This window comes from Primorskyibacter sedentarius (genome assembly GCF_004342065.1).
Taxonomy (GTDB): Bacteria; Pseudomonadota; Alphaproteobacteria; order Rhodobacterales; family Rhodobacteraceae; genus Primorskyibacter; species Primorskyibacter sedentarius.
Genome location: NZ_SLZU01000004.1, coordinates 173,015 through 230,497, shown reverse-complemented (window position 1 = coordinate 230,497; position 57,483 = coordinate 173,015). Strand labels below are relative to the sequence as shown.

The 57,483-nt window shown below is 61.5% G+C and carries 52 protein-coding genes and 2 tRNA genes (2 of these 54 only partly in view); 24 read left to right on the top strand and 30 right to left on the bottom strand.

The annotated features are described in order from the left end of the window. A protein-coding gene (locus tag EDD52_RS09160) for a DoxX family protein (RefSeq protein WP_132244094.1) crosses the window boundary here: on the top strand, positions 1-264 show its 3' portion. The gene continues 165 nt to the left of window position 1, outside the view; the window shows 264 of its 429 coding nt (coding positions 166-429); the start codon falls outside the window, past its left edge; the stop codon is at positions 262-264. Between the two features lie 60 nt (positions 265-324). Further along, complete coding sequence (locus EDD52_RS09155; protein ID WP_132244092.1) at positions 325-1,224, top strand: VOC family protein; 900 nt, start codon at positions 325-327, stop codon at positions 1,222-1,224. Positions 1,225-1,395: 171 nt separating this feature from the next. On the opposite strand, the gene EDD52_RS09150 is transcribed toward EDD52_RS09155, so the two are convergent. The 8 genes from EDD52_RS09150 to EDD52_RS09115 all read right to left on the bottom strand — a co-directional run bounded on the left by EDD52_RS09150 (position 1,396) and on the right by EDD52_RS09115 (position 10,473). Continuing rightward, on the bottom strand, positions 1,396-2,097 hold the full coding sequence (locus tag EDD52_RS09150; protein ID WP_132244090.1) for a FadR/GntR family transcriptional regulator: 702 nt from the start codon (positions 2,095-2,097) through the stop codon (positions 1,396-1,398). A gap of 157 nt (positions 2,098-2,254) precedes the next feature. After that, entirely contained in the window at positions 2,255-3,781 is a 1,527-nt protein-coding gene (locus tag EDD52_RS09145; protein WP_132244089.1) for a tripartite tricarboxylate transporter permease, read from the bottom strand. A gap of 3 nt (positions 3,782-3,784) precedes the next feature. Beyond that, positions 3,785-4,234, bottom strand: coding sequence for a tripartite tricarboxylate transporter TctB family protein (locus tag EDD52_RS09140; RefSeq protein ID WP_132244087.1), 450 nt, complete (start codon positions 4,232-4,234; stop codon positions 3,785-3,787). A gap of 211 nt (positions 4,235-4,445) precedes the next feature. Further along, positions 4,446-5,411, bottom strand: coding sequence for a Bug family tripartite tricarboxylate transporter substrate binding protein (locus tag EDD52_RS09135; protein ID WP_132244085.1), 966 nt, complete (start codon positions 5,409-5,411; stop codon positions 4,446-4,448). Positions 5,412-5,905: 494 nt separating this feature from the next. Then, positions 5,906-7,426, bottom strand: a complete 1,521-nt coding sequence (locus EDD52_RS09130) for an aldehyde dehydrogenase (NADP(+)) (protein WP_132244083.1) — start codon at positions 7,424-7,426, stop codon at positions 5,906-5,908. A gap of 1 nt (position 7,427) precedes the next feature. After that, positions 7,428-8,153 carry a ribonuclease activity regulator RraA gene (locus tag EDD52_RS09125; protein WP_132244081.1) on the bottom strand — a complete coding sequence of 242 codons (726 nt, stop codon included), beginning with the start codon at positions 8,151-8,153 and terminating at the stop codon, positions 7,428-7,430. A gap of 1,105 nt (positions 8,154-9,258) precedes the next feature. After that, positions 9,259-9,332 (bottom strand) — tRNA-Cys (locus tag EDD52_RS09120). A gap of 106 nt (positions 9,333-9,438) precedes the next feature. Continuing rightward, on the bottom strand, positions 9,439-10,473 hold the full coding sequence (locus tag EDD52_RS09115) for a LacI family DNA-binding transcriptional regulator (RefSeq protein ID WP_132244079.1): 1,035 nt from the start codon (positions 10,471-10,473) through the stop codon (positions 9,439-9,441). 200 nt (positions 10,474-10,673) lie between these two features. On the opposite strand from EDD52_RS09115, the gene EDD52_RS09110 reads away from it, so the two are divergent. From EDD52_RS09110 to EDD52_RS09045, 14 genes are all read left to right on the top strand, one after another. Beyond that, the gene (locus EDD52_RS09110) at positions 10,674-11,909 is read left to right on the top strand and encodes an ABC transporter substrate-binding protein (RefSeq protein WP_132244078.1); all 1,236 of its coding nucleotides are present in this window, start codon (positions 10,674-10,676) and stop codon (positions 11,907-11,909) included. Between the two features lie 82 nt (positions 11,910-11,991). Further along, positions 11,992-12,882 (top strand): carbohydrate ABC transporter permease, encoded by an 891-nt coding sequence (locus tag EDD52_RS09105; protein WP_132244076.1) that lies wholly within the window; start codon positions 11,992-11,994, stop codon positions 12,880-12,882. A 40-nt stretch (positions 12,883-12,922) separates the two neighbouring features. Beyond that, entirely contained in the window at positions 12,923-13,816 is an 894-nt protein-coding gene (locus tag EDD52_RS09100) for a carbohydrate ABC transporter permease (protein ID WP_132244146.1), read from the top strand. A gap of 9 nt (positions 13,817-13,825) precedes the next feature. Next, positions 13,826-14,914 (top strand): ABC transporter ATP-binding protein, encoded by a 1,089-nt coding sequence (locus EDD52_RS09095; RefSeq protein ID WP_132244074.1) that lies wholly within the window; start codon positions 13,826-13,828, stop codon positions 14,912-14,914. Positions 14,915-14,947: 33 nt separating this feature from the next. Next, positions 14,948-15,697 carry a sugar phosphate isomerase/epimerase family protein gene (locus tag EDD52_RS09090; protein ID WP_132244072.1) on the top strand — a complete coding sequence of 250 codons (750 nt, stop codon included), beginning with the start codon at positions 14,948-14,950 and terminating at the stop codon, positions 15,695-15,697. Between the two features lie 14 nt (positions 15,698-15,711). Beyond that, positions 15,712-16,833, top strand: coding sequence for a Gfo/Idh/MocA family protein (locus EDD52_RS09085; RefSeq protein ID WP_132244070.1), 1,122 nt, complete (start codon positions 15,712-15,714; stop codon positions 16,831-16,833). Between the two features lie 12 nt (positions 16,834-16,845). Continuing rightward, on the top strand, positions 16,846-17,889 hold the full coding sequence (gene mgrA / locus EDD52_RS09080; protein ID WP_132244068.1) for an L-glyceraldehyde 3-phosphate reductase: 1,044 nt from the start codon (positions 16,846-16,848) through the stop codon (positions 17,887-17,889). Continuing rightward, positions 17,889-19,487: a glycoside hydrolase family 43 protein gene (locus EDD52_RS09075; protein WP_132244066.1), complete on the top strand. Its 1,599-nt coding sequence runs from the start codon at positions 17,889-17,891 to the stop codon at positions 19,485-19,487. Before mgrA ends, EDD52_RS09075 begins: the two co-directional genes overlap by 1 nt. Next, positions 19,484-20,308: a TolB family protein gene (locus tag EDD52_RS09070; protein WP_132244064.1), complete on the top strand. Its 825-nt coding sequence runs from the start codon at positions 19,484-19,486 to the stop codon at positions 20,306-20,308. Before EDD52_RS09075 ends, EDD52_RS09070 begins: the two co-directional genes overlap by 4 nt. A 20-nt stretch (positions 20,309-20,328) precedes the next feature. Further along, entirely contained in the window at positions 20,329-21,387 is a 1,059-nt protein-coding gene (locus EDD52_RS09065) for a sugar phosphate isomerase/epimerase family protein (RefSeq protein WP_132244062.1), read from the top strand. Continuing rightward, on the top strand, positions 21,387-22,523 hold the full coding sequence (locus tag EDD52_RS09060) for a Gfo/Idh/MocA family protein (RefSeq protein WP_132244060.1): 1,137 nt from the start codon (positions 21,387-21,389) through the stop codon (positions 22,521-22,523). The genes EDD52_RS09065 and EDD52_RS09060 overlap by 1 nt, the downstream gene beginning before the upstream one ends. A gap of 91 nt (positions 22,524-22,614) precedes the next feature. After that, on the top strand, positions 22,615-23,853 hold the full coding sequence (locus EDD52_RS09055; RefSeq protein WP_132244058.1) for a metallophosphoesterase family protein: 1,239 nt from the start codon (positions 22,615-22,617) through the stop codon (positions 23,851-23,853). Beyond that, the gene (locus tag EDD52_RS09050; RefSeq protein ID WP_132244056.1) at positions 23,850-27,275 is read left to right on the top strand and encodes an ATP-binding protein; all 3,426 of its coding nucleotides are present in this window, start codon (positions 23,850-23,852) and stop codon (positions 27,273-27,275) included. The genes EDD52_RS09055 and EDD52_RS09050 overlap by 4 nt, the downstream gene beginning before the upstream one ends. Positions 27,276-27,385: 110 nt before the next feature. Continuing rightward, positions 27,386-28,213, top strand: coding sequence for a bifunctional allantoicase/(S)-ureidoglycine aminohydrolase (locus tag EDD52_RS09045; protein WP_132244054.1), 828 nt, complete (start codon positions 27,386-27,388; stop codon positions 28,211-28,213). A 57-nt stretch (positions 28,214-28,270) separates the two neighbouring features. Here EDD52_RS09045 and EDD52_RS09040 read toward each other — a convergent pair whose 3' ends face one another. Continuing rightward, the gene (locus tag EDD52_RS09040; protein ID WP_132244052.1) at positions 28,271-29,134 is read right to left on the bottom strand and encodes an N-formylglutamate amidohydrolase; all 864 of its coding nucleotides are present in this window, start codon (positions 29,132-29,134) and stop codon (positions 28,271-28,273) included. A gap of 148 nt (positions 29,135-29,282) precedes the next feature. Here EDD52_RS09040 and EDD52_RS09035 point away from each other — a divergent pair. Together EDD52_RS09035 and ykgO are read left to right on the top strand one after the other, a co-directional pair. Continuing rightward, a tRNA-Val gene (locus EDD52_RS09035) sits at positions 29,283-29,357 on the top strand. Positions 29,358-29,435: 78 nt separating this feature from the next. Then, positions 29,436-29,561: a type B 50S ribosomal protein L36 gene (ykgO, locus tag EDD52_RS09030; RefSeq protein WP_005850168.1), complete on the top strand. Its 126-nt coding sequence runs from the start codon at positions 29,436-29,438 to the stop codon at positions 29,559-29,561. A gap of 358 nt (positions 29,562-29,919) precedes the next feature. On the opposite strand, the gene EDD52_RS09025 is transcribed toward ykgO, so the two are convergent. The 8 genes from EDD52_RS09025 to EDD52_RS08990 form a co-directional block, all read right to left on the bottom strand. Beyond that, positions 29,920-31,131, bottom strand: coding sequence for a phenylacetate--CoA ligase family protein (locus EDD52_RS09025; protein WP_132244050.1), 1,212 nt, complete (start codon positions 31,129-31,131; stop codon positions 29,920-29,922). 37 nt (positions 31,132-31,168) lie between these two features. Continuing rightward, positions 31,169-31,993, bottom strand: a complete 825-nt coding sequence (locus tag EDD52_RS09020) for an ABC transporter ATP-binding protein (protein WP_132244048.1) — start codon at positions 31,991-31,993, stop codon at positions 31,169-31,171. 69 nt (positions 31,994-32,062) lie between these two features. Then, a complete protein-coding gene (locus EDD52_RS09015; protein WP_132244046.1) occupies positions 32,063-33,355 on the bottom strand; it encodes an ABC transporter substrate-binding protein in 1,293 nt (430 codons plus the stop codon). Positions 33,356-33,408: 53 nt separating this feature from the next. Further along, positions 33,409-34,485, bottom strand: coding sequence for a branched-chain amino acid ABC transporter permease (locus EDD52_RS09010; protein WP_132244044.1), 1,077 nt, complete (start codon positions 34,483-34,485; stop codon positions 33,409-33,411). A 66-nt stretch (positions 34,486-34,551) separates the two neighbouring features. Further along, positions 34,552-34,797 (bottom strand): hypothetical protein, encoded by a 246-nt coding sequence (locus tag EDD52_RS09005; RefSeq protein ID WP_132244042.1) that lies wholly within the window; start codon positions 34,795-34,797, stop codon positions 34,552-34,554. Positions 34,798-34,870: 73 nt separating this feature from the next. Further along, positions 34,871-35,824 (bottom strand): branched-chain amino acid ABC transporter permease, encoded by a 954-nt coding sequence (locus EDD52_RS09000; RefSeq protein WP_132244040.1) that lies wholly within the window; start codon positions 35,822-35,824, stop codon positions 34,871-34,873. A gap of 94 nt (positions 35,825-35,918) precedes the next feature. After that, a complete protein-coding gene (locus EDD52_RS08995; protein ID WP_132244144.1) occupies positions 35,919-36,674 on the bottom strand; it encodes an ABC transporter ATP-binding protein in 756 nt (251 codons plus the stop codon). A gap of 145 nt (positions 36,675-36,819) precedes the next feature. Beyond that, positions 36,820-38,829 (bottom strand): AMP-binding protein, encoded by a 2,010-nt coding sequence (locus EDD52_RS08990; RefSeq protein ID WP_132244038.1) that lies wholly within the window; start codon positions 38,827-38,829, stop codon positions 36,820-36,822. Between the two features lie 166 nt (positions 38,830-38,995). On the opposite strand from EDD52_RS08990, the gene EDD52_RS08985 reads away from it, so the two are divergent. Together EDD52_RS08985 and EDD52_RS08980 are read left to right on the top strand one after the other, a co-directional pair. Beyond that, entirely contained in the window at positions 38,996-40,888 is a 1,893-nt protein-coding gene (locus tag EDD52_RS08985; RefSeq protein WP_132244036.1) for a PAS-domain containing protein, read from the top strand. Continuing rightward, the gene (locus EDD52_RS08980) at positions 40,885-41,589 is read left to right on the top strand and encodes a response regulator transcription factor (RefSeq protein ID WP_132244034.1); all 705 of its coding nucleotides are present in this window, start codon (positions 40,885-40,887) and stop codon (positions 41,587-41,589) included. The genes EDD52_RS08985 and EDD52_RS08980 overlap by 4 nt, the downstream gene beginning before the upstream one ends. 35 nt (positions 41,590-41,624) lie before the next feature. Here EDD52_RS08980 and EDD52_RS23650 read toward each other — a convergent pair whose 3' ends face one another. Together EDD52_RS23650 and EDD52_RS08975 are read right to left on the bottom strand one after the other, a co-directional pair. After that, on the bottom strand, positions 41,625-41,786 hold the full coding sequence (locus EDD52_RS23650; RefSeq protein WP_165907491.1) for a hypothetical protein: 162 nt from the start codon (positions 41,784-41,786) through the stop codon (positions 41,625-41,627). Between the two features lie 161 nt (positions 41,787-41,947). After that, entirely contained in the window at positions 41,948-43,120 is a 1,173-nt protein-coding gene (locus tag EDD52_RS08975) for a thiolase family protein (RefSeq protein WP_132244032.1), read from the bottom strand. A 98-nt stretch (positions 43,121-43,218) separates the two neighbouring features. Between EDD52_RS08975 and EDD52_RS08970 the strand changes: the two genes are divergently transcribed. Beyond that, positions 43,219-43,554: an STAS domain-containing protein gene (locus EDD52_RS08970; protein ID WP_132244030.1), complete on the top strand. Its 336-nt coding sequence runs from the start codon at positions 43,219-43,221 to the stop codon at positions 43,552-43,554. A gap of 40 nt (positions 43,555-43,594) precedes the next feature. Continuing rightward, positions 43,595-44,038: an ATP-binding protein gene (locus tag EDD52_RS08965; protein WP_165907490.1), complete on the top strand. Its 444-nt coding sequence runs from the start codon at positions 43,595-43,597 to the stop codon at positions 44,036-44,038. Between the two features lie 300 nt (positions 44,039-44,338). Here EDD52_RS08965 and hspQ read toward each other — a convergent pair whose 3' ends face one another. After that, positions 44,339-44,665 carry a heat shock protein HspQ gene (hspQ, locus tag EDD52_RS08960; RefSeq protein WP_132244026.1) on the bottom strand — a complete coding sequence of 109 codons (327 nt, stop codon included), beginning with the start codon at positions 44,663-44,665 and terminating at the stop codon, positions 44,339-44,341. Positions 44,666-44,915: 250 nt separating this feature from the next. Here hspQ and EDD52_RS08955 point away from each other — a divergent pair, with 250 nt between their 5' ends. Beyond that, positions 44,916-45,503, top strand: coding sequence for a transglycosylase SLT domain-containing protein (locus tag EDD52_RS08955; RefSeq protein ID WP_132244024.1), 588 nt, complete (start codon positions 44,916-44,918; stop codon positions 45,501-45,503). A 170-nt stretch (positions 45,504-45,673) separates the two neighbouring features. Here EDD52_RS08955 and EDD52_RS08950 read toward each other — a convergent pair whose 3' ends face one another. The 4 genes from EDD52_RS08950 to EDD52_RS08935 all read right to left on the bottom strand — a co-directional run bounded on the left by EDD52_RS08950 (position 45,674) and on the right by EDD52_RS08935 (position 52,127). Further along, on the bottom strand, positions 45,674-46,276 hold the full coding sequence (locus EDD52_RS08950) for a LolA family protein (protein ID WP_132244022.1): 603 nt from the start codon (positions 46,274-46,276) through the stop codon (positions 45,674-45,676). 188 nt (positions 46,277-46,464) lie between these two features. Next, positions 46,465-49,437 (bottom strand): DNA translocase FtsK, encoded by a 2,973-nt coding sequence (locus tag EDD52_RS08945; RefSeq protein WP_132244020.1) that lies wholly within the window; start codon positions 49,435-49,437, stop codon positions 46,465-46,467. A gap of 11 nt (positions 49,438-49,448) precedes the next feature. Continuing rightward, positions 49,449-50,627, bottom strand: a complete 1,179-nt coding sequence (locus tag EDD52_RS08940; RefSeq protein WP_132244142.1) for an aminotransferase class I/II-fold pyridoxal phosphate-dependent enzyme — start codon at positions 50,625-50,627, stop codon at positions 49,449-49,451. A gap of 171 nt (positions 50,628-50,798) precedes the next feature. Beyond that, positions 50,799-52,127 (bottom strand): amidase, encoded by a 1,329-nt coding sequence (locus tag EDD52_RS08935; protein WP_132244018.1) that lies wholly within the window; start codon positions 52,125-52,127, stop codon positions 50,799-50,801. A gap of 49 nt (positions 52,128-52,176) precedes the next feature. Here EDD52_RS08935 and EDD52_RS08930 point away from each other — a divergent pair, with 49 nt between their 5' ends. After that, the gene (locus EDD52_RS08930; protein ID WP_207905997.1) at positions 52,177-53,430 is read left to right on the top strand and encodes a UbiH/UbiF/VisC/COQ6 family ubiquinone biosynthesis hydroxylase; all 1,254 of its coding nucleotides are present in this window, start codon (positions 52,177-52,179) and stop codon (positions 53,428-53,430) included. Here the strand turns inward: EDD52_RS08930 and EDD52_RS08925 are convergent. From EDD52_RS08925 to EDD52_RS08900, 6 genes are all read right to left on the bottom strand, one after another. Continuing rightward, complete coding sequence (locus EDD52_RS08925; protein WP_132244016.1) at positions 53,375-53,776, bottom strand: hypothetical protein; 402 nt, start codon at positions 53,774-53,776, stop codon at positions 53,375-53,377. The genes EDD52_RS08930 and EDD52_RS08925 overlap by 56 nt on opposite strands. A gap of 113 nt (positions 53,777-53,889) precedes the next feature. After that, the gene (locus EDD52_RS08920; RefSeq protein ID WP_132244014.1) at positions 53,890-54,075 is read right to left on the bottom strand and encodes a Trm112 family protein; all 186 of its coding nucleotides are present in this window, start codon (positions 54,073-54,075) and stop codon (positions 53,890-53,892) included. Beyond that, a complete protein-coding gene (locus EDD52_RS08915; RefSeq protein ID WP_132244012.1) occupies positions 54,072-54,713 on the bottom strand; it encodes an LON peptidase substrate-binding domain-containing protein in 642 nt (213 codons plus the stop codon). The genes EDD52_RS08920 and EDD52_RS08915 overlap by 4 nt, the downstream gene beginning before the upstream one ends. 27 nt (positions 54,714-54,740) lie before the next feature. Beyond that, complete coding sequence (locus EDD52_RS08910) at positions 54,741-55,652, bottom strand: thioredoxin family protein (protein WP_207905996.1); 912 nt, start codon at positions 55,650-55,652, stop codon at positions 54,741-54,743. Between the two features lie 149 nt (positions 55,653-55,801). Further along, entirely contained in the window at positions 55,802-56,590 is a 789-nt protein-coding gene (locus EDD52_RS08905; RefSeq protein ID WP_132244008.1) for an exodeoxyribonuclease III, read from the bottom strand. Between the two features lie 172 nt (positions 56,591-56,762). Further along, a protein-coding gene (locus tag EDD52_RS08900) for a nucleotidyltransferase domain-containing protein (protein WP_243651882.1) crosses the window boundary here: on the bottom strand, positions 56,763-57,483 show its 3' portion. The gene runs 8 nt beyond the window's last position; 721 of the gene's 729 nt are visible here — the last part of the coding sequence; its start codon lies off the right edge, out of view; it ends in the stop codon at positions 56,763-56,765.

Below are 57,483 nucleotides of genomic sequence, written 5' to 3'. Positions count from 1 at the left end.
GCCCCCGCGGCCCTGATCAAGTTCATTGGTCTGGCCGAAGTTGCAGGCGCGCTTGGCGTGATCCTCCCCGCGGCCACCCGCATCATGCCTGACCTGACGAAACTGGCCGCGCTTGGGCTGGCCATCATCATGGTTCTGGCCGCGGGCCTGCATATCATGCGCGGTGAATTGGGCGTGGTTCCGATGAACGTGGTTCTGTTCGCACTGGCCGCTTTCGTGATCTGGGGTCGCACCAACAAGGCACCGATCGCACCGCGCGATTGAAGCACAGGCGCGCTCCGGGTTCTGCTGCCGGGGCGCACGTTTTCATTGAGGATGCCCAAGATGCTTCACGCACCCCGCACCGCCAACACGACCGCTGACCGCCTGACTTGGGGTGTCATCGAACTGCAGGTGACCGATCTTGACCGCGCAGTGTATTTCTGGACCACCGCGCTTGGGTTGATCAAGAGATCGCATACTGGCCCCGGCGTTGCCCTTGGCACTGATCGATCAACCCTGTTTGTCCTGCATTCCGGTGCGCAAACCCCCGTCGCCGCACCCTATACCGGCATGTATCACGCAGCGATTGGTGTCCGCAGCCAAAGCGAATTCTCCCGCATGCTCGCCCGCTTGCTCTTCCTTGAGGTGGAGGTCGTGCCGACCGACCATCTGATGGCAAAATCGCTATATCTCAAAGACCCCGATGGTCTTGAAATTGAAGTGACATACGAGACGCCCGAACGCTTCGGGCATTACGGTGACATGTCCAGAGGGCTGACCCTTTATGATGCGGATGGTCGCCGCCACAGTGGCCGTGGCCCGCTGGATGTCGCGGCAGAACTGGCCCACGCCGCGGATGCCGACCCCATGGACCCGCTGGCAAGCGACAGCTATCTCGCGCATCTGCATTTGAAGGTTCGCGCACTGGAACCCGCTTTGGACTGGTTTGAAGCCCTTGGATTTGAACTCAACCTGAAGCTGGACGCCTGGGGCTTTGCCGATATGGGGGCAGGCGCGCCCAACACGCACCGTCTGGCGATGAACATCTGGGCCGGAACAAACCGGCCGCCCGCGCCGAGAGAGATGGCCGGGCTTCTGCGCTATGAGTTGATCGCCCAAGGCAGCGCCCCGGTGGCTTCGCCGCATCTGCGCCCGGACGGCGATGTTTTGCGTGGCACCGACCCTGTCGGCATTCCTGTCACCGTTCGTCCCGGCGGCCCGGATGTCTCGGCTTTGTCGTAGCTTTCCTGCCGCGGCACTCGACCGTTACTGGCGAGGCCGAGTGGAGCAAGCGCCGCAAGCGACATAAGTCCAAAAGGCCACATATCCCCTTGATCCCGGTGTCGCCCAGCTGACCGGTGGGGAGATTGCCAAGACGTTTGCGAATGCCCGAAACGGGGATGGCTCGCAGGGCTATGTGTCCTGCGTGCCGACAAACATCCGGTCTTTTGCGGCCGTGATGTGATGACGCATGCAGGCTTGTGCCACTTCCGGCTGTCTCAGGCGGATCGCTTCTAGGATGGCCCGATGCTCTGACAGCACCAACTCCTGCCGCACTGGCGAATCCAGCAGCGTAAGCGAGCGCGACAGTTTCACACCAAAGGCAATCTGTTCGCCAAGGGATTCCAGCACCGAGGAAAAGAATGGGTTCTTCGTGGCCCGCGCCACGGCCAAATGCAGCTTTTGATCCGCTTCAACGCCAAGCTCATTCTGGTGGTATGTCTGCTCCATGACGTTGAAGGCGTCGTCCATCGCGGCCAGATCTTCATCGTCGCGACGACGGGCGGCCCATGCGGCGGCGGCCCCTTCAACGTCGATGCGGAACTCATAGCACCGCTGCACATCCGACACCGATTCCAACGGAACGAAACTGATCAACTGCCGGTCCGGGCAGCGCAGGACATAGCTGCCCGACCCGCGACGGGATTGCACGATCCCGTCATCGCGCAGCCGCGACAGGGCCATGCGCACAATCGGGCGGGACACGCCAAAGCTCTGGGCCAAGGCCTCTTCCGTCGGCAACCGGCTATGCACCGGGTATTCCTCTTCAAGGATCTTCGCCAATAGCTGATCGTAGACTTGGTCTGCCAACGAGGGTCGCTTGGTCTCTGGCAATTTGGTCTCCTTTGCTTCGGGTCAGACCGTGTATACATCAGACATGTGCCCGAGGTCAGCAACAAGAGACCTCGCGACATCTGAAATCGCCAGCCGTCCCGGTCGGCCCGGCCTATAACGGCCGGACCAGTCACCTCTTTGCATCCCCGCAACGCACCTATTTGGCGGCGGCCGAAGCCTGCTGCTCCGCTGGTTTGCGGATCACCAGAAAGTAGACAAAAACCAAGGTCAAAAGCACGAAAAACAGGCTGTCCAAATTGGTGAAGAAGGTGGTCGGATCGCCATTCGACAGGGCCAGTGAACGCCGCAGGAATTCCTCGAGATTTGGCCCAAGGATATAGCCCAGAAGCATGGTGATCACCGGGAAGCCATTGCGCCGCAGGTAAAAGGCCAACACGCCCATGCCAAGCGCCATGAACATCTGGAACGTCGAAAAGGTGGCGACGTAGCTGCCGACGACCGCGAGCAGGGTGATGGCCGCATAGAGCACATCCTTGCGGATCGACACGATCTTGATGAAATACGGCCCGATGATGTAGAGCGTCAGCGGAATGAGCACCACCGCGCTGAACAGCAGCGCTGCCAGCATTGGCGCGATCAGACCGGCCTGATCCGACATCAGTTGCGGGCCGGGCTGCACACCGTTGATAACCAGCACACCCAGCATGATCGCGGTGATCGGATCGCCCGGAATGCCGAAGGTCAGCATTGGCACCATGGCGCCGCCACAGACGGCATTGTTGGCGCTTTCCGAGGCTGCGATGCCCTTTGGGTTGCCCTTGCCAAAACTCTCTGGCTCGTCCGACGTGCGCACAGCCTCGGTATAAGCAAGGAACGACCCCATGGATCCCCCTGCCCCCGGCAATGTTCCCACGAAATATCCGATCAGCGTGGATTTGAGGTAGCAGCCAAAGCCGATCTTGCGGATATCCGACAAGGGCGGCAGGAAGTCCCGGCGCCTGATCCTGGTCTTGCTTGCTGCCGCAGTTGCTGCACTGATGTCGCTGGAAGAGCTTGCCTGCATGAGAACCTCGGCAATGGCAAACGTCCCGATGATGACGGGCATCAGGGCGATCCCGGCGGTCAGGTTGCTGTAGCCATAGGTGAAGCGGGTGATCGGCTCCATCGCGTCAAGACCAACCGTTGCGAGCATCAGCCCGATACACGCGGCCAGCCCGGCCTGCGGGATGCGCCCACGCTGGGCGATCACCACCACGATCAGCGCGAAGGCCAGCAAAGAGAATTTGCCGGTGGTCTTCACCAGAAGCGACAGCTCTGCCACGAAAGGGGCAACCGCGATCAACAAAAGCGCGCCCACGGCGCCGCCGAACATCGATCCGAATGCCGCATGACCCAGCGCCAGCGCGCCCTTGCCCTGCTGCTGCATCGGATAGCCGTCCAGCGCGGTCATCATTGAGGACGGCGCGCCGGGAATGTTGATGGTCGTCGCGGTGATCGACCCGCCGCACATGCCTGCCATGTAAATGCTGGCACAGGCCATGAGAGCGGTTTCCACGCTCAGCGTATAGGTCAGCGGCAAGAGCAGCGCCATCGCCAGCGTCGCAGTGAGCCCCGGGATGGCGGCAAAGATCGTGCCAATCACGAAACCCATGATGACATAGGTCAGGTTGACCGGATCCAGCAACAAACCGAAGCTGCTAAAGACAAGTATAATGAAATCCATGACTTAACCCCAAAGCGTCGGAAGACGAACGCCGAACAGTTGCTGGAACATGATGTAGGCCAGGCCGACGATCACCGCCGTAAGGATCGCCTTTTGCAGCAGCTTCTCGAATAACGAGAACAGCACGATAAGCGCGAAGACGAAGAGCCCGGACGAGATGAAATATCCGACAGTCCTGAATACAAGAATGTAGACAAAGATCGCCACCACGACCCAAAGATGGATGTAGGTGCCGGGCGCGTCCGCCTCCCCGGCTCCTGCCCGTTCGCGCAGCGCTTGCAGGATCAGGATGCAGGCAAACATAATTGCCGCGCCGCCCACCAGGATTGGAAAGAACGACGGCGTCAGGCCGCCGTCGGAAAACGGGGCACCAAGGCTCATCGCCGAGATGAAATATCCAACCGAAACGGCAAGCGTGAAAAAGAGAAACAGCAGTTGTCTGTTCAAGAACATCGACTTCTCCCGCGATGATATGGTGGGTCCTGGGCGGCTGGCAGTCGGTCGCGTCTTTCGGGCGGCATGGCTTTTGAAAATATGCCCTGAACCGGTCGCGTCGTTTCAGGCCCTCAGGCCGTCATCGAAACCGTTGCTGCGCCTTGAGGCCCGGTCAGGGCCCCAGTGGTTGTCTCCGGTCCGGGACCGGAGACATGGGTCGCGTCGCAGCTTACAGTTCAAGCTCGTCCATCAGCGAGAACGTCTTGGCCTGCAGCTCGTCGATCCAGGCTTCGACCCCGTCAGAGCCCAGCCAATCGGCGGTCACACCCACCTGGGCCAGCCAGGTCTGGAATTCCTCGGTGTCGTAGGCCGCCTTGAAAGAGGATTCCAGAGTTGCGACCGCGTCATCCGGGGTGTTCGCGGGTGCCGCGAGGATGATGAAGCTGCCGGTTTGCAGATCATGGCCCTTGGACTTGATCGTCGGCACGTCGGTATAGGTCTTGTTCTGGACCGAGGAGAGTTCGATCACGCCCTTGGCATCGCCGGATTCGATGATACCGCTGAAATCACCCAGGCTGGAGATCGCGGCATCGAGTTCACCCGACAGCAATGCTTCGGCTTCGGCGCTGGACGATCCGGCATAGGTGATCACGTTGAAATCGACATCCAGCAGTTTTTCCAACTGCATCGCCGACAGGTACGGGCCAGAGCCCTTGGGGGCCACGCCAAGACGGACCTCGCCCGGGTTTTCCTTGGCCCGCTCGATCAGTTCCTCGAAGGTTTCGATGCCAGTGTGCTTTGACACGACGATCGCATCAGCTTCGCTGGTGATGCGGGCGATCAGGGCCATGTTGTCCAGCGAATAGCCGGGCACCATCTGGCCGCGCGGCAGGGTGATGACGCTGTCATAGGTCAGCACGCCCACGGTCTGGCCGTCCGGGCGCGCGCTTGTCATCTGGATCAGCCCGGTTGCTGTCACGGCCCCGGCGATGTTTTCCACATAGATCGACTTTGGCAATTCCTGCTCAGCAATATTGCTGATCTTGCGCGAGATCGCATCCGCACCGCCGCCTGCGGGCCATGGCACGATCAGGCGAATATCGCGGGTTGGGAATTCAGCCGCAGCCGCCGACGCGGTGATGACGCAAGCACCAAGTGCCAATACGAATCTACTTTTCAGGCTATCAAAGAACATTGACCTGCTCCTCCTTCAGAGTTGTCGTTCCGCCAGACATGTCCGGCAAGTTGGATAAGTTGACCGCCGGACTGCCTGCCCGCACGGCACCACGTTGGTTTTTTGGGGAAAGCCTGGCCGGACGATTTGCCCGCACCTCTCCCTGCGCCCTCGCGGCACGGATACTCCGCACCCCGGATGGGCCTGGCAGCACTTCCCCTTTTGTTAGCGAGCCGCGATCCCTTTCCTTTCCCCGACAAGCGAGGCACCAGGGAGGCTCGAGTCACCGTACTTTGTTAATTTTTACAAATCAACTGCTCATATTACTAATTTGCACAAAAAATTTACTCATACTTAGATTCTGGCACCGAAAGAGTAACAAATTTCTTCAACACGCCGATAATCGGCGGTATTTGGCAGTATGTGTAAATTTTTCTTGGATCAGTGCAGGTCGGCACAAAGCCCCGCAACGCGCCGAGTGGCGATGCGGGGCCTGCGCGCCCTTTTTTTCATGCCTACATGCTGACGAGATCCGCCGGCAGCAGAGCTTCGGGGAGGTTCTGGTAGCAAACCGGGCGCAGGAAACGGCGGATGGACATCGTCCCGACCGAGGTTGCGCCAAAATTGGTGCTGGCAGGATAAGGCCCGCCATGCACCATGGAATCGCACACCTCTACCCCCGTGGGAAAGCCGTTGGCCAGCACCCGGCCCGCCATGCGCTCAAGCACCGGCAAAAGCGCGCGACCAAGGTCGATGTCTGCGTCATCCATCTGTAGTGTCGCCGTCAGCTGCCCCTTGAAGCTCGCGGCAAGCTCCACCATCTGCGCCGCATCCTTGACGCGCACAACAAGGCCGAGCGGGCCAAAGACCTCTTCGGAGAGTTCCTCATTCGTCAGCCAGTCGCTGGCCGAGACTTCGAACAGGTAAGGCGCTGCGGTACGGCCCTCGCAGGCGGTGGTCAGCAACGACTTGACGCCCGCACCTTCCGACACCCGGCGGGCACCGTCGCGGTAGGCCTCTGCCATGCCGTCTGTCAGCATAGTCTGCCCTGCGACAGCTTTCAGCCCCTCGGACGCAGCGCTCACAAACGCATCCGCGTCGGGACCGTCGACGATGATGGCGATACCGGGATTGGTGCAGAACTGCCCCACGCCCATGGTCAGGCTACCGGCCCAGCCAGCGCCCAGCTCTGCCCCGCGGGCAGCGGCGGCCTGCGGCAACACAAACATCGGATTGACGCTGCCAAGCTCACCATAAAACGGGATCGGCTCCGGACGTGAAGCGCACAGATCATAAAGCGCGCGCCCTCCGCCAAGGCTGCCCGTGAACCCGACCGCCTTGATGCGTGGATCAGTGACAAGCGCCGCACCCACGGCACGGTTGCCCCCCTGGATCAGACTGAAGATGCCCGCATCCATGCCAAGCTTGTCAAGCGCCGCAACAATGGCGTCGCCCACGATCTCGCTCGTCCCGGGATGGGCGCCGTGCCCCTTGACGACAACCGGGCAACCCGCAGCCAGCGCCGCTGCGGTGTCGCCTCCGGCCACCGAAAAGGCGAGCGGAAAATTCGAAGCACCGAATACGGCCACCGGCCCAACCGGCCGCTGCATCATCCGCAGATCGGGCCGGGGAAGCGGCTGACGATCCGGCAACGCCTCATCATGGCGACGATCAAGGTAATCACCTGCCAATATATGCGAGGCGAACAGGCGCAGCTGACCGGTCGTGCGGCCTCGCTCCCCCTGAAGCCGCGCTGCTGGCAGTCCGGTTTCGGCACTGCCTATTTCCGTGATCGCGTCGGCGCGCGCATCCATCTCGTCTGCGATCGCCTCCAGCAGGGCGGCACGCTGCGCGCGGGTGGTTGCGGCAAAACCGGGAAAAGCCGCGTGGGCCGCAAGACACGCCTCAGCCACCAGTTCCGGGGACCCGGCGGAGAACTCATGGGACGCCCCCGTTGCCGGCGCCGAATAGAAACGCTCTTCAGCGGCCATGCGCCTGCCTGCGATAAAGTGCTCTCCGTGAGGAATAAAGGTCATGTTATCGTCCAGTCCGTTCGCGCCATTCGTTGTATTTATCAATGTTTTCCTGATCGGTAGCAGGATAGAGCCCGATGATGCCCGCGCCGTCATTCACCTGTTCCAAAACGAAATCCTCGAAGGATTCCATGTTCAGGCATTCTTCGGCGATCTCGTCCGCCAAATGCGCGGGGATCACCATGACACCGTCGCCGTCCCCCAGCATGACATCGCCCGGAAACACCGGCGCGTCACCGCAGGAGATCGGCACATTGATGTCGATCGCCTCGTGCAGAGTCAGATTGGTCGGCGCCGACGGGCGGGCGAAATAGGCCGGCATATCAAGCGCGCCAATACCTTCGGCATCCCGCACGCCACCATCCGAAACCACACCTGCCACGCCGCGCCGCGCAAGTCGCGTCACCAGGATGGATCCGGCTGTGGCCGCGCGACTGTCCTTGCGGGCATCCATGACCAGCACATGACCTTCAGGGCAGGTTTCCACCGCCACGCGCTGTTTGTGGTCGCGATTGCGGAACACCGTGATCTCGTTGCGATCCTCGCGCGCAGCGATGTAGCGCAGGGTAAACGCCTGCCCGACCATCCGCACGGGCTTGCGTTCCACCGGGACCACGCCTTGCACGAACTGGTTGCGCAAACCGCGCTTGTACAGGGCGGTCGCGACGGAGGCCGTGGACACTTTCTTGAGTTTGTCGCGTGTTTCATTCGACAAGATGTAATCGCTCATACTCTTTTCCTATCGTGCGGCCGTCTAAAGCCGTTTGTTATTGCAAATCCGCCCCGCCACAGCACCGCTGGCAAAGGTGGAATCATTTCTCTGGCGATCGGTTCCGGCGCAGTTTTCCCGCTCTCAAGGTATCACACTACCTCATCCAGACAGCCCCACCCTTCGAAGAGCCAATGAGCAACGCATTTGTCTGGCGGGACGCCTGGCCCATCGCAACCCAGGATGTCACCCTCGGAAGTGTCGCAGATTTCGTTACAGCCTACCTGAGCCGCCCTCCCCTCAATTTCCGAAGCTGCCCCCTCAAGCAATCCAGAAACACCTCTATAGCCATGCGTCGGATGTGTCAATATTTGTAAATTAAAAATAACAAATACCGGCGCTTCTGCTCCCAATTTCGCCAGATAAGTACATACTACTTACATATTGTTCACCGCCGACCGTGGCGATCAGCACCACACCCAGCCGTCGAACGCTGATGTGATAGAGTCTTGCATGGTCCGACACTCTGGACAGCGCGGCCTTCGTTCGTCAAAGCAAGACCAAGAAAGAGCTTTGGGTTGCTATCCTGTACGATCTGCAAGCCGCGCTGGACGCGGCAAGACATCACTCGGTCTTCATCCTGTCCAACGAGCGCGGCACCAACCGTTGATCCAATAGGGGCGCTTCAGCGGCCGCGAGAAAGGTCAGAGCGCAAATCGGCGCCTTGGGTTATCACATTTTCAGCTGGCGCTACAACGCCGCCTGTGATCGGGTGGAGGCAGGCTGTAGCGATGATCAGGTTGCAACGGTGACAGGCCAGAGCCCGTCAATGGTGCTGCACTCTACGAAGAAGGTCCGCCAGCGGATCAGGGCCGATAAAGAGCAACAAATTCGCTCAGATCAGAAGCGCACCTGATGCGCATGTTCCGCCAACCTGACAGCCAATCGGATGCTGCGGCAAATGATGCCGTCAACACCATTCTCCCTTGAAAACTGCACCCAAAAACTTGTCCGCCCGGTGCAGCTTTGGCAACTTCAATGCGCCTTGAATGCGAACAGAACAAACAGAATGTTTAGACGCGCAGAAGCGCGCAAACCAAAATTCGACTAAGTCATTGAATCGGCTTGGAGGCGAGTACCGGAATCGAACCGGTGTACACGGATTTGCAATCCGCTGCGTAACCACTCCGCCAACTCGCCGAAGCCAAAGCTTCTCTAGACGTCTTCCGGAATGGCCGCAAGGGGGTTTTGGATGTCTCAAGGATGCGGACGTGGAGCACGCAGAGACATCGACGGCTGGACCTTTTCAACCGGGCTTGGCAGGCGGCGCGGAACTGTCCCGGACCATCAGGGTCACATCGAGAAGTTCGACGCCCACCGCCTCAGCTCCGGCAGGATGCGCCATTTGCCCCAGCAACAGCTCCGCTGCGGCCCGCCCCAACCCGATGCGGTCCTGGCGGATGGTCGTTAGTGCCGGCACGTAATGCTCTGCCTGATCGATGTCATCAAATCCAACGACTGACATGTCTTCTGGAACCCGCAGACCAGCGGCATTCAGCCCGGCAATCAGGCCAAAGGCCACCTCGTCGGAGGCGCAGAACACCGCGCTTGGGCGGTCCTTCATTGCCACGATCTGCTGCGCCGCAGCCCGCCCTGATTGCAAAGAAAAATCGCCCCGGATGATCCATTCGGGCCGTTGCGGCAAATTCAGGCGGCGACGCTCTGCCAGAACGCCCTCGCGGCGCACATGGGTCAGTCGATTGTCAGCGGGCCCGGTGACATGCGCGATGCGCCGGTGGCCAAGGTCATGCAAATGCCGGATCGCCAGTTGCGCGCCCTTGTAATTGTCACTCCTGACCGACGGCATCGGCGCGCCCTCGACCCATTCACATGCAAAGACGATGCGCCCGCCCACCCTTTCGCGCGCAAATTCTGACATGTCTGTATCCGTCAGATTGCCGTCGAGAGAGATCATCCCGTCGATGCGCCCGTCCAGAAAATAGTCGGTCAATCGCCGGTCATGCTGCGGCAGATGGTTTGAATCGGTGATGAGCACGGAATAATCGCTGTCTGCGAAGCCCTCACTGATCCCTTCCAGAATCTTCGAAAAGAACGGATTGCCGAGGTTGGGCACCAGCACAAGAATTGCATTCGCGCTTTGTTTTCTTAGATTTCGTGCCGCGCGATTGACCCGGTACCCCGTGCTGCGAACGGCCTCGAAGACAGCCTCTCGCGTGGGTTTGGTCAGCAGTTCCGGATTGCTCAGCGCCCGGCTGACAGTCGCGGTGGACACCCCCGCCACCTTGGCAACATCTTGAATTCTGGGGGGCTTTTCAGTCATGCATCGGCGGCTCTTCTTTTGAAACACAATTTCTGACAGCGATGGCTTGACTCGAATCCATCTCAGCCCGAGTATAAGTGTAATCGTTTACATCGCAAGGAGAGTCGGCTTAAACTCGGATGTAATCGATTACGCGGCGATTTCAGATCGCTTCAGATAACGCCGGACGGGATTTCCCGGACCGGAAGGGAGGAACAAACATGACTTCATTCCGCACTTTCTTTGCAGCTACTACGGCGCTTTGCGCAGGCTCTGCGGCCTTGGCGGCTGACCTTGAGGTGACCCATTGGTGGACATCGGGGGGCGAGGCCGCTGCGGTGGCTGAATTCGCCCGCGAATTCGAAGCCCAGACTGACCATAAATGGATCGACGGCGCGATTGCCGGCGGCGGCGGCACGGCCCGCCCCGTGATGGTCAGCCGTATCATCGGCGGCGACCCGATGGGCGCGTTCCAGTTCAACCACGGTCGTCAGGCCGAAGAGTTGATTGAGTCCGGTCTGTTGCGCGACATGACCCATGTGGCCGAAGCAGAGGGCTGGAAAGACATCGTGAACCCGCCCTCCCTGCTGGAGGCCTGCACGGTTGACGGCAAGATCTACTGCGCGCCGGTCAACATCCACTCATGGCAGTGGCTGTGGCTTTCGAATGCCGCGTTCGAGACGGCTGGCGTTGCCGTACCGACCAACTGGGATGAATTCGTGGCCGCGGGGCCAGCACTCCGCGAGGCTGGCATCACGCCGATGGCTCTTGGCGGGCAGCCTTGGCAAAGCTCCGGCGCGTTCAACGTGCTGATGGCCACGCTGGCCGGCCCCGATGTCCTGCAAAGTATCTATGGCGACGGCGATGCCGAAATGGCAGCGGGTGACACCATGGCCCGCGTCTTCAAGGCCGCGTCTGACATGCGCGAAATGGTCCAGGGGTCCAATGTGCAGGACTGGAACCAGGCGACTAATCTTGTCATCACCGATCAGGCCGGCGGTCAGATCATGGGTGACTGGGCGCAGGGCGAATTTGCCGTCGCCGGTGAGGTTGCCGGGCAGGATTACACCTGTCTGCCGGGTCTTGGCGTGATCGAGGTCATCTCGACCGGCGGTGACGCGTTCTACTTCCCCGAAACCGGTGATGCAGAGACCGAAGCCGCGCAGGACGCGCTGGCTGCAACGCTGCTCAAGCCTAACACGCAAGTGGCGTTCAACCTCAAGAAAGGCTCCCTGCCCGTGCGCGGGGATGTGGACCTTGAGGCGGCGAATGACTGCATGAAGAAGGGTCTGGAAATCCTCGCCTCGGGCGCGATCATGCCGGATGTGAACATGCTGAATACCGAGGACACGAACAACCAGCTCAACGATCTGTTTGTTCAGTTCTTCCAGGACACTTCGATCAGTGCCGAAGACGCGCAGGCACGCTTTGTCGATATCGTGGCCAGCAAGGACTGATCACCACCCACGTCCAACGGTCGGGCCGCCACGCGCGGTCCGGCCACCCTTTACCTGACCTGTCACCCACAAGGGGAGCGAGATGGCCGCCACCCGCCCGATCCGGTTGTTCCGGAATCTCACCGCCAAGATTGCCGCGATCCCGATGATCCTGACCGCATTGGTCGTGTTCGTCGGCGGAACGGCCTGGACGGTGACCTATTCCTTCACCTCGTCCAAACTGTTGCCCCGGACGAAATTCGTCGGCCTGGATCAGTATGAGCGACTATGGGCCACCCCGCGCTGGCTGGTCTCTATCGAGAACCTGCTGATTTACGGCGTCTGCATGATGGTGCTGAGCCTCGTACTCGGCTTCTTGCTTGCCGCCCTGCTGGATCAGAAGATCCGCTATGAAAACACGTTCCGCACGATCCTGCTCTACCCCTTTGCGCTGTCCTTCATCGTCACGGGGCTGGTGTGGCAGTGGTTGCTGAACCCGGATTTCGGAATTCAGAGCGTCATCCACCGACTGGGATGGGAGAGCTTTGATTTCAACCCCCTCTACAACGCGGATATCGTCATTTTCGGCGTGTTGATCGCCGGGCTTTGGCAAGGGTCAGGACTGGTGATGTGCCTGATGCTGGCAGGGTTGCGCGGCATCGATCAAGAGATCTGGAAAGCCAGTCGCGTCGACGGGATACCGGCGTGGAAAACCTACATCTTCATCATCATCCCGATGATGCGCCCGGTCTTCATCACCACGCTTGTCATTATCGCCAGCGGGATCGTGCGGCTTTACGACCTGATCGTCGCCCAAACCGGCGGTGGCCCCGGCATCGCGTCGGATGTGCCCGCCAAATACGTCTACGACTACATGTTCCAGGGCCAGAACCTTGGTCAGGGCTTCGCGGCCTCGACCATGATGCTGCTCGCGGTTCTGGTCGTCGTCATCCCCTGGGCTTACCTGGAATTCGGAGGGAAGAAGCGTGTCTGATCCTGCCAGCCTGTCCGCCACCGTTGCAGGGGCCGACGCCATGGCCCCGGCGCTCTCGGGCCCGCGCGGACCAAAACCCCGTCGCCGCTTTTCGCGCCGCAATGTCTTCATCTACGGCACGCTGATCGTCGTCGCGCTATACTACCTGCTGCCGCTTTACGTGATGATCGTCACCTCGCTGAAAGGCATGCCGGAAATCCGGCTGGGCAATATCTTTGCACCGCCCGTGGAGATCACGTTTCAACCATGGGTCAAGGCGTGGGCCGAGGCTTGCACAGGTCTGAATTGCGACGGGCTGAGCCGCGGGTTCTGGAACTCCGTGCGCATCACTGTGCCAAGCGTCATCCTGTCAATCGCCATCGCATCGGTGAACGGCTACGCGCTGGCCAATTGGCGGTTCAAGGGCGCGGATATGTTCTTTACCATCCTGATCTTCGGGGCCTTCATCCCCTATCAGGTCATGCTTTACCCGCTGGTGATCCTGCTGCGCGAGATGGGCATCTACGGCACCCTGACAGGCCTTGTTCTGGTGCATTCGATCTTTGGCATGCCGATCCTGACGCTGCTGTTCCGCAACTATTTCACCTCCCTCCCCGAAGAGCTGTTCAAGGCCGCGCGTGTCGATGGGGCGGGTTTCTGGCAGATCTACCTGCAGATCATGCTGCCCATGTCGCTGCCGATCTTCGTGGTGGCGATGATCCTGCAAGTCACTGGCATCTGGAACGATTTCCTCTTCGGCGTGGTCTATACCAAGCCCGATCTCTACCCGATGACGGTGCAGCTGAACAACATCGTCAACTCTGTGCAGGGCGTGAAGGAATACAACGTCAACATGGCGGCCACGCTGCTGACCGGCCTTGTGCCCCTCGTCATCTACTTCGTCTCCGGAAAACTCTTCGTGCGTGGCATCGCGGCCGGCGCGGTGAAAGGCTGAGCAATGCAAATGGACCCAAGCATTTCGATCAAGAACCTCAAGCTCAGCTTCGGCGCGGTGGAGGTGTTGCATGACCTGAACCTGGATATCGGCAAGGGCGAATTCCTTGTCCTTCTGGGGTCTTCCGGCTGTGGCAAATCCACGCTTCTGAACTGCATTGCCGGCCTGCTGGACGTGACGGATGGGCAGGTCCATATCGGCGGGAAGAACGTCACGTGGGAGGAGCCATCGAAACGCGGCATCGGCATGGTTTTCCAAAGCTATGCGCTTTACCCGCAGATGACGGTGGAGGGCAATCTCGCCTTCGGCCTGAAGAACGCCAAGATCCCCAAGGCAGAGATCAAGGAGCGTATCGCCCGCGCCGCCAAGACCTTGCAGATGGAACCGCTGTTAAAGCGCAAGCCTGCGGCCCTGTCCGGCGGGCAGCGTCAGCGGGTCGCCATCGGCCGGGCGCTGGTGCGCGATGTCGAGGTTTTTCTCTTCGACGAACCGCTATCCAACCTTGATGCCAAGCTGCGCGCCGATCTGCGGGTAGAGATCAAGCAGCTGCACCAGACGCTGGGCAACACGATGATCTACGTCACACATGACCAGATCGAGGCGATGACGCTTGCCGACCGCATTGCCATCATGCGCGGCGGCTCCATCCTTCAGCTTGATAGCCCCAAGGAGATCTACAACCGTCCCGCCACGAAATATGTCGCAGAATTCATCGGTTCGCCGACGATGAACTTTCTGGATGGGCGGGTTGAGGGAGGCGCCGCGCCGCGTTTCGTCTCGGACGTGGCCAGCTTTGACCTTAAGGGCTATGAATTCGCCACTGCTTCGCCAGAGCCCTGCGATGCATGGTTCGGCATCAGGCCCGAACATATCATCACGGGCCCAGAGGCCGGGAACGCGCCGGTCAAACTCAACGGGCAGGTCGAACTGGTCGAGCCCCTGGGCTCTGACACGCTGACCCGCGTCAGCGCTGCCGGGCAACGGCTTTGGGTGCGTATGGACGGTCAGGCCGACATCACCCCCGGCCAGACACTGCCGCTGGGATTGAACCCGGCCCTTGCCAATATTTTCCACAAAACCACAGAGGCCCGTCTGTAGCGCGCCTTTCGACACCAAAACAGGACATCCAACATGGATCTTTCGTTTCAACTTTACTCCGCCCGTGACTTCACCCCCTGGGAGGATGTGATCTCGATGATTGCCGGGATGGGCTACACGCAGGTCGAGGGTTTCGGCGGTGTCTATGAGGACGCGCCCGCCTTTCGCGCGCTTCTGGATGCCAACGGACTGACCATGCCGTCGGGGCATTTCTTTCCCGTCGGCAGTTTCGAAGAGGGCCTCGGCGATACGCTTGCCTCGGCAAAAGCTCTGGGGATGGAACGGCTGTTCTGCCCCGCCCCCGAAGACGCCTACCGCGATGGCGCCGATGCCGCGGCGTGGACAGAACTTGCGAAACGGCTGGAGGTGGCGGGGCAAAAGGTGCGCGATGCGGGCCTGCGTTTCGGCTGGCACAACCACCACTGGGAGTTCATGCCGCTTGCCGATGGCACCATCCCCATGCAGCTGATCCTCGACCACGCGCCCTCGATCGAATGGGAGATGGACGTCGCCTGGGTTGTGCGCGGCGGGGCCGACCCGCTGGAATGGATCGCGGCAAATGCAGACCGTATCACAACCGCCCATGTCAAGGACATCGCACCTGCCGGGGAGTGTGCGGACGAGGACGGCTGGGCCGATGTCGGCCACGGCACGATGGACTGGCCTGCCCTGATGGCAGCCCTGCGCAAGGCAGGTTGCGATCTGTTCGTCGCAGAGCACGACAAACCTAACGATGCGCGCCGATTTGCACAGCGCTCCATCACCAGCTTCAAGACCTATTGATCGAGACAGAAACCATGAGCAACACACTCGGAATCGGCGTCATCGGCTGCGGCAATATCTCTGCCGCCTATATGCGCCTCGCCCCGCTGTTTGCAGGCATCGAAATGCGCGCCTGCGCCGACCTGAACGCCGACGCGGCCAAGGCCCGCGCGGACGAGTTCGGCCTGCGGGCAGAAACAATCGACGGGCTTCTGGCCGCCGATGACATCGACATCGTCGTCAACCTGACCGTTCCCAACGCACATTTCGCCGTGTCCAAACAGGTGCTGGAGGCAGGCAAACACGTCTATTCGGAAAAGCCGTTCGTGCTGTCCCTGCAAGAGGGTCTGGACCTCAAGGCGATTGCCGATGCCAAGGGCCTGCGCGTCGGGTCTGCACCTGACACATTCATGGGCGGCGCGCATCAGCTTGCCCGCCATCTGGTGGACGCAGGCGCCGTCGGGCGCATCGCGTCGGGCACCTGTTTCGTCCAAAGCCCGGGGATGGAGATGTGGCACCCCAATCCGGATTTCTTCTTCCAACCCGGCGGCGGCCCGATCCTCGACCTTGGCCCCTACTACATCTCCAACCTCGTTCAATTGCTGGGGCCAGTGGCGCGCGTCACGGCGCTGTCATCCAGCGCCAATGAATATCGCACCATCACGTCAGAGCCGCGCAATGGCGAGAAAATCAAGGTCGAAACCCCGACGACGATCCACGCGGTCATGCAGTTCGTCTCTGGCGCGCAAGTCACCTATTGCGCCAGTTGGGACGTCTGGGAACATGGCCATTCCAATATGGAACTTTACGGCACCGAAGGCACCCTTCACGTTCCCGACCCGAATTTCTTTGGCGGCGAGGTGCGGATGACCCAAAAGGCATCCTTCGTGAACCCCTCCGTTGCCTGGGATCACCCTTTCAGCGTGGCCAATGATGGCGGGCGTGCAAACTATCGCTGCGCCGGTCTGGCAGATATGGCGCAAGCCATTCTGAACGGCCGTCCGCATCGCTGCTCGAACGATTTTGCGCTGCATGTGGTGGACGTCATGACGGCAATCCTGCACTCAGGTGAAACGAAAGCGCTTGTCGAAATCAGCAGCACCTGCGACCGCCCCGAGGCCCTGACCCCGGACGCCGCCACCGCGCTGCTGGCATAGGAGAATTCCGAAATGGTCTGGACCGCGTCCGACACACGATACGAAAAGATGCAATACCGCCGCTGCGGGCGGTCGGGGCTGAAACTGCCCGCGATCTCGCTCGGGCTATGGCACAATTTCGGCGATGACACGCCGCACCAGACGAAGCAGGCGATCACCCGCACCGCATTCGATCACGGCATCACCCATTTCGATCTGGCCAACAATTACGGCCCCGCGCCCGGATCGGCAGAACTGGCATTTGGCGAAATCCTGCGGACAGATTTTGCGCCCTACCGCGATGAGCTCATCATCTCCTCCAAGGCGGGGTACGGGATGTGGCCGGGGCCCTATGGCGAATGGGGCAGCCGCAAATACCTGATTGCGTCCTGCGATCAGTCGCTGAAACGTATGGGGCTGGATTACGTCGACATCTTCTATTCCCACCGTTTCGACCCCGACACGCCGCTGGAAGAGACGATGATGGCGCTTGACCACATCGTCCGGTCGGGCCGTGCGCTTTATGTCGGGATTTCATCCTATAACGCGCAGCGCACGCGCGAGGCGGCCGCGATCCTGAAAGATCTGGGCACCCCCTGCCTGATCCACCAGCCCAGCTATTCCATGCTTAACCGCTGGGTCGAGGAAGACGGTCTGCTTGATACGCTGGACGATCTGGGGATCGGGTCCATCGTGTTCAGCCCACTGGCACAGGGCATGCTGACCAACAAATATCTGGGCGGCATCCCCGAAGGCAGCCGCGCGTCTCAGGGGAAATCCCTGCGCGAGAATTTCCTGAGCGATGAGGCGCTGGAAAACGTCCGCGCGCTGAATGCCATTGCCGAAAGCCGTGGACAGACGCTGGCACAGATGGCCCTGGCTTGGGTGCTGCGCGGCGACCGCGTGACAACTGCGCTGATCGGCGCGTCCAAGGCCAGCCAGGTAGAGGATTGCGTCTGCGCCATCGGCAATCTCGACTTCACCGAGGGCGAACTTGCCCGGATCGACCAACACGCGAAGGACGCGAATATCAACCTCTGGGCCGCTTCCTCTGAACGAGAAGGACCCAGCCGCTGATGATCCGCAATCCTGTCCTGCCCGGTTTCAACCCCGACCCGTCGATCTGCCGGGTGGGAGAGGAATATTTCATCGCGACATCGACCTTCGAATGGTATCCCGGCGTGCAGATTCACAGGTCCACCGATCTGGTGAACTGGGATCTGGCATGCCGACCGCTCTCGCGCGCCTCGCAACTGGATATGCGCGGCAATCCTGACAGCGGCGGCATCTGGGCGCCCTGTCTCAGCTATGCCGATGGGCTGTTCTGGCTGGTCTACACGGATGTCAAACGGCTGGATGGAAATTTCAAGGACGCCCATAACTACATCGTCACCGCCCCCACGATCGAAGGGCCGTGGAGCGATCCGATCTATGTCAGCTCTCATGGCTTCGATCCGTCGCTGTTTCACGATGATGATGGGCGAAAGTGGTTTCTTGTGCTGCAATGGAACCACATTTCGAACTCGGTTGGCGGCAGCCCGAAACACCCCGCATTCGACGGGATCATGCTGCAGGAATGGACGCCGGAAGGCGGCCTGACCGGCGAGATCCGCAAGATATTCTCGGGCAGTCCCCACGGGTTGACCGAAGGCCCGCATCTCTACAAACGCGACGGGTGGTATTACCTGACCGTCGCCGAAGGGGGCACCGGCTATGACCATGCCGTGACAATGGCCCGCTCGCGCCAGATCGAGGGGCCGTATGAGATCCATCCCGACACCCATCTGATCACCGCCAAGGATCATCCCGACTGGCCAATCCAACGCGCCGGTCACGGGCAGATCATCGAGACGCCGGACGGGCAGGTCTATCACACCCACCTGTGCACGCGGCCCCTGCCCGGCAGGTTCTCTCCTCTGGGGCGCGAAACCGGCATTCAGAAATGCGAATGGCGCGACGATGGGTGGCTCTACCTGGTGGGTGGCAACCCATTGCCACAGGTCCAGGTGACGCCCCCGGCCCCTGCCGAACAGCGCCGCGCAAAGCCCATTCTACGCCGTTTCGACAGTGCCGGGCTGCCTCCCGAATTCCAATGGCTGCGCACGCCCGACCACGCGCGCCTTTTCACGCTGACCGGCTCTTCCCTCCGGCTGATTGGCCGGGAAAGCATCGGCAGCTGGTTTGAACAATCGCTTGTCGCGCGACGGCAAGAGCATCTGCATTACCGGGCAGAGACGACACTGACAGAGTTCACCCCCACGACCTATCAGCAGGCCGCCGGGCTGACGACCTATTACAACCGGTCCAAGTTCCATTTTGCCTGCGTGTCCCATATTGCGGGCAAGGGCCGCTGCCTTCAGTTGATGTCCTGTGCAGGCGACTGGCCAGACGGGCGGCTCAGCTTTCCTGCGGACCCGGTGCCGCTGAAGGATGGCCCCGTGGAATTGGCGGTCGAAGTCACGGGTGCTACGCAAAGGTTCTTCTTTCGCCAGAACGAACAGTGGCAGCTGTTCGGGCCCGATCTCGATGCCAGCGTCATTTCGGATGAAGGCGGTCGTGGCGAGCATGCCTCCTTCACCGGTGCTTTCGTCGGCATGGCCGCGTTCGACATTACCGGTCAGGGCAAGACGGCTGACTTCAGCGGCTTTTCCTATATTCCGGGCGGCGAGTCATGACGTCCTTTCTGGACATATGCGATCTGGACACTGGCGACATCACGACGCTGCTTGAGACGGATCGCCATATCGAGGCACCCAACTGGTCGCCCGACGGTAGCTACCTGCTGGTGAACGGCGAAGGGCGCCTGTTTCGCGTGCCGCTGGACGCGCCGCAGCTGCGCGATGTCGACACCGGGGCGCTGCACGCGCTCAACAATGACCACGGTATCTCGCCGGACGGGCAGACGCTTGTGATCTCTGACAAGACGCAGACGCCGCATTCGTGCATTTTCACCTTGCCCGCCGTTGGTGGCGCGCCCACGCGTATCACGCCAAAGACACCGTCATGGTGGCATGGCTGGTCGCCGGACGGGCAGCGCTTGGCCTATACGGTGGTGCGGGAGGATCAATTCGGCATCGCCACCATACCCGTCGCGGGCGGCGAAGAGACCGTTCTGATCCGCAGCCCGCACCATTACGACGGGCCGGATTATACGCCCGATGGCAAATGGATCTGGTTCAACTCTGATCGCGGCGGAGCGATGGATCTGTGGAGGATCCGCCCGGACGGCACCGATGCGGAACAGATGACCGACGATGCCGCAGTCAACTGGTTTCCGCATCCCTCGCCTGATGGTCGATACGTGCTTTACCTTGCCTATCCCGAAGGGACCGAGGGGCATCCGCCCGACCGCGAGGTGACCCTGCGCCTGATCACGCTCGCGACGGGCGACACCCGAACCCTGGCCATGCTATGGGGCGGGCAAGGCACGCTGAACGTGCCCTGCTGGTCCCCCGATAGCCGCCGATTTGCCTATATGCGCTATGCGCGCCCATGACCTGACCCGGAGGATTGCCCATGCCCACCACGATGAAAGGCCCCGCGCTGTTCCTTGCCCAGTTCGCCGGTGACGCAGCACCGTTCAACAGTCTTGAGGCCATCACGAAATGGGCCGCTGGACTGGGCTACAAGGGGGTGCAGATCCCCACGTTTGATGCGCGGCTCTTTGACCTCGACAAAGCCGCGGGCAGCCAGACCTATTGCGACGAGGTCAAGGGGATCTGCGCCGATGCGGGCGTTGAAATCACAGAGCTTTCGACCCATCTGCAGGGCCAGCTTGTGGCGGTGAACCCCGCCTATGACGCGGCCTTTGACGCCTTTGCGCCCGCCTCCGTCCACGGCAACCCCAAGGCGCGGCAGGCCTGGGCGGTGGACCAGATGACCAAGGCTGCCAGGGTCAGCCGGATGCTGGGTCTTGATACCACTGTCAGCTTCACCGGATCGCTGGCATTCCCGTTTCTCTACCCCTGGCCGCAGCGCCCCGAAGGTCTGATCGAGGAAGCGTTTGCCGAGCTTGCCCGTCGCTGGAAGCCGATCCTTGACGTTTACGACGAGAACGGCGTCGACATCGGGTACGAAATCCACCCCGGCGAGGACGTGTTTGACGGCGCGACATATGAAATGTTTCTCGAGGCCGTGGGCAACCACACCCGTGCCCGGATCAACTATGATCCGTCGCATTTCCTGCTGCAGCAGATGGATTATCTGGCTTTCATCGACATCTATCACGAACGCATCTGCGCCTATCACGTCAAGGATGCCGAGTTTAACCCCGATGGGCGTCAGGGCGTTTTTTCTGGCTATCAGCCCTGGCTGAACCGCGCCGGACGGTTCCGCAGCCTTGGCGACGGACAGGTCGATTTCGCGGGCATCTTTTCAAGGCTCGCGACGCATGGATATGACAGCTGGGCGGTGCTGGAATGGGAATGCTGCCTGAAAAGCCCCGAACAGGGCGCGGCCGAAGGTGCACCGTTCATCGCGCGCCATATCATCGAAACCACGGACAAGGCGTTTGACGATTTCGCAGGCGGCGAAACCGATATGGGCGCTATCCAGAAGATGCTGGGGATCTCGTGATGGAACGTTTGCGGCTTGGCATGGTCGGTGGCGGTCAGGGCGCCTTTATCGGGGGCGTCCATCGCATCGCCGCCCGGATCGACGGGCAATGGGATCTGGTCGCAGGCGCGCTTAGCTCTGACGCGGGGCGCGCGGCCGCGTCCGCCGCTGAACTGGGCATCGCGGCCGACCGCTCCTATGCGGATTTCCAACAGATGGCGGAGGCCGAGGCGGCGCGCGCGGATGGCATCCACGCCGTGGCCATCGTCACGCCCAACCACATGCATGCCGCCCCCGCCGTGGCCTTTCTGCGCGCGGGCATTCACGTGATCTGCGACAAGCCTCTGGCCGCCACCTCCGAACAGGCCTCAGAGATCGCGCAAGCCGTGCGCGAGAGCGGCAAGCAGTTCATCCTGACCCACAACTACACAGCCTACCCGCTGATCCGTCAGGCGCAGGCGATGGTCGCGGCAGGAGAGCTGGGCGAGATCCGCGTCGTGCAGGTGGAATATGCGCAGGACTGGCTGACCGAAGAGGCGCATAACAAACAGGCCGACTGGCGCACCGATCCGGCACGCTCTGGCGCGGGTGGCTGTGTGGGGGACATCGGCACCCATGCCTTCAACCTTGCCAGCTTTGTCACCGGGCTGGAGGCCACGTCGCTTGCCGCGGATCTGGAGGCATTTGTTCCCGGCCGCAAAGTCGATGACAATGTGCATGTAATGTTGCGGTTCAAGGGCGGCGCCAAGGGGATGCTTTGGGCCAGTCAGGTTGCTGTGGGCAATGAAAACGCCCTGCGCCTGCGTGTGCATGGCACCAGGGGCGGGCTGGACTGGTCGCAGGAAAACCCCAACCAGATGAGCTTTACCCGGTTTGGCAAGCCCAAACAGATCCTGACAAGAGGCGGGGCGGGTGCGAATGATACGGGCCTGCGCACCACCCGTATCCCCCCCGGCCATCCCGAAGGCTATCTGGAAGGCTTTGCCACGCTTTATTCCGAGGCCGCGCATCTGATCCGCCACGCTGATTTCGGCACCCCCTTGCCCGAAGGCGTCCATGCCCCCACGATCGAGGACGGGCTGGACGGCATGCGCTTCATTGCGGCCTGCATCGCGTCGTCAAAGGCGGATGCGGCGTGGACCTCGCTCGCGCGCTGACTTAAGGCTTGATTGCACGAAGCGGCCGGGCAAATCGCCCGATTGCAAATCCGCGCGGCGTGAACAAGACTGCGCCGCGAAAGAGGCCTGCGTGATCAAGCTATTACATACCGCTGACATCCATCTCGACTCGCCGCTGAAATCGCTGGCGCTGCGTGATCCGGATCTGCGCGACCGCGTGCAGGCCGCCACACGCGGCGCGTTCACCCGTATCGTCGACACGGCGCTGGACGAAGATGTGTCGGGTCTGTTGATCGCAGGCGATCTTTACGACGGTGCCGCCCGCAGTGCCCGGACGGCTGCTTTTTTGACCGCTCAATTCGACCGGCTACGCGAGGCGGGCATTCCCGTCTTCCTGATCAAGGGCAACCACGACGCCGAGAATCCCATCACCGGAGAGGTCGCGCTACCCGACAACGTGCATGTCTTCGGCGGGCGCGGCGGCTGCGTGCAGTTGGGTGATCGCGACATCTGGATCCACGGCGTCAGCTTCAGCGGCCGCCATGCGCCCGAAAGCCTTCTGCCGAAATTCTCTCCCCCCGTTGCAGGCGCGGTCAATATTGCGCTACTGCACAGCTCTTTGGCGGGCGCATCGGGTCATGACACCTATGCCCCCTGCACGGTGGCAGAGCTTTCCGCCATGGGCTTTGATTACTGGGCGCTTGGGCATATTCACAAACGACAGGTACATGCCGAGGCGCCGTGGGTCGTCATGCCCGGCACCCCGCAGGGCCGCGATATCGGCGAGCCGGGTGCGCAAAGCGCCACTTTGCTTTCCATCGATGATGGCCGGATCACGGTTACCAAGGTGCCCAGCTCTCAGGTTGAATTTCTGCGGCTGGACGTGGACGCGACGCGGTGCAAGGACGAAGATGCCTTACGGGCGCGTTTGCGCCGCGCGCTGCGGGAGGCCGCCGAAACGCTCGGATCGGACACAGGGATTGTCCGGCTCCGGCTGGCGGGCACATTCGCTCGGCGCTGGCAGGTAGAGCGGGACCGCGACACCTGGGAAGAGATGATCACAGGCATGGCGCGGGAAACCGGATCTCTCTGGCTTGATAAGCTGGAGATCGCGTTGAGTGATCCGGCCGGCCGTACCCCCGATGGCAGCGCCACTGCAGAGCTTGCGACGCTGATGCAGTCAATTCGCACCGAACCCGGTTTTGCCGCCACGATGGAGGCGAAACTGGCAGAGGTCTTGTCCGACCTGCCCCCCCATCTGCGCGCAGCCCTAGCGCCCGACGAAAAATCCGCGACAGAGCTTGCCCATCGTCTTGCCGAAGACGGCGCGCGCATCGTCGAGGCCGCCATGAAGGGGGCATCGGAATGATCCGGATCCGGCGGCTTGATCTTGATTTCTTCGGGCAGTTTTCGGGCAAGTCCTATGATTTCGGCCCACGTCCGCAAGGCACCCCCGATTTCCACCTGATCCACGGCCCAAACGAGGCCGGCAAGACCACCACGATGGAAGGCTTCCTGCGTCTGCTATACGGCTTTCCGCGTCGTGAGCCTTATGCCTTTCAGCACGACCGCAAGACGCTGCGAGTTTCGGCGGTGCTTGAGAATGGTGACGGTGAACGCGCCTTCACGCGGCTGCCCACGCGGGGCGCGAACCTTGTCGATCCAGCAGGTCAGCCGTTGCCGGAACAGGCCCTGTCCGCCCATCTGGGCGGGCTAGGGCAAGAGGATTATCGCAACCTGCTTTGCCTTGACGACGAAACGATAGAGCGTGGCGGCGAGGAGATCGCCAGCGCCAAGGGGGATATCGGGCGGTTGCTGTTTTCCGCCGCGGCGGGGATCAGTGACCTGACTGGCGTGCTCGGCTCTGTCCGCGACCGCGCCGATGCGCTTTACAAGAAGCGCAGCAGCAAGACCCGGATGGCAGAGCTGCGCGCCGAGATGAAGGAGATTGACCGCCGCATCCGCGAGGAGGACATCAGCGCCAGCGCCTATCGGTCCTTGCGGCAAGCGCGCGACACGGCCCTTAGAGACGAGGAAACGATCAAGCAGGAGCGCGAAGGTGTGGCGCAGGCGCTGGCCACAACGCGCACGCGACAGGCAGCCCTGCCCCTGCTGGCAGAAATCGACAGGCTGGAGACCTTCATCGACGCCCATCCGGGCTTTCCGGAACGGCTGGACATCGATCCCGAAGATCTGGTGGCCATGCTGAGCGATCACAGCCGGGCCGAGGCAGACATCACGCGCCTGGGCGCCGAGATCGACAAGCTGACCGAAACGGCAGAGGGCATCACCCGACATCCCGAAGACCTTGCACTTATGCCAAGGCTGGAGCGTCTGGACGATCTGCGCAGCCGCTATGTGACCGCCGAGAAAGACCTGCCCAAACGGCGGGCCTCACTTGCGGAGGTGACGGCGGATATGGCGCGCGCCGCGCGGGATCTGGGGGCACCGGACGATCTTGATCCGGGGGTGCTGGTGGTGCCTCAGAAAACGCTCGACCAGTTGGAAGCCCTGCGCGACACGCTTCGCGAAGCGCGGCGCGCAACCAAGGCTGCAATCGAAGAGCTGGCGCAGGATGACGAAAGGCTCGCTGCCGCGCGGGACGCGCAAGACGCCGATGCGGATCATGCAGACCCGGATATCGGCGCGATACTGGACCGGTTTTCCGCAGATACCCTGGCACAACGGCATGCCGCCGCAACCCAGGCCGTGGCCGGGGCTGAGCGGCAAGTGGCAGAGGCGCGCGATGCGCTTTTCCTCAAAGGACAGCGCTTTGCCGAACTGCCGGTTTGCCCGCTTGCGCCCGAAGAGGTCGCCCAGCTGGCAGAGACCCATGCTCAGCTTGACAGCGATATGCGTCGGCTGGAGGCTGCGATCAGCGATCTGAAGACCGAGGCCGCCGATATCGCCGCCCAAATCACGAGCCTTGACGCCACCGGCACTCTTCCGGGCGATGATGCCGCGCAGGCCATGATGGCAGAGCGTGACATGCTCTGGCAGCGCCACCGGACAGAGTTGACCGCAAAGACGGCGGATCTGTTCGAAACGGCGATGCGTCAGGTCGATGATGCGGCGCAGACGCGGCTCGACCGGGCGCGCGATCTGGGGCATCTGCGTGAATTGGCCGAAACGGTAGGCCGGATTGAACGCCGCAAGACGAAAGCTGCCGAAGAGCGCAATTCAAGAATGGCGGAGCGTGACGCGGCCGCACAAGAGCTGACTGCGGCGGCACGGGCCTGCGGAATATCGGCTCCTGTCCTCGCACCGGGTTTTGCAGCATGGGTCCAGCGGCTGGCAGAAGCGCACGCGGCCCAACAGCGGCTGGAGCGTATTCGCGCGGAACACGCCCCCGTCTTCGATCAGGCCGCGGGATTAAGCGACGCGCTGGCGCCGCATCTTGACCTCGTCAATGCCGACTTCGCAACGCTTCTTGCCGCCGCCCGGCGCAAGGCCGAAGAGGCGCGCGAACGGCAGGCGGCGGTACGTTCCGCCCGCGAGCGGATAAAAACGCTGGAAGCGGCGCGCGACCGGCAAAAAAACAAGCTGCTGACCAGTCAGGAGGCGGAAGCAGCCGCGCTGTCCGCTTGGCAAGAGGCGTTGGACGCCGCGCTTGGCGACACACTCACGACAGATGCCGATCTGCTCCCCCTCGCCCCGTTGCGAAAACTGCGCGAGCTGGACCAGCCGCGTGCCAGCCTCACCCGACAAATCAAGGCGATGGAAGCCGATCAGGACGCGTTCACGACAGAGGTTATCGCGCTCACCGGCGCAACCGAGCTGTCCGATCCGCTTGCCGCCTTTTCGGCCCTTCGCGACCAAGCGGATGCGGCACGCAAGGCCGAAGACCAGCATACGCAAGTCGCTGACGGCATCCGGCAGCGCCAAGAGGCGCTGAACGAAGCCCGGCAACGCCTGAACGAGATCGCATCACGGCATCGGGACCTCGCGGCCGTTTTCCCGGCGACTGCCGCCACCGACACATTGCAAGATCTGCGCAAGGCGGTCGCACTTGCCCGCGAACTGATCGAGGCACGGCGTGAGCGCGACAAGCATCTGGCCCGGCTTTGCACGACGCTGGATGTGTCTGATCTGGACGCCGCGCGCCGCGCCTTGGCGGATCACACGGTGGCGGGGCTGGACGCCCGCATGATGGAGTTGCAGAGCGATCTTGACGCGGCCGAGGGTCGGTATCACGCGGCCATCGCCGCGCGCAGTGCCGCCGACCGCGATTTGACGGCTGTCACCGGTGATGCGGACATCGCACTGCTGACTGAGCGCAAGGCGACGGTCGAGCTTGAAATGCAGGAGGTTGCGCTGGACTTCCTGAAGCTACAGCTTGGCCACACGCTGGCCGAAGAGGCGATCCGCCGCTACCGGGATGTGCATCGCAGCGGCATGATGAAAGCCACCGAAACAGCCTTTGCAGAGCTGACCAACGGCGCCTACACGCGGCTTCTGACCCAGCCGGACGGCAATGCAGAGGTCTTGATCGCGCTTGATCCGGCAGGCAATTCGAAACAGGCGCAGGACATGTCCAAGGGCACGCGATTTCAGCTGTACCTTGCGCTGCGGGCAGCCGCCTATGAACAGCTGACGCAACAGGGCACCGTGCTGCCGTTCTTCTGCGACGACATCTTTGAAACATTCGACGAGGACCGCACCCGCGCTGCCTGCCACCTGATGGCGCGGATCGGGCGGTCCGGGCAGGCGATTTATCTGACGCATCACCGTCACGTCGTGGATATCGCGCGCGAGGTCTGCGGCGACGGGCTGTGCGTGCACGAGATCTAGCCCTCCGCGCGTCGCTTGGTTTATAGCAACATTCTGCCTCACGGCCGATGATGGCGATCCGCGAAACACCCGCCCACCCGATGGGCCACCAGACAGGAACGAGGAACCGAATGACTGGCAGCTACTACGCCCCGAAGGGTGGCCTTCCCGGACAAGAGCAACTTTTGACCGACCGGGCCATGTTCACCGATGCCTATGCCGTCATCCCGAAGGGCACGATGCGGGACATCACCACCAGCTTCCTGCCGTTCTGGGACAAGACGCGGCTGTGGGTGATCTCTCGCCCGCTCAGCGGATTTGCCGAGACGTTCTCGCAGTATATCATGGAAGTCGCACCGGGCGGCGGCTCTGACCGGCCCGAGGCGGATGCAGAGGCCCAGAGCGTGCTTTTCGTTGTCGAAGGCCGCGCAACGCTGGAGGTTGAGGGTAACACGCATGTTCTTGAACCCGGCGGTTATGCCTACCTGCCGCCCGCCAGCACATGGTCGCTGTTCAACAAGGGTTCTGAGACACTGCGCTTTCACTGGATCCGCAAGGCCTATCAACGGGTTGAAGGGCTGGACCTTCCCGATGTGATCGTCGCGAACGAACAGGACATTGCCCCCACCGAAATGCCCGGAACAGATGGCAGATGGGCCACAACGAGGTTTGTCGATACGGCGGATCTGCGGCACGACATGCATGTCACCATCGTAACGTTCCAGCCGGGCGGGGTGATCCCCTTCCCTGAAACACATGTGATGGAACACGGGCTTTACGTGCTGGAGGGCAAGGCCGTCTACCGGCTCAACCAGGACTGGGTCGAGGTCGAGGCGGGCGATTACATGTGGCTGCGCGCGTTTTGTCCGCAGGCCTGCTATGCTGGTGGGCCCGGCCCGTTCCGCTACCTTCTGTACAAGGATGTGAACCGACACATGCCGCTGCGCCTGGGGCGGTAGCAGCTTGCGCTCAGGGCACGGTGCGCGCCGGACAGGCCACAACGCCCGCGCGGGTCGTCATTCGGCGGCGAGAGGTCGCTCCATCGCCTGTCCGATGGACGCGATTTCTGAAATGACGCCGCGCAACAATCTGCGGAAATCGTGGAAGTTGCTGTTCGGCCGGATCGACTTTTCATCCATGTAGATCGCGCGGTCGATCTCGATCTGTACGGCGTGCTGCATCCGGGCGGGACGTCCGTAATGCTGCGTGATGAAGGCCCCTGCAAACGGTGCATTGCGGGCCACCCTCAGCCCTGCAGAAACGAAGGCGGCTTCGATCCTGTCGACAACCTCGCCATCGGCCGAAGCACCAAACCGGTCGCCCAGCACGATCTCGGGCGGTGGGGAGCCAATTCTGGTCATGTTGTCCACAGCCTCATGCGGCATGGAGTGGCAATCTACCAGAACCGAAAGCCCGAATTGCACATGCGCCTGATCAAGCAACGATTGCAACTGCGCATGGTAGGGCTGCCAATAGCGGTTCAGCCGGCGATGCGCTTCCGTCAACGGCAACTTGCCGCGATAGATCGCGCGCCCATTGCCCACGACCCTTGGCAACACGCCAAGCCCGGACGCGACACGCGGGTTGTGGACCGTCCGCCGCACCCCTTCGATCAGTGCGGGATCAAGCTCGTCCGCGCTGCGGTTGTAGTCGATGAAGGCACGCGGGGCGCCGGCTTTCAGCAAGGGCGCGCCGAATTGCGGCGCACATTCGAACAGCCGGTCGACATAGGCATCTTCCGAGGTGCGAATCGAATGCTCGTCCAGCTCGGTGCCGCGCAGAAACGACCACGGATAGTCCCGGCCGCTATGCGGAGACGCGAAGACCACGCAGGATGTGCGTGCTTCGGGGGGCATGACATGGTAGGCGACCTTGGGCATTCGTACTCCTCCGGACATTATCATAGCCCGGAATCGCAGGATGCCAAAAGCCCCTTGATCTTGCCAGCGACTCCTTTTAAAGACCCCTCTACCGGCGCGGACCCCCGCGCCCCATTCTTTTGGGGCAGAGAATTTGCGACGGTTTCATGGGCGGTTAGCTCAGCGGTAGAGCACTACGTTGACATCGTAGGGGTCACTGGTTCGATCCCAGTACCGCCCACCATGAATTCATCGCCACCGTGCAAACGGCGGCACCCGTAACCAAAGGCGCTTGCGCGCCGCGACGTCAGGAGAAGGCCCCATGAAGGTCAGAAACTCGCTCCGCTCGCTCAAGAACCGCCACCGGGATTGCCGTGTGGTGCGTCGCAAGGGCCGCGTGTACGTTATCAACAAGACCCAGCGACGGTTCAAAGCCCGTCAGGGTTGAACATTGCTTTGCGCCCCCCTTGCGGGGACTTGCGAAAAGGCCGCCCCTGATCGGGCGGCCTTTTTCGTGTTTGCGGTTTGATTCGGGACAGCAAGCGACGGTTTTGTTACGCCCCCGCTAATCACCCGCAGCCATGCTCTCGCCCTCTCTACCCCTGAACCGGTCGCGGTGATGCGGCTGATGCGTTGTAAATTGAGTATCTTGCACGGGAAATAATCGCCGAGGACGCCAGCCGCTACGACATCATTCCGCCCGAAGCGGATTTGATTCGATCAGTACGCGACTGCCGGACATTCCGATTACACGCGGCCCCCACACAGCGGATGAGAATTGGGCACCTCCACAAGCTCCGAAAAGCTCAGTCATACACCCGCTGGTCGTCGATCACTTTGCCGTCGTTGGGAAGGCTCCCCTTCGCGACAATCTCTATCTGGCCCTTCAGCTTCAGCACTTCGGCCACCGATTTCGCGTAATGCTCGGCATTGGGCGCATCGCTTTCCAGCTGCACGGTCATCACGTCCATCTCGCCTTCGCGGGTGGCGATGACGCGGGCGCGGTTGATCTCGGCGTGTTTGGCAACAAGCGCCGCAACCTGTTCTGGGCGCACGAACATGCCCTTGATCTTGGTGGTCTGATCGGCCCGGCCCATCCAGCCCTTGATGCGGGTGTTGGTGCGGCCACACGGGCTGGCACCGTCCATGACCGCCGACAGATCGCCCGTGGCAAAGCGGATCAGCGGATAATCGGGGTTGAGCGTCGTGACCACGACCTCGCCCACCTCACCCGGCGCGACAGGATCACCGGTGCCGGGGCGCACGATTTCGACCAGCACGCCTTCGTCCACGATCATACCCTCTTGCGCAGGGCTTTCATAAGCGATGTTGCCCAGATCCGCCGTGGCATAGCATTGCAGGCAGGTGATGCCCCTGTCCGCGTAATAGGACCGCAGCGACGGGAACAGCGCACCGCCACCGACAGCCGCGCGGGTGAAGGCCACTGGCAGGCCCATCTCGTCCATCTTCTCCAGAATCACCTTCAGGTAATCGGGCGTCCCGGCATAGGCGGTGCAGCCGATCTCTGCCGCGGCAACCGCCTGCAGCTCGGTCTGGCCCGTGCCGGCGGGCAGGACAGTCGCACCCACTGCGCGCGCGCCATTCTCAAAAATCATGCCCGCTGGCGTCAGGTGATAGCCAAAGCAGTTCTGCACGATATCCTCCTGGCCGATCCCGCAGGCATGCAGGAAGCGGCCCATGCGCCACCAGTCATGGCTGGTCATGCCCGGTTCGTAGATCGGCCCGGGAGACTGAAATACATGGTGGAAAGAGCTGACCGGTCCGGCCAGCCCGCCAAACGCGCGCGTCTGCTGCTTTTCCGCCAATGCCGCCTTGCGCAGCACCGGCAGCGCCGCCAGATCAGCGAGGGAGGTTACGCTTGCCGCGTCCACCCCGCCCAGCAAATCTTCATACCCTGGCAAAGCCTGCGCGCGGGCGATTTGCCTTGGCAGCGCGTCGGCGATGGCGCTTGCCCTTGCGTCGGCACTCCGCGTTTCCAGATCGTCAAAAAAGCCCATTGCGTCCCTCATCCTCGATGCGGCCCGAAAACCCGGCTCATGCCAGCCACCGTTTCCGGCGGCGGTAGCTGCGGACGTCGCGGAAGGATTTGCGGCCTTCGTCGGACATGCCCAGATAGAATTCCTTGACGTCCGGGTTCTCGCGCAGCTCTGCTGCGGGGCCGTCCATCACCACGCGACCGCTTTCCAAAATGTACCCGTAATGGGCAAAGCGCAGCGCCACGTTGGTGTTCTGCTCGGCCAGAAGAAAGCTGACGCCCTCGTTCTCGTTCACCGATTTCACGATGCCGAAAATCTGCTCGACCAGCTGCGGTGCCAACCCCATCGAGGGTTCGTCCAGCAAGATCGTCTCGGGCCTGCTCATCAGCGCGCGACCGATGGCGCACATCTGCTGCTCACCGCCGGAGGTATAGCCCGCCTGCGATTTGCGGCGCTCCTTGAGACGCGGAAAATAGGTGTAGACCATCTCCAGATCCTGCTCGACCGCGGCCCTGCCATCGCGGCGGGTATAGGCGCCGGTCATCAGGTTTTCCTCGACCGTCAGGTGTTCGAAACAGTGGCGGCCTTCCATCACCTGGATGACGCCCTTGCGGACCAGCTCTGCCGGATCGCGGTCCTGAACGCTCTCTCCGCGGTAGATGATCGACCCCTTGGTCACCTCGCCGCGTTCTGAATGCAGCAGGTTGGAAATCGCCTTGAGCGTCGTTGTCTTGCCCGCGCCATTCCCGCCCAGAAGGGCAGTGATGCCCCCTTTCGGTACCGACAGGGACACGCCTTTCAGAACGAGGATCACGTGATTGTAGATCACCTCGATATTGTTGACCTCAAGAAGCGTCTCTTGCGTGTTTTCGGCGTCCAGCATGGGTCTTTTTCTCTTCCATACGTTTGTGGTTCCCGTCGGCGGGCCACGCCGCCGCCGGGACAGGGGCGCTTAGCCCTCACAGTCTTCGTTGACCGGCCACGGCGCGTTTGCGTCCGCATATTCCCCGGCGCTGGAGGCGATCAGCTCGGCATAGTTGTCGACATTGGGCGACAGGTGGTCAGAGACCTTCACGAACTTCGCGCCGTCCCATTCCAGCATCCAGCCGCCGGAATGCCCGGTGTGGTTGGAACAGGATGTCGCGAATGGCGGCACCATGCCGTCAAGACCCAGCTCGGCGATACGCTCTTCGGTCATGTTGATGTTTTCCAGACCCCAGCGCAGCTGCGACGCGGTGATCTGCGGTGTCCCGAATTCGGCCTGTGCGGCAGTGATGCCTTCGGCGAGGATTGCAGAGATGATGATCCCGCGCGAATAGAACACGCCGGACATTTCCTCTTCGTTGGACTGGGTGTTCCCTGCATCAACGACATGCTTCTTGATGTCGGCCATGACGGGCGCATCCGGGTTAGGGAAGGACCAGCTGATCGATTTGTAGCCCTTGCCGTCCTCGCCCACGATCTTCAGATCAGCATCATGCCCGGCCCACCAGACGCCCAGCATGTTCTCCATCGGGAACTTGGTTTTCACCGCTTCGGTGATGGCGCCCGCATTCATCGCACCCCATCCCCACATCACAACGTAATCGGGACGCTCGCGACGGATTTGCAGCCATTGCGCGGACTGGTTCTGCATCTCTTTCAGACCAACCGGGATCGGTACCAGCTCAAAGCCCTTTTGTTCTGCCATCGCCTCCAGCAGGGGGAGCGGCTCTTTGCCGTAGGGGTGGTCCAGATGCAGGAAGGCGATCTTCTTGCCGTCCAGCGATCCTTGCCCTTCGATATATTGCAGGATCATGTCGGCCGCGTCCCAATAGCCCGACGGCGTGTTGAACGCCCACTGGAAAACCTTGCCATCCGCCATCGGAGAGAAGCCGTAGCCGGGTGCCAGGATCGGGATTTCATCCACGTTGGTCTTGGGCAGCACCTGAAGCGTGATGCCGGTGGACCAGGGTTGGGTCACGATCGCCTTGCCCTTGGTTTTCTCGTAGCACTCCACGCCTTTTTCGGTGGAATAGCCGGTCTCGCATTCCTCGAAGTCGATGATTGCGCCGCCGATGCCCCCGTCACGCGCATTCAGCATGGACATGTAATCGGCCTGCCCGTTCATCAGCGGAATGCCGGTGGCCGCGAAGGGACCAGTCCGATAGCTGAGGTTCGGCGCGTACAGACCTTCGGCAAATGCGGCCGAGGCGCCAAGCGAGGCAACCACCGCGGCAGCCGCCAGTCTTGTGAATTGTTTCATTTGTTTTCCTCCCATTGGATGTCTTCAAGTCTTGGTTTCTTGGGCCGTCCCGATCAGTAGGGGAACGGCCAGATGATCAGCTTTTCCCGGATCAGCGCCCAAAGCCGTGCCAGACCGTGTGGCTCGATGATCAGGAAAAAGATAATGAGCGACCCGATGATCATGATGTTCAGATGTTCGACCATCGCGGATGAGACAGGGATGCCTAACGCTTGCGGCAGGGTGTTCAGAACCACCGGCAGCCCGACGATCAGGATCGCGCCAAGGTAGTTGCCAAGGATGGAACCCAGCCCCCCGATGATGGCAATGAAAAGGATACGGAAGCTCAGGGGGATGTCGAAAAGGTTCGGCTCTGCCGCCCCGCGCCACATGAAGACGAACAGCGCGCCGGCCACCCCGACGATATAGGACGACACCATGAAGGCGGTCAGCTTGGATTTCATCAGGTTGATGCCGATCAGCTCTGCCGCGATGTCCATGTCGCGCGTGGCCTTCCACGTCCGGCCAAGGTTGCCACGGGTCAGGTTGATGCATAGCACCGTCAGCAGCGTCACGATCCCCAGAACGACGAAATATTGCACCATGCTGTCGGCCTGTGGCCCGGCGATGTAAACCCCGAACATCTGCAGGTTCGGCACCTGGATCGCCCCCGATGCGTTGTAATTGTATAGCCAGGCCCATTTTTCGAACAGCCAGACCAGAAAGAACTGCGCGGCAAGCGTCGCAATCGCCAGGTAGAAGCCCTTGATCCGCAGGCTTGGGATGCCAAAGGCCACGCCAACGCCTGCGCTGAAAACCCCCGACAACAGGATCGCCACGACCGGGTTCATCCACGGCATGATCGTGACCATCTTGTAGCAGGCATAGGCGCCCACACCCATGAAGGCCGCGGTCCCAAGGCTAAGCTGCCCGGCATAGCCCGTCAGGATGTTCAGCCCCATTGCCGCCAGCGAATAGATCAGGATCGGGATCAGGAGCGTCTGAAAGGTGAATTCCGAAGCCGTCAGCGGAAACACCACCCAGGCGAAGATCAGGATGATGCCCAGCAGATAGGCATCCTGACGAATCGGAAACAGCGCCTGATCCGCAGTGTAGCTTGTCTTGAATTGTCCTGCCGTTCTGTAAAGCATCCGTCGGTCTCTTTCCTAGTCGGCGCAAATGTGTCGTGCCTGATCCGTTCCTGCGTCAGCCGGGGCCTATCCAGCCATACCCTCGTCAGGGCCCTGTGCGGCCCTGTTTGGGGGTTTGGCGTAACCGGTGCTCTCGGAATGGCGCACCAGCCACATATACGCCCAGAACCCCAGTGCCGCGCCCAGCGCTGCCAGAACAACTGCCGTGATCATATGCCCGGGTGCACCGGGATCGGCTGTTAACGCAAGGTATCCAAACGCCCAGAATCCCGCCCAGGCCACCACGTTCAGTGTTGCAATCAGCTTTGCCAAACCTATTCCACCTTCACCTTTCGTGGGTTAAAGCATTTCCGCCAGAGGCCCCCGAAGGCGCCTCCGGCGATCGCTAAACCCTCTCGATTATACGTTCGCCAAACAGACCCTGTGGGCGGAAAAGCAGCACGATCAGCGCCAGCACGAAAGCGAACCACGTTTCGGTGTTCCCCCCCAGCAGCGGCTGGCCCCAGTAGATCTCGAACAGCTTCTCCAGCATCCCGATCATCAAGCCGCCGATGATCGCGCCAGTTATGGACTCCAGCCCGCCCAGCATCAGGACCGGCAACGCCTTGTAGGCGATCACCTCCAGCGCAAAGCTGACACCCGCCCGCGCGCCCCAGGCAATGCCCGTGACCAGAGCGATGATGCCTGCGATGAACCACACCAGAACCCAGATCGTCTGAAGCGAAATCCCGACCGACAGCGCCGCCTGATGGTCATCCCCCAACGCCCGGATCGCCCGGCCCATGCGGGTCTTGTTGAGAAAGATCAGCAAGCCGATGACCAGCAAGGCCGCCACGATCACCGCGGTGATGTCCTTTTGCTCAAGGATCAGCAGCCCACCGAAGGGTTCAAGCACCACCGAATCCGTGGGAATGCCCAGCTCTTCGGTGATCATCACCTTGTTTTCGCCGCCAAAGATGATCTCGCCCAGCCCGATCAGGAACAGTGTGATCCCGATTGTCGCCATGAAGAGGATGATATCCGGCTGGCCCACCAAGGGTCGCAGAACAACCCGCTCGATCACCACCGCCAGGATAAACATCACCCCCAGCGTCAGCAGGATGCATATCCAGGCAGGCACGCCCATCGCATGCAGCCCGACCAGCGTTAGCGCGGCAAAAACCACCATGATGCCCTGCGCGAAGTTGAAGATCCGGCTCGACCGGTAGATCAGCACGAACCCCAGTGCGATCAGCGCGTAGAGAATGCCAGATACCAGCCCTTCCCACAGCACCTGCATCAGGAAATCCGGCGCCGCGAACATATCTGCAAAGGGCGCGATGAAGATGTCATTCAGCATAGTGGTTCACTCCCCGCCCCGGGCTTGACCCGGGGCCTTCTGCGCCTGGCCCAAAGGTCCCGGGTCAAGCCCGGGACAGGTTGATGAAAATGTGTCAATGCTGCACCCCCAGATAGGCGTCGATGACGTCCTGATTGCTGCGCACCTCGTCGGGCGTGCCGTCACCGATCTTCTTGCCGTAATCCATCACAACGACACGGTCGGAAATATCCATTACCACTCCCATGTCATGCTCGATCAGCGCGATGGTCGTCCCGAACTCGTCGTTCACGTCCAGAATAAAGCGGCTCATGTCCTCTTTCTCTTCGACATTCATCCCCGCCATCGGTTCATCCAGCAGCAGGATCGACGGCTCCGCCGCCAGCGCCCGCGCCAGTTCCACCCGCTTCTTCAGCCCGTAGGGCAGCCGCCCCACCGGGGTCTTGCGAATGCTCTGGATTTCAAGAAAATCGATGACCTCTTCAACCTTCTCGCGGTTGGCGATCTCTTCGTCCCGCGCCTTGCCCCACCACAGCGCCTGAGAGGCTATGCCTGCGTTCATGTGGGTCAACCGCCCGGTCATGACGTTGTCCAGTACCGTCATGCCCTCGAAGAGCGCAATGTTCTGAAACGTCCGCGCCACACCCTGCCGGGCCACCTCAAAAGGTTTCATCGGCGGGCGCTTGGCACCCTTATACCAGACCTCGCCCTCGGACGGCGTGTAAAACCCCGAAATGATGTTCAGCATCGACGACTTGCCCGCGCCGTTCGGCCCGATGATGGCCCGAACCTCACCCTCGCGAATGTCAAAAGAGATGTCCTTGATCGCCACGACCCCGCCGAATTTCAGCGTGATGTTCTTCATCTCCATCAAGACACCACCGATCTGGCGCCCATCCGCAGTGACGTATCCCTCGGTGTCTTTCACCCTACCACTTCCTTGTTGATTGAAACCTTCCGGCAATCGCCAGGCACGGGATGGCGGGTGGGGTGTCGCCGCAGGCGCACGTCACACGTCATTCCGCAGCCATCGCCTTGGGTGCCACCGGCATGACCTTCGCGTCGCGGATCTCCAGCGTTGCCGTGATCTTGCCCTTGCGACCATCCTCATAGGTGACTTCGGTTTCGGTATAGATGCTGCCCGACCCGTCATACAAAGCCTCGACCAGATCACCGAACTTTTCGCCAATGATCTTGCGACGCACCTTGCGCGTCCGTGTCAGCTCGCCATCATCCGCATCCAATTCCTTGTGCAATACAAGGAACCGATGCACCTGGCAGCCAGACAGCATCTCGTCCTGGGCCACGCTCACATTCACCTCTTCGATATGCGCCTGGATCATGTCCAGCACACGGGAATGTCCTGCCAACTCCTGATAAGACGCATAAGCGATGTTGTTGCGCTCGGCCCAGTTGCCCACCGCCGTCAGATCAATGTTGATAAAGGCGCAGCAGCGGTCTCGGCCCGCACCAAACACCACGGCCTCCAGGATGTTGGGATAGAACTTCAGCTTGTTCTCAACATATTTTGGCGCGAACATCGCCCCATCCGCCATGGCGCCCACATCCTTGGCCCGGTCGATGATCCGCAGATGACCCGTGCTCTCTTCGATGAACCCGGCGTCGCCGGTCGCCACCCAGCCCTCGGCATCCTTGGTGTCAGCAGTGGACTCCGCGTTCTTGTAATACTCCACGAACACACCCGGGCTGCGGTAGAAGACCTCGCCACTCTCTGCGATGCGGATCTCCACCCCCGGCGACGGCACGCCCACAGTGTCAGAGCGCACCTGACCATCCGGCTGTTGGGTGATAAAGACCGACGCCTCGGTCTGACCGTAAAGCTGTTTCAGGTTGATGCCCAAAGAGCGGTAGAAATCGAAAATCTCCGGCCCGATCGCCTCGCCCGCCGTATAGCCCACACGGACCTTCGAAAACCCGAGCGTGTTCTTCAGAGGACCGAAAACCAACGCCTCGCCCAGCTTGTAATGCAGGCGATCCAGCAACCCCACAGGTTCGCCGTCAAGGATCCTGGGCCCGACCTTGCGGGCATGGCCCATGAAATGGTGAAACAGCTTCTTCTTGATACTGCCCGCATCCTCCATTCGGATCATGATGCTGGTCAGCTGCGTTTCGAAGACACGCGGCGGCGCGAAATAATAGCTCGGCGCGATTTCTCGCAGATCCGTCATCATCGTCTCGGGGCTTTCGGGGCAGTTCACACAGAACCCCGTCCAATAGGCCTGCCCGATGGAAAAGATGAAATCGCCGACCCATGCCATCGGCAGATAGGCCAGCACCTCGTCATCTGCCCTCAGATGGTCAAACTCGGCCGAGTTCTTAGCCGTTTCAATGATATTGCGGTTGGACAGCACCACGCCCTTGGGCTTGCCTGTCGTGCCCGAGGTGTAAAGCATGACGCAAGTATCGTCATAGCCCTTGCCCGCCTGCCTGCGCGCCAGCTCTGCACTATATTCGTCCCGCGCGGCACGGCCCTGCTCCTGCACATGGCTGAACTGATGCAAATGGCTGTGGTCGTATTTCCGCAGCCCCCGCGGGTCGAGATAGATCATGTGCTCGAACTGATGCAGGCCCTCCTGAATCTCGATCACCTTGTCGACCTGTTCTTGGTCGGCCACGACGACAAAACGCGCACCGCAATGCCCCAGCACGAACTCCATCTCTTCGGCGCTGGCGTCCTGGTAAAGCGGCACCGGCACGGCCCCCACCATCTGCGCCGCGACAATAGACCAGTAAAGATAGGGTCTGTTCCGGCCGATGATGGCGACAAAATCGCCCTCTGCCACACCCAGGTTCAACAACCCCAGTGCCAGCGCCTCGACCTCGTCGGCAGTCTGTGCCCAGGTCCAGCTTTGCCAGATCCCGTATTCCTTTTCGCGATACGCCGGCGCATTCGCATAGGCCGTGGCGTTGCGTCTGAGAAGCGCGGGCACAGAGCGCAAGGCCTCTGTCCCCTCGATCTTGTCTGCCAAAATTATTCCTCCCAAGACCCGGACATTGCCGGGCATGACCGCTTGATGCGATTCTGCCGCCCATTTGGTCAGGCCCCACGCTGAGGGTCAACTTTTTCCTGAACATTTCCCAATTCTTACGAATTGTAACAGGCCCTGAACCGGGCTTTGCGAAGCAGCGGCCGGATGCTAGCCATGACAGGCGGAGGAGAGAAAACTGGCCATGCCAAAGACAGACGCCATGACACGCGCGGGGCTGAACCTGATCCAGCAGGCGCTGACGATCTATGACAGCGATCTGAAACTCGCCGTCTGCAATCGCCGGTTCCAGGAAATGTTCGACCTGCCGCAATCCCTGTGCAGCGTCGGCGCATGTTTCGAATCAACGATCCGCCACCTTGTGATGCGCGGTGAATATGGCGAGGTCGACGCGCCCGAGGATTTCATCCGCCTCCGCGTCGAACAGGCCCTGAATTTTGAACCGCATTACATGGAGCGTACCCGCGCCAATGGCCGCGTCATCAGTGTCGAAGGTGCGCCGCTGGCACAGGGTGGCTGGGTCACCGTCTATACCGACATCACGGAAACCCGCAGGCAGGAACAGTTGCTGCGCACCCGGTCGGAACTGCTGTCAGATCAGGTGCTTGCCCGGTCCGAAGAACTGTCAGCCACCAACCGCAAACTTGCCGCGACCGTTGCCGCGCTGGAAGAGGCCAAGCGCGAGCTGACAGAGATCGAAGCCCGCACACGGCTGGTGACCGAAATGATGCCTGCACATATCGCCCACCTGGATGCGGACGGCTGCTATACGTTTTCCAACAGGCGCCTGAACGCGGTGATGCCGGGCCGCCCTTCGGATATCCTGGGCCTGCATATCTCTGCGACGCTGGGGCCCGACACCTATGCCAAGGTGCGCCCCTATCTGGATGCGGCCTATGACGGCCAGCAATCGACTTTCGAATTCACCGACAAGCGCAGCTCTCGCCGTATCCGGGCGGTGTTTACACCAGACGAAACGGTCAGGGGCGTCTACATCCTGTCGATGGACGTGACAGAGGAAACCCAGGCAAGGGTTGCCCTGCAACAGACGCGCAAGCGCGAGATGGGCGCGCAACTGACCTCCGGGCTGGCGCATGACTTTTCCAACCTGTTGACGATCATTCTGGGTATGCAGTCGCGCCTGCAACGGCTGGATGACATGCCGGAAACCGCAGAACCCCTGATCACCGGCACGCTACAGGCGGCGCGGCGCGGCGGCACGTTGCTGCACCGCATCGCCGACATGACCGGGCACCGCGCTTTCGCGCCCGAACCCACCGACATGCCGCGGTTCCTGCGTGATCTTCAGACACTTGCGACGCCCACGCTTCCCGACAGCCTGACCCTCACCATCGACAACCAGCTTGACGGTGCATTGCTGCTGGACCCGGGCATGTTGCAGGATTCCATCCTGAACCTGATCCTCAACGCGCGCGATGCCTGCGGGAAGACCGGCCAGATCCTGCTGAAAGCCCATCCACATATGGAGACATGGGCAGAGTTCATTGTCAGCGATACCGGCCCCGGATTCTCGGACGAGGCTCTGGCCCACGCGCTGGACCCGTTCTTCAGCACCAAGGGCGGTGAGGGCATGGGGCTGGGTCTTGCGATGGTCTACGACATGACCAAGCTGGCCGGTGGCGAGGTGCGGTTGGCGAATACCGAAGAGGGCGCTTGTGTCACGCTGCGCCTGCCTTATCGCCCCGCTGAAACCACCTCTGCGCCCGGCCTTGTTCTGCTGGTCGAGGACAGCCCCGACCTGCGCACCAGCGTCCGCGAGATGCTCACCGGCATGGGCCATGCCGTGGTCGAGGCGGCATCGGTCGACGAGGCCGTGCTGCTTGCAGAGGGCCTGCCCGACATCTCGCTGGTCCTGTCCGATATCTCTCTTGAAGGCGACGAAACCGGGCTGGCGCTGATTGACCGGTTGCCGGACCATCGTGTGTGCCTCATGACCTCGCTTCCGCAGGACAATGCGCTCTATTGCAAGGCTGCGGCTGTCGGGCCGGTGCTGGCAAAACCTTTCACGGCGGCGCAGCTGGCCGGGTTCCTGATGTTGCAAAAGGTGGCGGCATGACGGCTTTGGTGTCCATTCTCGACGACGAGCCGGAAATCCGCCGGATGCTGGCCGATGCCCTGCAAGAGGCCGGTTTCAAGACCATGGCCTTTGGCCGCGCCACAGAATTCGAGGCCGCGCTGCAACGTACCACCCCGGATGTCTGTCTTGTCGATCTTGGTCTGCCCGACCGCGACGGGCTAAGCCTCGTACACAGGCTTGCGCTGGAACGCGGCGCGATCGTCATCATTATCTCGGGACGCGCGCAGGTGCAGGACAAGGTGACGGGGCTGGAGCTTGGCGCCGATGACTACATCATCAAACCCTTTGATCCGGCAGAAGTCGTGGCCCGTATCCGCGCCCGCCTTCGCGGTGCCAAGCCCGCCCGCGCCGCTGCAAATACTGCGGCGTTCAATGGCTGGACCGCCCATTTCGACCGCTACGTGCTGGAAGACGCCTCTGGTGCGGAAACACCGTTTTCCCATGCCGAGGGCGAGGTCTTGCGGCTGTTTCTGGACAGCCCCAATCGCCTGATCACCCGTGCGCATATGCAGGAAACCCTTGGCGGCGCGGCCGGCGAAAGCTTTGACCGCGCGATGGATGTGCGCATCTCGCGGCTGCGCACAAAGCTGCGCGAAGATCCAAAGAACCCTCGTCTTATCAAAACGATATACGGGGCTGGCTATATCTTTCTGGGGGAGGTGAAATGGCTGCAGGGATAGCGCGGGCCGCCTGTGCGTTGCGGTTTGCCGCGCCCCTATGCGCCGATCATCGTCTTGAGGATAGGCAGGATTGACGCCGCGACGATACCGACTATGGCGCCGACACCCAGCCTCACCAATGGCGCACCCAGCCGAGGCCCTGCCAGACCAAGCGCCCCGCAGACACAGGCGTAGAAAACCAGTGCAATCGCGTCCATCTCATCCCCTCCCCTATTGCGACAAGGTTAAACCGTTCCCGCAAAATCACGCAATCCGCCACACCAGAACGCCCGATCTGGCCACTATGCAGGCCTCATGTCCGGCAGGCCCCTAACGGCGCCTTCAGCGACACAAACTGCCCCTTTCAAGGGCGCAGTCTTCAGGGACGTTCAATGGCAATCGCTGTGCCTTCGCCACCACCGATGCAAATCGCAGCCACGCCACGCTTTAGCCCGCGCTTCTCCAGCGCGTTAAGCAGCGTCACCATGATCCGTGCGCCGCTTGCACCAATTGGATGGCCAAGCGCGCAGGCGCCGCCATTGACGTTCACGATGTCGCGCGGCAGGCCCATCTCGTGCATGAAGGCCATGGGGACAACGGCGAAGGCCTCGTTCACCTCCCAAAGATCGACATCCGACACCCGCCAACCCAGCCGGTCCAGCAGCTTGCGCGCGGCGGGAACGGGTGCCGTCGGAAACAGCGAAGGTGCCTGGGCGTGGCTGGCATGGCCAAGAATGCGCGCGCGGATGGGCATGCCCCGCGCCTCGGCAGCGGCTCGGTCCGCCAATATCAGCGCCGCCGCCCCGTCCGAGATTGATGACGAATTCGCCGCCGTCACCGTGCCATCCTTGCGAAACGCCGGTTTGAGTTGCGGGATCTTCTCGGGCCGGGCCTTTCCAGGTTGTTCGTCCTTGGTGATCACCTCTTCGCCCGTCCGGGCATGCACTGTCACAGGGGTGATCTCGTTGTCGAACGCGCCGCTGCGCTCCGCATCCAATGCGTTCGACAAAGAGGCAAGCGCGTATTGATCCTGCGCCTCGCGGGTGAATTGGAATGCCTCGGCGCAGTCTTCGGCAAAGGTTCCCATCAGGCGTCCACGGTCATAGGCATCCTCAAGCCCGTCCAGAAACATATGGTCAACAACCTGCTGATGTCCGATGCGCGCGCCCTCACGCATTTTGGGCAGAAGGTACGGCGCGTTGGTCATGCTTTCCATGCCGCCCGCCGCTATGACCTGCGATGCGCCAAGGGCAATCTGGTCAAAGGCGACCATCGCCGCTTTCATCCCCGACCCGCACATCTTATTGAGCGTTGTGGCGGGCACGTCCTCGGGTAGACCTGCGGCAAAGCCTGCCTGTCGCGCGGGTGCCTGCCCTTGCCCCGCGGGCAACACGCAGCCCATCAAGACCTCGTCCACCGTATCTGCGCCCGATTGCGCAAGGGCTGCTTTCAAGGCTGCCGCACCCAGATCTGCCGCGCTGACGGCCGAGAATGCCCCCTGAAATCCGCCCATCGCCGTTCGGGCCGCCCCCGTGATGACAACGTCGTGCATGGTCAGCCTCCCTGATGACTTCTCATTTACCTGCATACAGAATCTAAAGGATTGCAATCTAGTGTCACGTGCAAACGCAAAGATCGGAAAGACACAGCATGAATTTGTCGAGCACTATTACGGACGGCACCCAGGTCATCTCGGTGGAGGAAGAGCGCATTGATGCCGCAGCCGCCATCCAGTTCAAGGACCGCATGCGCGAGCTGACGCAAGATGGTCCGACGCGAATCGTCCTCGATCTGGAGCAAGTGGATTTCATCGATTCAAGCGGGCTTGGTGCGATCGTCGCGTCAATGAAACAGCTTGGTGAAGGGCGCAAACTGGACCTTTGTGCGCTGTCGCCCAATGTCGACAAGGTTTTTCGGCTGACGCGCATGGACACAATTTTTGGGATTTATGGCTCTGTCGCGGAAGCAACCGGGCCCGCCAGCTGACCTGCTGCCCGGTTGCAACGCGTTGGATACCATGATTGCCATGTGCGCACCGAAGACTCTTCTAAGCGTTTCGCTTCAAAGCTCGCCCGATGCCGTGCGCGACGTGCTGGCGCGCGTAGCGCAGACCGTGGCCGCGGCCGGTCAGAACCCCACAGCGACCAACAATATTGAACTCGCTATGGCAGAGGCGCTGAACAATGTCGTGGAACATTCCTTTCATGAGACGGCAAAGGGTCAGATCCTGGTTGAGATCACACTGGATGAAGACGTCTTTTGCATCTCCATCCGCCATGACGGCACCCCCATGCCCGGGATGCGCCTGCCCGAGGGGAGGCCCGCAAATGTCGGTGTCGATAGTGCCAATTTACCCGAGGGAGGCTTTGGCTGGTTCCTGATCCGCTCTCTGGTGCTGGATGCGGCCTATACCCACAGGGACAACTGGAGCGAGCTGGTTCTGCGTTTCGCCCGCCTGCCAGAGGGCTGACAAGGACTGTGCGGCAAGCTGCTCTGCGGTGGCATTGGCGCATTGCCCTGAAACGGCCCGATTTGGTCCGCAATCAGGTCAGGAAGAACGGGCATAGTTCAGGGGTAGCTGCCAATAGCTTCCCTCGGCGCTACGTCTTTCTGCCCCCACCCAGCACGTGGCGCCGAGGTACTTTTGCATCTGAATATCGATCTGGCTCTCGCCGCGCAGTGACAAGAGAGGCGCAGCCAAAGGGGGCTACGACCCCAGATATCGGTCATATTATAGCACCTAACGCGCAGGCCTCAGTCGCGCGTGGGCTCAGTTCATCTGGAAATGAAGCTCGTAGCTGCCATCGTGGAAAGCGCCGAACAGATCGGGGATGTCGGGATGATCCACCGGCTCTCCGGACGAATCCGGCACAAGGTTCTGCTCTGACACATAAGCGACGTAGTAGCTTTGGTCGTTTTCGGCCAAAAGGTGATAGAACGGCTGATCCTTGACCGGGCGGCTGTCCTCGGGGATCGATTCATACCACTCTTCCGTGTTCGAAAACTCCGGATCGACGTCAAAGACCACGCCACGGAAAGGGTGCTTCCGGTGCCGGACGACCTGGCCGAGATGATATTTGGCAAGTTGCGTATGCATAGAACCCTGATTTCCCTCACACAGTCTTATCGCGGTCGCCCCCCCAATGTCCAATATTGGCCCGAAATCCAATAGAAACACCGTAAGAACGACGCCGTTACAAACACGTTTCCGTCAGAAAGGCCAACCGATAGGCACGTCTAACGTAGGGCGAATTCGACACTGAGCCGAAAAACCAGCGGGATTGTGATTTCCTCGTCCCCCCGGATGGTCTAGAATGCCTGCAAAATACTAAAAAAGCGAGAGGCAGATGAGCAGAACTCTTCGCGCGATGGTGATGATGATTTTGGTCGCGTCCTGCGGCAGTGGTAACTATTCCGCGCCGCGCAACCTGGACAACGCCTGTTCCATCCTCACCCAGCGCCCGACATATATCCGCGCTTTCAAAGCGACCGAACGCCGTTGGGGGGTGCCCGTGCATGTCCAGATGGCGACGATCTATCAGGAAAGCAAATTCATCGGCAATGCCCGTACGCCGCTACGCTATTCGCTGGGGGTGATCCCGGTGGGTCGACAAAGCTCGGCCTATGGCTATTCGCAGGCGCTGGACGCGACCTGGGATGAATACCGCCGCGCCAATAACAAGATGGGCGCCAAACGCGACAATATCCGCGACGCGACCGATTTCATGGGCTGGTACATGAACCAGACCAAAAATCGGAACGGTATCTCCTTGCATGATGCGCGCAACCAGTACCTGGCTTATCACGAAGGTCATTCAGGCTATGCGCGGGGCAGCTACAACTCCAAGGCCTGGCTGGTTCGTGTTGCAGGACAGGTGGGTAGCCGGTCGCGCACCTATCAGGCACAGCTGGCCAACTGCCGCGCCGCGCGCTAGGCAAACCAATTCCGCGATAAAATCGCCAAACGGCGGCTCCCTTCCATTGGGAGCCGCCGCTGATGCTGTCATAATCATGCCAGTGGCATATGTGTTTCAGACGAAGACAGGGATCGCCCCCAATCAGCCCCCAAGGGTTTCAGGGGCTCGTCACTGACCGTTGCGGCGCCCTATCGACCCATCTTTGCAACTTCGGCGTTGATGTCGAAGATCCGGTTGGACAGGCCCGAGGTCTTCTCCAGATCGCCGAGGATCACCGTGGTCACGCTGCCGCTGTCGTCGCGAATGACCCATTGGCGCAGCTCCACCGGCGGGCCGGTGAATTTCATCGTGATATCGCCATATTCGGGGTGTTTCGGGTCCTGCGCCTTCACCGTCGTGGCAGTGCCGTCAAACCCATGCCCGGTGACCATATTGGCCTGACCAAGATTCACATTGCGCTCTAGAATGATGTTGAGCGGCGTGCGCGCCAGCGGGTAGCGGTCGGGCGCCTGCCCCGTCTTCTTGTCAAAGATCGCAACCTCGCCGGCATAGGCCAGCACCAGTGCCTGTTCGGGCGGATTGTATTCAAATCGAACCTTGCCGGGGCGCTTGATATAGATCGTTCCGGTCGAGATCGTGCCATCGTCGTTGATCTGTGTGAACGACCCCTTGGCCGATGTCAGCCCGTTCAGGTAGTTGGAAATCGCATTCAGCGAAAGCTTTTCCGCCGCGGCGGGCATCGCCAGAAAGGCAACAGCGGTGGCCGCTGCCAAGGTGCGAAGAAAGGTCATGTGTCGTCCTCAATCGTCGTTTCTGTCCGGCGTATCTAAGGTCTTTGCCCGTTGATATGCGATAACGGACCGGATGTCAGAGATATCACCGTCGCATCGCCGCATATCAAGGGGAGCCCTTGGCCGCAGGCATCAAAACGCCGTCAGAACGCACAAGTTCCGGCAGGGGAGGGGGAGCCTGACGCGGCTCACCCCTGTTCGGGCACCAATATCTCGCGTTTGCCCACGTGGTTGGCAGAGGACACGACACCCTGATCTTCCATCTGCTCCACCAATCGCGCCGCCTTGTTATAGCCGATCGCCAGTTTACGCTGGATGTAGGAGGTGGAACATTTACGGTCCCTGACCACGATGCCCACCGCCTGATCGTAAAGAGCGTCTTCGCCATCGGTGTTACCACCGGTGTTCAGGCCCAGAACCGCGTCGATATTATCAGCCTTTTCGTCATCCGGCCCTTCGACCACACCGCCCACATAGCTGGGCGGACCGTAGGCCTTGAGGTGATTGACGATCTCCTCGACCTCTTCATCCGAACAGAATGGGCCGTGGCACCGGGTGATCTTGGCACCGCCCGCCATGTACAGCATGTCGCCCATACCCAGCAGTTGTTCGGCACCCATTTCGCCCAGAATGGTGCGGCTGTCGATCTTCGACGTCACCTGGAACGAGATCCGGGTGGGGAAGTTCGCCTTGATCGTGCCGGTGATAACGTCCACCGACGGGCGCTGCGTGGCCATGATCAGGTGGATGCCCGAGGCCCGCGCCATCTGCGCAAGACGCTGGATGCAGGCCTCGATCTCTTTGCCCGCAACCATCATCAGGTCGGCCATCTCGTCGACGATGACGACGATATAGGGCATTTTCTTGGGCTCGATCTGTTCCGTCTCGAAGATCGGCTCGCCGGTGTCGTCATCGAACCCGGTCTGAACCGTGCGTTCGAACATTTCGCCCTTGGACAAGGCATCTGCCACACGGCCGTTATAGCCGTCAATGTTCCGCACGCCCATCTTGGACATCTTGCGATAGCGTTCTTCCATCTCGCCCACGGTCCATTTCAGCGCGACCACGGCCTTTTTCGGGTCGGTCACAACCGGGGACAGCAGATGCGGGATGCCGTCATAGACGGACAGTTCCAGCATCTTGGGGTCGATCATGATCAGGCGGCATTCATCCGGTGTCAGCTTGTAAAGCAGCGACAGGATCATGGTGTTGATCGCCACCGACTTGCCCGAACCGGTCGTCCCCGCGATCAGCAGGTGAGGCATCTTGGCCAGGTTCGCCACCACGGGATCGCCACCGATATCCTTGCCAAGCGCCAGCGGCAGCTTGTGGTTGCCGTCGCCATAGTCGCGCGTCGACAGGATCTCGCGGAAGGACACCATCTCGCGGTTTTCATTGGGCAGTTCGATGCCGATCACGCTGCGCCCCGGCACCGTGGAAACGCGTGCCGACAGTGCAGACATGCTGCGCGCGATATCATCGGCAAGGCCGATGACGCGGCTTGCCTTCAGGCCGGGGGCGGGCTCCAGCTCGTACATGGTGACGACGGGGCCGGGACGGACCGAGACGATTTCACCCTTCACGCCATAATCATCAAGGACGCTTTCCAGCATACGGGCGTTTTCTTCAAGCGCCTCGTCGGACAGGACGTGCCGTTCGATATTCTCCGGGCTCATCAGCAGGTTCAAAGGCGGCAGCTCGTATTCTTCGGGATTGTCCTCGAACCGCAGGCTGGGCTGCTTTTCCTCCTGGGCGCGGCGCGACGGCTGCAACGGTTTGCGCTGCGGCTGCTGCACGACTTTTTTCGCTTCGGGAACCGGCAGAGGCTGTGTCTGCATCGGCGGTTCGAAATGGTAATGCTCGTCCAGAATTTCAGCCTCGTAGAGATCGACCTCCTCTTCCGGCATCGGCTGCGGCGCGGGGGTGGCGACGGGTGCCTCTGGGCGCGGGCGCGGCGTGATGACCCGTCCGGCCTGGGGGGCGGCGGGCGCGATCTCTGGCATCTCGGGCGCGGCGTCAGCGCTGCGCGTGCCGGTCAGCGGCGGCTCCACGGCCAGTTTCGCGGCACCCAAAGTCAAGGGCGGCTCCGGCGGCAAGCCACTGCGCGGTGTAATCACCAACGGGTCGGGACCGCGTCCGCGCCCCTTGGTCAGGGGGGCCACGCTTGGGATCTGCAATGCCGGGTTCTTGCGAACACGGGCCTTGATGACATCGGCAATCTTCGCCTTGATCCGGTCCTCGCTGGGGCCTTCGCCGACATCGGCAGGGGTGTCCATCTCGATCAGTTCAGGTTCGGGCATCTGGTCAAGCGGTCGCTTGATCAGTGCGGGCATGCGCGCCAGAAAGCTGGTCTTCTCTGCGGGGTCCTCGGCATCGTGACCGGCCACAGGAGGTGCCGGGACAGCGGCCTGCGCCTGAGCCCATTCCGCGGCCTCTGCCGCTTCGACGCGATTGCGCGCGCGGCGTTCCGCGTGGTGGGCCTGCACGGCCTGCGCCGCACGGACAGATGCCCCGGCCCCACGCCCCAGCAGCGTCAGAAGCGACGCGTAGGTCATCACGATACCCACCATCAGGAAACGGCCGATGCTGCGCAGTTCATGCTTGGTAAAACCAAGGACGAAGGCCCCCAGAACCAGCAGGCCCGCGCCAAGGATGACCTGCACCAGTTTCAGCCCGAACGTCGCCCCGACCGGCAGGATATTCAGCAAGGATCCCATCATCATGTCGCCGAAAAGACCGCCAAGACCAAAGCTGTGTGTCCATTCCGGCCCGATATTCTGACCCGCGGCATAGATCGCCGCCAGGGCAATCCAGATCGGCGCAAAGATCACGCGCGCAGTGGCACGGTCATCGCCACGATGCAGGACGAAACGAGCGCCCCAGACGATCAACACCAATGCCAACCCCCAGCTTCCCCAGCCGACGATCATGAAAAGAGGTGCGGCGATCGACGCCCCAAGTCGACCCAACCAGTTCTGCACGGGCGCATCCGTCGCCGAGAGCCAGCTCGGATCCTCGGGCGTGTAGCTTGCGATCATGGCCGCAGCCGCGCAGCCCAGCACGACCAGCAGCAAGCCTGCCAGCTCTTTTCCGCGCTTCTCGATCGCCGCCTGCATGTTGCTGTCGAAAAGGGGATCACGCCCCCGTGCCTGGTATGCCATCTTCCCTCGCCTCAATCGTACAGGCAGTCGCGGAGCCTGATCAGTCCGCGCTGCATCTCTTCTTTTGGGGCCACCAACGCGACCCGGATAAATTCTTGCGCCGGGTTAACCCCGTCGACGTCCCGTCCCAGATAGGCCCCGGGCAAGACCCGGACGCCTGTTTCGGTCCATGCCTTCAAAGCGGCCTCTTCGCCATTTCCGGCGGGCAACCACAGGAAGAACCCGGCCTCCGGCCCCGCATAGCCGGGCACCCCGCCGAATATCTCATCCGCGATCGCGTATTTCTCCTGATAGAGCGACCGGTTTTCCGCGACATGTTCATCGCAGCCCCAAACCCGCGCCGAGGCGATCTGGATCGGCAGCGGCAACGGCGCCCCGGAATAGGCCCGCAGCTGCCGGATACGCGCGATGCAATCCGGCCCACCCGCAACAAAGCCTGACCGAAGACCCGGCAGGTTCGACCGTTTGGACAGCGAATGAAAGACCACCACGCGTTCCGGATCCGCACCCATCTGCCGTGCGATCTGCATCGCGCCGGGGGGCGGTGTATCACGGTAGATCTCGCAATAGCATTCATCCGCGAAGATGCGGAAATCGTGCTTTTCTGCCAGTGCGATCAACTCGCGCCAATAGGCCTCATCGGCCACGGCGCCCTGCGGATTGGAGGGCGAACAGACATAAGCGATGGCAACCCGGTCCAGCAGTTCGGGTGCAAGCCCCGTGTAATCCGGCAGGTGGCCGGTTGCCTCGGTTGCGGGCACAAAGACAGGCTCTGCCCCCACGGAAATCGCCGCGATCATGTAAACCTGATAGAACGGGTTGGGCATCAGCACGACGGGCCGCTTGCCCCGAACCTCTTCCGGGCACAACGCCATCGCAGCATTGTAAAGCCCTTCCCGTGTGCCGTTCAGCGCCATGACCTGCGTGGCCGCATCAAGCGACACGCCGAACCTGCGCCCGAAATATCCCGCAATCGCGTCCAGCAATTCCGGCGTGCCGTCATTGGGAGGATAGCGCCCGAACCCGGCTGCATTTTCCGCGATGATGTCCGCCACCCATGCCGGAAACGCATGTTTCGGCTCGCCAATCGTCATGTGCACCACGTCGCCGCCGGGCGCGTGATGGTCCAAAAGCGCCCGCAAGCGCGGAAACGCGTAGGCCGGTAGGTTCGAGAACCGCTCGGGAAACATATTCAACTGCCTCAAGGTGCAGGGTCATTGCCGCCCCGCTTTGCCCCAGAATAGCCAAGCGCATGCGGGCCGTCCAGAAAAAGGCGGGGGAAAATGAGTGCTGTGACACTTAGAACGCATTGGCCGCGGCGGATGACGGCGCTGCGGCCGGCCGCGCAGGGCGGGCCCGTTTCACCGCAGCGCGGCCTCTGCGGCGGCACCCAGACGCAAAAGACGCTCCTCCCCGTATGGCTGGCCCATGAACAGGATACCGCAGCTGGGCTGCCCGGTGGGCAATGTCAGCCCCGCGCCGCCCATCAGGTTACCGATCCGGGTGTTGCGCAGGGCAAGAAGGTTCTCCGAGACGTAATATTCCGGGTCGGTCATCAGCCGGTTGGCATTGGGCGGCAGGATTGGCGCGGTCGGGCAGATCACCGCATCAAACCCGGCCGTGCGCGCAGCCCATACGCGGCGATGCGCATCCAGCCGGTGCCAGGCAGCCACGAAATCCGGCCCGCTGACCCCTGCCCCGGCCCGGAACCGCTCTAGGATGCGGTCAAACATCTTGTCCGGCGCGGCCTCGATGGCATCGCGCCACTGCCCGTAAGCCTCTGCCGTGTAAAGCACCGCCGTGTCGTTCATCGCGTCGGCCACTTCGGGGGCGTCAATCCTCACAATATTGGCGCCAGCCGCGCGCAGCTTTTCGACAGCGGCGGCATAGGCCGCGCCCGGCGCGTCGCGCAGATCGTCGCCTGCGATGGTGCGCAGCTCTGCAAGGCGGGCGCCTTTCAGCGTAGCGCCACGCAGATCCATCGGGGCCGCGCCTTTCAAGGCTGCCAATGCAAGGGCGGCATCCTCGACATTCCGGCTGAGCGGGCCAACCGTATCGAACCGCGCGCAGAGCGGAACGACCCCTTGCAAGGACAGCAGCCCCGACGTGGTTTTCAACCCCACCAGATCATTCCAGGCCGCCGGGATGCGCACCGATCCGCCGGTATCCGACCCGATCGCGATGGGCGCCAGACCAAAGGCAACCGAGGTTGCCGCGCCGGAGGACGACCCGCCCGCGACGGCGTTTTCGTCATTCACACAAGGCGGGGTTCGCGTGACCGGGTTCAGCCCGAGGCCGGAGAAGGCCAGCTCGGACATATGCGTTTTTCCCAGACAAACCAAACCCATAGAGGTCGCCACGCGCAGCACCCTGGCGTCATGATCGGGCACGCGGCCTGCAAGCAGGGCAGATCCGGCCTCTGTCGCCACGCCTGCCGTGTCGAAGAGATCTTTCCAGCTGCACGGCACCCCGTCCAATAGCGAAAGGCGGCGCCCCGCCTTGGCACGGGCGGCGGCGGCCTGCGCTTCGGCCATCGCGCGCTCTGGCGTCAGGCGGGCATATATGTCCTTGCCCAGCCGGTGTGAGCCGATGCGATCAAGGAAAAACGTGGTCAGCTCTACCGGGTCGATCTGGCCAGCGCCGATACCCCGTCCAAGTTCTGCGGCACTTGTTTCCGACCACTGCTGCATGACTGCCACTCCCTGTCTGATCGCGGCGACGGTAGCGGCAGCGCGGCGCATGGACAATCCCGCATCCGCCGCCATATTGACAGGTATGAGAGATGAATCCGATCTTCTGATTGTGGGCGGCGGACTGAACGGTCCTGCCCTTGCACTGGCAGCCGCACAAGCGGGCCTGTCCTCCACCGTTATTGACGCGCTGCCTGCCGAGACTGCGCTGGCGAATGAATTCGACGGGCGCTCCTATGCGCTGGCTTTGGCGTCGCAGCGGATGCTGGCGCGTCTTGAGCTATGGGACGAGCTGGCGGATCACGCGCAGCCAATGCTGGAAATAAAAGTCACCGACGGGCGAGCGGGCGAAGGCGCGGCTTTTCTGGGGCTGCATTTTGACCATGCCGAGATCGAAGAAGGCCCGATGGGCTACATGGTCGAGGATCGTTACCTGCGGCGCGCGCTCTGGCAGTCTGTTGACCGATGCGAAACGATCCGTCACCTGCCCGGTTGCCGCGTGACAGCGCAAGAGGCCAGGCCCGGCGGCGTGACGGTCACGCTGGAAGACGGGGCGCAGCTGCACGGGCGCCTTCTGGTGGGCGCCGACGGCCGGCAAAGTGGCACGGCCGCGCGTGCAGGCATCCGCCGCACAGGCTGGCGCTACGGGCAGACGGCACTGGTTTGCGCCATTTCGCATGAAAAGCCGCATCACGGGATCGCGCATCAATTTTTCATGCCGTCCGGGCCGCTCGCGATCCTGCCCCTGCCGGGCAATCGTTCCTCTATTGTCTGGAGCGAAACCGATGATGCCGCGCAACGGATCAACGCCCTTTCGGATGCAGATTATCTGGACGTCTTGCGCCCACGCTTCGGTGATTTCCTGGGAGAGATCAGCCTTGCGGGCGACCGGTTCACCTACCCATTGTCGCTGAGTCTGGCCAACAGTTTCATCGGTGACAAGCTGGCGCTGGTCGGGGATGCGGCGCATGGCGTGCACCCGATCGCCGGTCAGGGCCTGAACGCAGGGCTGCGCGATGTTGCTGCGCTGGCGCATGTGCTGACCCATGCCCGTCAGCGCGGCGAGGATTTCGCCCAGCCCGATGTTCTGGCGCGATATCAGCTATGGCGGCGTTTCGACACTGCCACGCTGGCTGGCGCCACGGACATCTTCAACCGGCTGTTTTCAAACGATAACCCGCTCCTGCGCGCGGGCCGGGATCTTGGCATGAAGGCGGTTCAGGCCGTCCCCGCCTTGCGCCGGGGTTTCATGCGAGAGGCGGCGGGGCTGACCGGCGACCTGCCGGAATTGATGCGCGGTTAAGCACCGCAGACAGGGCCAGCGTGACGCCGACGCATAGGCCGATCCAGCCGTTATACCACAACATGCCGGCAAGCTGATCCTCAGCGTAGGAGGCAGCAAAAGCGGCCTTGCCGCGCAGTGCCAGAGCATAGGCCAACGCGCTTGTGACCACACCGGCGATAAACGCGGCGCGAACACGTTCCATCCAGCCCAGAAGCATCGCCAGCAAGGCCCCCAACGGGGCGCCGATCAGGGCAACCTGCATGTCCCAACCGGGATGCGCCCCGGCCAGCGCGGCAAGACCGAACCACGACATTGCGATGACGAAAAGCCCGCCAACCAGCGCAGAAATAATAGGTCTGTACATCGGGAAAGCCCCCTTTCGCGAAGACGCTAACCTGTGGATCTTCTGAGGGAAAATCACCTTACGGTGAATGCGCGCGAGCCCGCCCGACGGGGGCAGGACGGCACTTGTATTCTTCAGTCCTTCAGCGCGCGGGCCTCGTCGCGCAGCATCACCGGAATGCCGTTGCGCACCGGATAGGCAAGCCCGGCATTGCGCGAGATCAGCTCTTGCTTTTCGGGGTCGTATTCCAGCACAGCATGCGTGTGCGGACAGACCAGCGCCTCCAACATGCGGCGGTCCAGTTCGGGCGTCGTGTTCATTGGATCAATTCCTCTCCACCACCCCGCAGGGCATATTCCAGCAGGGTGACCAGAGTTTCCCGCCGTGTGGTCAGCGAGGGGGCCTCCAGCAGGGCCTGCTTATCCTCGGGCGGGAATTCCAGAAGCATTGAGAGAGAGTTTACCAGCAACTCGTCATCAGCCTCTTGCAGGGTTTCCCAGTCTGCCGACAGATCGCGCGCATCGAAATAGCGGCTGAGTGTCTTGAGAAAGCTGTCGCGGCAGAACGTATCATCCTGCTCTGCATGCGAATTGCGATCCTTTTCGAACCCTTCCCAAGACACTTCACAGCGGCGGTACGGGGTGAAGCCCTCCACCTCTTTCTTGATCCGGAACCGCGAAATGCCAGCCAGCGTGATCATGTAGCGTCCGTCTTCGGTTTCCGAAAACTGCGTCACCCGCCCCGCACATCCAATGCTGTGAAGCGCATCCGCACTCTCCGGGCGTTCGAACGGTTGCACCATGCCGATCATCCGCGAAGAGGTCTTCAGCGCGTCATCCAGCATCTGAAGGTATCGCGGCTCGAAAATATTCAACGGCAGCCGCGCGCGGGGCAGCAGCAACGCGCCCGGCAGCGGGAAGATCGGAATGGTGTCCGGAAGGTCGACTATGCGGCTCATGACGCTGAAACTAGCGTTGTCGGACGATCAGGCAAATATCAAAGAGCTCAACTTGCGCCGACCGTTCAGCACGACCGGGTCATTGGGCTTGAGCGCTTCGAAGATCGTGAACAGCTGCGCCTTGGCCGCACCGTCATTCCACTCGCGGTCGCGCCGGAAGATTTCCAGCAATTCGGTGACGGCCGCGTCAGCATCGCCCCCGGCATACAGCGCCTGGGCCAGATCAAACCGTGCCTGATGATCGTCCGGCGTCTTTTCGACCTGCGCGCGCAGCTCGGTCACCGGGCCCGCGTTCTGTGCCTGTTTGGCCAGTTCAAGCTGCGCATGTGCCGCTTCAAGCTCTGGCGCAGAGCTGATTTCGGCAGGGGCACCGTTCAGGACCGCCTCTGCCTGTTCAAGATCACCGGTCGCGATATGGGCGCGCACCATCCCGCCATAGGCGCCCGCGTGGTTGGGCTCTTCGCCCAGGATGGCGCCAAAAATCTGCGCAGCATCGGCGGCCGCACCCTGTTCCAGCATCTCCTCGGCCGCGGCCATCGCTTCGTCAAGCCCGCCCGACGCATCGCCGCCAGAAGCCTGAACGACCCGGTCCACGAATGCCTTCAATTCAGATTCCGGGACCGCGCCCTGAAACCCGTCAATCGGTTGGCCCTGCCAGAACGCATAGACCGTGGGAATGGACTGGATTTGCAACTGGCCAGCGATTGACTGCGCTTCGTCGACATTGACCTTGGCCATGCGCACCGCGCCTTTCGCTGCGGTGACCGCCGCCTCGAGCTGCGGGCCAAGCGTCTTGCAGGGGCCGCACCAGGGCGCCCAGAAATCGACGATCACGGGGACTGTCCGGCTGGCCTCGACGACCTTTGCCATGAAATCGGCTTCGGTCACGTCCTCAATCAGCGTTGCATCGGCTTGCGGAGCGGCGCCAAGTTCGATCATATCCCGGATCCCATATCTGTCGTTTTGTGTTGCAGTCTAGATGGCCCATGGCGCTGCATGTTGCAAGGGGGCGCATTTTTCCGGCCCCGTCCCGCAAGCAGAAACCGGTGTGTCAGTCATGCGGGCGACCGCGATGGGCGGCGATGGGGTTAAAGATCGAAGCTGGCAAACACCGGCGCGTGGTCCGATGGCTTTTCCCATCCGCGCGCAGCGCGCAGGACGCGGCTGGAATGCCCGGCATTGGAAATGTCGGAAGTTGCCCAGACGTGATCCAACCGGCGCCCCTTGTCCGCCGCATTCCAATCCTTCGCGCGGTAGGACCACCAGCTGTAAAGCTGCCCGTCGGGAATATCCTGACGGGTGATATCCACCCAGTTGCCCGCGTCCTGTGTTTGCGCCAGATGTTCAACCTCCACAGGCGTGTGGCTGACGATTTTCAGAAGCTGCTTGTGGCTCCAGACGTCATCCTCGCGCGGGGCGATGTTGAGATCCCCCACCAGGATCGCCTTTTCCGGCCGGTCGCCATGGAACCAGTCACGCATCTCGGTGAGGTAGTCGAGCTTTTGTCCGAACTTCTCGTTCACCGCGCGGTCGGGTACATCCCCGCCTGCTGGCACATAGAAATTGTGGATCGTCACGCCATTTTCCAGACGCGCCGCGACGTGGCGCGCGTGGCCAAGCCCGACGAAATCATGCCCGCCCACATCTTCGATCGGCAGCTTCGACAGGATCGCGACCCCGTTATAGCCCTTCTGACCGCGCGCAACGATATGTTCGTATCCAAGGGCCCTGAACCCCTCCAGCGGGATCTTGTCGACGGGGCTTTTGCATTCCTGCAGGCAAAGCACGTCGGGTGCCTCTTCCTGCAAGAGCTTGCAAACAATAGGTTCGCGCAGGCGGACGGAGTTGATGTTCCATGTGGCAAGGGTGAAGGGCATCGGCGGGCTCCGTTCTGGACAGGTCTGCGGCGGATCAGGAGCGGCGACATTGCCCGCATCATGCGCCGGGTGCAAGGCGAACGCCCGCCGTCACTCCGGAACGTAGGGGCGTTCAATCGACAGCGTGTCGCGCAACTGTTTCCACGTCACAGCTTCGAACCGCTCTGGCCAGTCAATCCCCAACGCTTCCGCCCGCTTGCGCGCCCGTGGAAGGAAGATAGGCCCGCGCATAGGCCAGATGTGCCTCTATCATCGCCTCCCGTTCGGCCACGGGCGGTGGCAGGGCGGTCAACAGCGCCTTTTGTTCATCAGTGATCAACCGGTTGAGATGCAGCACGCCGCCCCTGTTCGGGGCACCGGTCTCCTCGATCATCAGTTCGACCAGCAGGTTCCGAAGATGGAAGACACCCAGAACGCCGTTGATATATTCCTCGCGCCCGACCGCGAGGTGCAGCAAGCCGAGAATCCTTATGAATTCCTCGAACTGATACAGTGCCTTCTTCGGGTTGGGCCGCGTAGATGCGGCAGCCTCGGGCAAGGTGCCGAGGATCCCGTCACGGTCGAAAAGCGGCTTTAGTCGGTCACGCGAATGGGCCTTCATCTGATCGGGCTTCAGGATAATCACATCCGTCCGCACCCAATCCGCCGTTATCGCGTTGATCAGCACAGGGACTGTCATGCGATCCCACCAAAGCACGATTTCGCCGCTCTGTTCGATTGCTTCCCGCCAAACCTGTGCCATCCTGTCGGTTGCGCCTTCCTCGGCCACGAGAATGAAATCGATGTCACTATAGGCGTCGGCACATCCGTTCCCATAGCTTCCGCTCAGGAAAAGCCCGCGAAGCCCGTCCACCTCACGGGTGGCATCCGAAACCGTTTGAATGACCTGTGCA

Coding starts and splice junctions, on each gene's coding strand:
- EDD52_RS09010 (WP_132244044.1), bottom strand. CDS start 34,485: ATGCTTTACAGAACGGCAGGACAATTCAAGACAAGCTACACTGCGGAT.
- EDD52_RS09155 (WP_132244092.1), top strand. CDS start 325: ATGCTTCACGCACCCCGCACCGCCAACACGACCGCTGACCGCCTGACT.
- mgrA (WP_132244068.1), top strand. CDS start 16,846: ATGGTCTGGACCGCGTCCGACACACGATACGAAAAGATGCAATACCGC.
- EDD52_RS09115 (WP_132244079.1), bottom strand. CDS start 10,473: ATGACTGAAAAGCCCCCCAGAATTCAAGATGTTGCCAAGGTGGCGGGG.
- EDD52_RS09135 (WP_132244085.1), bottom strand. CDS start 5,411: ATGTTCTTTGATAGCCTGAAAAGTAGATTCGTATTGGCACTTGGTGCT.
- EDD52_RS08965 (WP_165907490.1), top strand. CDS start 43,595: ATGTGCGCACCGAAGACTCTTCTAAGCGTTTCGCTTCAAAGCTCGCCC.
- EDD52_RS09100 (WP_132244146.1), top strand. CDS start 12,923: ATGGCCCCGGCGCTCTCGGGCCCGCGCGGACCAAAACCCCGTCGCCGC.
- EDD52_RS09110 (WP_132244078.1), top strand. CDS start 10,674: ATGACTTCATTCCGCACTTTCTTTGCAGCTACTACGGCGCTTTGCGCA.
- EDD52_RS09130 (WP_132244083.1), bottom strand. CDS start 7,426: ATGACCTTTATTCCTCACGGAGAGCACTTTATCGCAGGCAGGCGCATG.
- EDD52_RS08925 (WP_132244016.1), bottom strand. CDS start 53,776: ATGTACAGACCTATTATTTCTGCGCTGGTTGGCGGGCTTTTCGTCATC.
- EDD52_RS09145 (WP_132244089.1), bottom strand. CDS start 3,781: ATGGATTTCATTATACTTGTCTTTAGCAGCTTCGGTTTGTTGCTGGAT.
- EDD52_RS09125 (WP_132244081.1), bottom strand. CDS start 8,153: ATGAGCGATTACATCTTGTCGAATGAAACACGCGACAAACTCAAGAAA.
- EDD52_RS09075 (WP_132244066.1), top strand. CDS start 17,889: ATGATCCGCAATCCTGTCCTGCCCGGTTTCAACCCCGACCCGTCGATC.
- EDD52_RS09090 (WP_132244072.1), top strand. CDS start 14,948: ATGGATCTTTCGTTTCAACTTTACTCCGCCCGTGACTTCACCCCCTGG.
- EDD52_RS08990 (WP_132244038.1), bottom strand. CDS start 38,829: ATGCCCGGCAATGTCCGGGTCTTGGGAGGAATAATTTTGGCAGACAAG.
- EDD52_RS08980 (WP_132244034.1), top strand. CDS start 40,885: ATGACGGCTTTGGTGTCCATTCTCGACGACGAGCCGGAAATCCGCCGG.
- EDD52_RS09060 (WP_132244060.1), top strand. CDS start 21,387: ATGGAACGTTTGCGGCTTGGCATGGTCGGTGGCGGTCAGGGCGCCTTT.
- EDD52_RS08930 (WP_207905997.1), top strand. CDS start 52,177: ATGGACAATCCCGCATCCGCCGCCATATTGACAGGTATGAGAGATGAA.
- EDD52_RS09025 (WP_132244050.1), bottom strand. CDS start 31,131: ATGGGCTTTTTTGACGATCTGGAAACGCGGAGTGCCGACGCAAGGGCA.
- EDD52_RS08945 (WP_132244020.1), bottom strand. CDS start 49,437: ATGGCATACCAGGCACGGGGGCGTGATCCCCTTTTCGACAGCAACATG.
- EDD52_RS09020 (WP_132244048.1), bottom strand. CDS start 31,993: ATGCTGGACGCCGAAAACACGCAAGAGACGCTTCTTGAGGTCAACAAT.
- EDD52_RS08935 (WP_132244018.1), bottom strand. CDS start 52,127: ATGCAGCAGTGGTCGGAAACAAGTGCCGCAGAACTTGGACGGGGTATC.
- EDD52_RS23650 (WP_165907491.1), bottom strand. CDS start 41,786: ATGGACGCGATTGCACTGGTTTTCTACGCCTGTGTCTGCGGGGCGCTT.
- EDD52_RS08905 (WP_132244008.1), bottom strand. CDS start 56,590: ATGCCCTTCACCCTTGCCACATGGAACATCAACTCCGTCCGCCTGCGC.
- hspQ (WP_132244026.1), bottom strand. CDS start 44,665: ATGCATACGCAACTTGCCAAATATCATCTCGGCCAGGTCGTCCGGCAC.
- EDD52_RS08910 (WP_207905996.1), bottom strand. CDS start 55,652: ATGATCGAACTTGGCGCCGCTCCGCAAGCCGATGCAACGCTGATTGAG.
- EDD52_RS08940 (WP_132244142.1), bottom strand. CDS start 50,627: ATGTTTCCCGAGCGGTTCTCGAACCTACCGGCCTACGCGTTTCCGCGC.
- EDD52_RS08955 (WP_132244024.1), top strand. CDS start 44,916: ATGAGCAGAACTCTTCGCGCGATGGTGATGATGATTTTGGTCGCGTCC.
- EDD52_RS08950 (WP_132244022.1), bottom strand. CDS start 46,276: ATGACCTTTCTTCGCACCTTGGCAGCGGCCACCGCTGTTGCCTTTCTG.
- EDD52_RS09140 (WP_132244087.1), bottom strand. CDS start 4,234: ATGTTCTTGAACAGACAACTGCTGTTTCTCTTTTTCACGCTTGCCGTT.
- EDD52_RS09015 (WP_132244046.1), bottom strand. CDS start 33,355: ATGAAACAATTCACAAGACTGGCGGCTGCCGCGGTGGTTGCCTCGCTT.
- EDD52_RS09045 (WP_132244054.1), top strand. CDS start 27,386: ATGACTGGCAGCTACTACGCCCCGAAGGGTGGCCTTCCCGGACAAGAG.
- EDD52_RS09095 (WP_132244074.1), top strand. CDS start 13,826: ATGGACCCAAGCATTTCGATCAAGAACCTCAAGCTCAGCTTCGGCGCG.
- ykgO (WP_005850168.1), top strand. CDS start 29,436: ATGAAGGTCAGAAACTCGCTCCGCTCGCTCAAGAACCGCCACCGGGAT.
- EDD52_RS08970 (WP_132244030.1), top strand. CDS start 43,219: ATGAATTTGTCGAGCACTATTACGGACGGCACCCAGGTCATCTCGGTG.
- EDD52_RS09065 (WP_132244062.1), top strand. CDS start 20,329: ATGCCCACCACGATGAAAGGCCCCGCGCTGTTCCTTGCCCAGTTCGCC.
- EDD52_RS09105 (WP_132244076.1), top strand. CDS start 11,992: ATGGCCGCCACCCGCCCGATCCGGTTGTTCCGGAATCTCACCGCCAAG.
- EDD52_RS09050 (WP_132244056.1), top strand. CDS start 23,850: ATGATCCGGATCCGGCGGCTTGATCTTGATTTCTTCGGGCAGTTTTCG.
- EDD52_RS08995 (WP_132244144.1), bottom strand. CDS start 36,674: ATGGAGATGAAGAACATCACGCTGAAATTCGGCGGGGTCGTGGCGATC.
- EDD52_RS09070 (WP_132244064.1), top strand. CDS start 19,484: ATGACGTCCTTTCTGGACATATGCGATCTGGACACTGGCGACATCACG.
- EDD52_RS08975 (WP_132244032.1), bottom strand. CDS start 43,120: ATGCACGACGTTGTCATCACGGGGGCGGCCCGAACGGCGATGGGCGGA.
- EDD52_RS08920 (WP_132244014.1), bottom strand. CDS start 54,075: ATGAACACGACGCCCGAACTGGACCGCCGCATGTTGGAGGCGCTGGTC.
- EDD52_RS09085 (WP_132244070.1), top strand. CDS start 15,712: ATGAGCAACACACTCGGAATCGGCGTCATCGGCTGCGGCAATATCTCT.
- EDD52_RS09040 (WP_132244052.1), bottom strand. CDS start 29,134: ATGCCCAAGGTCGCCTACCATGTCATGCCCCCCGAAGCACGCACATCC.
- EDD52_RS08985 (WP_132244036.1), top strand. CDS start 38,996: ATGCCAAAGACAGACGCCATGACACGCGCGGGGCTGAACCTGATCCAG.
- EDD52_RS08915 (WP_132244012.1), bottom strand. CDS start 54,713: ATGAGCCGCATAGTCGACCTTCCGGACACCATTCCGATCTTCCCGCTG.
- EDD52_RS09000 (WP_132244040.1), bottom strand. CDS start 35,824: ATGCTGAATGACATCTTCATCGCGCCCTTTGCAGATATGTTCGCGGCG.